The organism is Streptomyces sp. NPDC005820 (genome assembly GCF_040630255.1).
Lineage (GTDB): Bacteria > Actinomycetota > Actinomycetes > Streptomycetales > Streptomycetaceae > Streptomyces.
In genome coordinates, this window is the sequence record NZ_JBEXXE010000005.1 from 228,969 (window position 1) to 284,553 (window position 55,585).

At 71.4% G+C, this 55,585-nt stretch carries 53 protein-coding genes, 2 tRNA genes and 1 riboswitch (2 of these 56 only partly in view); of the genes, 23 read left to right on the top strand and 32 right to left on the bottom strand.

Annotated features, from left to right (window positions below):
- The 3 genes from ABZ464_RS08475 to mctP all read left to right on the top strand — a co-directional run.
- Positions 1-470, top strand: partial view of a GntR family transcriptional regulator gene (locus tag ABZ464_RS08475; RefSeq protein WP_359272750.1) — the 3' portion only. The gene continues 295 nt to the left of window position 1, outside the view; only the last 470 of its 765 coding nucleotides appear in the window; its start codon lies off the left edge, out of view; it ends in the stop codon at positions 468-470.
- Positions 471-571: 101 nt separating this feature from the next.
- Positions 572-850 carry a DUF3311 domain-containing protein gene (locus ABZ464_RS08480; protein ID WP_359272753.1) on the top strand — a complete coding sequence of 93 codons (279 nt, stop codon included), beginning with the start codon at positions 572-574 and terminating at the stop codon, positions 848-850.
- Complete coding sequence (mctP, locus tag ABZ464_RS08485; protein WP_359272755.1) at positions 847-2,475, top strand: monocarboxylate uptake permease MctP; 1,629 nt, start codon at positions 847-849, stop codon at positions 2,473-2,475. Before ABZ464_RS08480 ends, mctP begins: the two co-directional genes overlap by 4 nt.
- 119 nt (positions 2,476-2,594) lie before the next feature.
- On the opposite strand, the gene ABZ464_RS08490 is transcribed toward mctP, so the two are convergent.
- The gene (locus ABZ464_RS08490) at positions 2,595-6,146 is read right to left on the bottom strand and encodes an ATP-binding protein (RefSeq protein ID WP_359272757.1); all 3,552 of its coding nucleotides are present in this window, start codon (positions 6,144-6,146) and stop codon (positions 2,595-2,597) included.
- A 165-nt stretch (positions 6,147-6,311) separates the two neighbouring features.
- Between ABZ464_RS08490 and ABZ464_RS08495 the strand changes: the two genes are divergently transcribed.
- The 3 genes from ABZ464_RS08495 (at position 6,312) to ABZ464_RS08505 (ending at position 10,511) form a co-directional block, all read left to right on the top strand.
- Positions 6,312-6,818: a GNAT family N-acetyltransferase gene (locus ABZ464_RS08495; protein ID WP_359272760.1), complete on the top strand. Its 507-nt coding sequence runs from the start codon at positions 6,312-6,314 to the stop codon at positions 6,816-6,818.
- 45 nt (positions 6,819-6,863) lie between these two features.
- Positions 6,864-6,996: riboswitch (cobalamin riboswitch) on the top strand.
- Between the two features lie 123 nt (positions 6,997-7,119).
- Positions 7,120-9,501, top strand: a complete 2,382-nt coding sequence (locus tag ABZ464_RS08500) for a ribonucleoside-diphosphate reductase subunit alpha (RefSeq protein WP_359272763.1) — start codon at positions 7,120-7,122, stop codon at positions 9,499-9,501.
- Positions 9,501-10,511 carry a ribonucleotide-diphosphate reductase subunit beta gene (locus ABZ464_RS08505; RefSeq protein WP_359272765.1) on the top strand — a complete coding sequence of 337 codons (1,011 nt, stop codon included), beginning with the start codon at positions 9,501-9,503 and terminating at the stop codon, positions 10,509-10,511. Before ABZ464_RS08500 ends, ABZ464_RS08505 begins: the two co-directional genes overlap by 1 nt.
- On the opposite strand, the gene ABZ464_RS08510 is transcribed toward ABZ464_RS08505, so the two are convergent.
- Positions 10,424-10,666 (bottom strand): hypothetical protein, encoded by a 243-nt coding sequence (locus ABZ464_RS08510; protein ID WP_208117147.1) that lies wholly within the window; start codon positions 10,664-10,666, stop codon positions 10,424-10,426. The two genes, ABZ464_RS08505 and ABZ464_RS08510, sit on opposite strands and share 88 nt — an antisense overlap.
- Positions 10,667-10,759: 93 nt before the next feature.
- On the opposite strand from ABZ464_RS08510, the gene ABZ464_RS08515 reads away from it, so the two are divergent.
- Positions 10,760-11,728 carry a helix-turn-helix domain-containing protein gene (locus ABZ464_RS08515; protein ID WP_359272768.1) on the top strand — a complete coding sequence of 323 codons (969 nt, stop codon included), beginning with the start codon at positions 10,760-10,762 and terminating at the stop codon, positions 11,726-11,728.
- A 34-nt stretch (positions 11,729-11,762) separates the two neighbouring features.
- Here the strand turns inward: ABZ464_RS08515 and ABZ464_RS08520 are convergent, their stop codons facing one another.
- The 10 genes from ABZ464_RS08520 to ABZ464_RS08565 form a co-directional block, all read right to left on the bottom strand.
- Positions 11,763-13,133, bottom strand: a complete 1,371-nt coding sequence (locus tag ABZ464_RS08520; protein WP_359272770.1) for a cytochrome P450 — start codon at positions 13,131-13,133, stop codon at positions 11,763-11,765.
- Positions 13,130-14,227: an epi-isozizaene synthase gene (gene cyc1, locus ABZ464_RS08525; protein ID WP_359273015.1), complete on the bottom strand. Its 1,098-nt coding sequence runs from the start codon at positions 14,225-14,227 to the stop codon at positions 13,130-13,132. The genes ABZ464_RS08520 and cyc1 overlap by 4 nt, the downstream gene beginning before the upstream one ends.
- 273 nt (positions 14,228-14,500) lie before the next feature.
- The gene (gene def / locus ABZ464_RS08530; RefSeq protein WP_359272773.1) at positions 14,501-15,151 is read right to left on the bottom strand and encodes a peptide deformylase; all 651 of its coding nucleotides are present in this window, start codon (positions 15,149-15,151) and stop codon (positions 14,501-14,503) included.
- Between the two features lie 152 nt (positions 15,152-15,303).
- A complete protein-coding gene (locus ABZ464_RS08535) occupies positions 15,304-16,284 on the bottom strand; it encodes a hypothetical protein (protein WP_067248086.1) in 981 nt (326 codons plus the stop codon).
- Between the two features lie 105 nt (positions 16,285-16,389).
- Positions 16,390-17,631 carry an HD domain-containing protein gene (locus ABZ464_RS08540; RefSeq protein ID WP_359272776.1) on the bottom strand — a complete coding sequence of 414 codons (1,242 nt, stop codon included), beginning with the start codon at positions 17,629-17,631 and terminating at the stop codon, positions 16,390-16,392.
- Positions 17,632-18,010: 379 nt separating this feature from the next.
- Positions 18,011-19,321 (bottom strand): HD-GYP domain-containing protein, encoded by a 1,311-nt coding sequence (locus ABZ464_RS08545; RefSeq protein WP_359272779.1) that lies wholly within the window; start codon positions 19,319-19,321, stop codon positions 18,011-18,013.
- Positions 19,322-19,448: 127 nt separating this feature from the next.
- Positions 19,449-19,769 (bottom strand): mycothiol system anti-sigma-R factor, encoded by a 321-nt coding sequence (gene rsrA, locus ABZ464_RS08550; protein ID WP_359272782.1) that lies wholly within the window; start codon positions 19,767-19,769, stop codon positions 19,449-19,451.
- Positions 19,766-20,455 (bottom strand): sigma-70 family RNA polymerase sigma factor, encoded by a 690-nt coding sequence (locus ABZ464_RS08555; protein WP_055631554.1) that lies wholly within the window; start codon positions 20,453-20,455, stop codon positions 19,766-19,768. Before ABZ464_RS08555 ends, rsrA begins: the two co-directional genes overlap by 4 nt.
- Positions 20,456-20,712: 257 nt before the next feature.
- A complete protein-coding gene (locus tag ABZ464_RS08560) occupies positions 20,713-21,342 on the bottom strand; it encodes an alpha/beta family hydrolase (RefSeq protein WP_359273017.1) in 630 nt (209 codons plus the stop codon).
- A 28-nt stretch (positions 21,343-21,370) separates the two neighbouring features.
- Positions 21,371-22,186 (bottom strand): SOS response-associated peptidase, encoded by an 816-nt coding sequence (locus tag ABZ464_RS08565; protein WP_359272786.1) that lies wholly within the window; start codon positions 22,184-22,186, stop codon positions 21,371-21,373.
- A 50-nt stretch (positions 22,187-22,236) separates the two neighbouring features.
- Here ABZ464_RS08565 and ABZ464_RS08570 point away from each other — a divergent pair, with 50 nt between their 5' ends.
- The 4 genes from ABZ464_RS08570 (at position 22,237) to ABZ464_RS08585 (ending at position 25,832) form a co-directional block, all read left to right on the top strand.
- Positions 22,237-22,959, top strand: a complete 723-nt coding sequence (locus ABZ464_RS08570; protein WP_359272788.1) for a M50 family metallopeptidase — start codon at positions 22,237-22,239, stop codon at positions 22,957-22,959.
- 115 nt (positions 22,960-23,074) lie between these two features.
- Positions 23,075-24,382 (top strand): 3-phosphoshikimate 1-carboxyvinyltransferase, encoded by a 1,308-nt coding sequence (gene aroA, locus ABZ464_RS08575; protein ID WP_359272791.1) that lies wholly within the window; start codon positions 23,075-23,077, stop codon positions 24,380-24,382.
- Between the two features lie 18 nt (positions 24,383-24,400).
- A complete protein-coding gene (gene rsgA, locus ABZ464_RS08580) occupies positions 24,401-25,411 on the top strand; it encodes a ribosome small subunit-dependent GTPase A (RefSeq protein ID WP_359272793.1) in 1,011 nt (336 codons plus the stop codon).
- Positions 25,412-25,508: 97 nt separating this feature from the next.
- On the top strand, positions 25,509-25,832 hold the full coding sequence (locus ABZ464_RS08585) for a multidrug efflux SMR transporter (RefSeq protein WP_055631559.1): 324 nt from the start codon (positions 25,509-25,511) through the stop codon (positions 25,830-25,832).
- A 5-nt stretch (positions 25,833-25,837) separates the two neighbouring features.
- Here ABZ464_RS08585 and ABZ464_RS08590 read toward each other — a convergent pair whose 3' ends face one another.
- On the bottom strand, positions 25,838-26,443 hold the full coding sequence (locus ABZ464_RS08590; RefSeq protein ID WP_359272796.1) for a TetR/AcrR family transcriptional regulator: 606 nt from the start codon (positions 26,441-26,443) through the stop codon (positions 25,838-25,840).
- A gap of 227 nt (positions 26,444-26,670) precedes the next feature.
- Between ABZ464_RS08590 and hisN the strand changes: the two genes are divergently transcribed.
- From hisN to ABZ464_RS08620, 6 genes are all read left to right on the top strand, one after another.
- Positions 26,671-27,471 carry a histidinol-phosphatase gene (gene hisN, locus ABZ464_RS08595; RefSeq protein ID WP_359272799.1) on the top strand — a complete coding sequence of 267 codons (801 nt, stop codon included), beginning with the start codon at positions 26,671-26,673 and terminating at the stop codon, positions 27,469-27,471.
- Between the two features lie 182 nt (positions 27,472-27,653).
- The gene (locus tag ABZ464_RS08600; protein ID WP_359272802.1) at positions 27,654-28,046 is read left to right on the top strand and encodes a CBS domain-containing protein; all 393 of its coding nucleotides are present in this window, start codon (positions 27,654-27,656) and stop codon (positions 28,044-28,046) included.
- Between the two features lie 136 nt (positions 28,047-28,182).
- Complete coding sequence (locus tag ABZ464_RS08605) at positions 28,183-28,599, top strand: Fur family transcriptional regulator (RefSeq protein WP_359272805.1); 417 nt, start codon at positions 28,183-28,185, stop codon at positions 28,597-28,599.
- Positions 28,600-28,706: 107 nt separating this feature from the next.
- A complete protein-coding gene (locus ABZ464_RS08610; RefSeq protein WP_359272808.1) occupies positions 28,707-29,474 on the top strand; it encodes an ABC transporter ATP-binding protein in 768 nt (255 codons plus the stop codon).
- On the top strand, positions 29,471-30,346 hold the full coding sequence (locus ABZ464_RS08615; protein ID WP_359272811.1) for an ABC transporter permease: 876 nt from the start codon (positions 29,471-29,473) through the stop codon (positions 30,344-30,346). Before ABZ464_RS08610 ends, ABZ464_RS08615 begins: the two co-directional genes overlap by 4 nt.
- Positions 30,343-31,479: an ABC transporter substrate-binding protein gene (locus ABZ464_RS08620; protein ID WP_359272814.1), complete on the top strand. Its 1,137-nt coding sequence runs from the start codon at positions 30,343-30,345 to the stop codon at positions 31,477-31,479. The genes ABZ464_RS08615 and ABZ464_RS08620 overlap by 4 nt, the downstream gene beginning before the upstream one ends.
- A gap of 38 nt (positions 31,480-31,517) precedes the next feature.
- On the opposite strand, the gene ABZ464_RS08625 is transcribed toward ABZ464_RS08620, so the two are convergent.
- The 4 genes from ABZ464_RS08625 to ABZ464_RS08640 form a co-directional block, all read right to left on the bottom strand.
- Positions 31,518-31,591 (bottom strand) — tRNA-Met (locus ABZ464_RS08625).
- Between the two features lie 153 nt (positions 31,592-31,744).
- The gene (locus ABZ464_RS08630; RefSeq protein ID WP_359272817.1) at positions 31,745-33,679 is read right to left on the bottom strand and encodes a sel1 repeat family protein; all 1,935 of its coding nucleotides are present in this window, start codon (positions 33,677-33,679) and stop codon (positions 31,745-31,747) included.
- 208 nt (positions 33,680-33,887) lie between these two features.
- Positions 33,888-33,961, bottom strand: a tRNA-Met gene (locus ABZ464_RS08635).
- Between the two features lie 40 nt (positions 33,962-34,001).
- On the bottom strand, positions 34,002-36,986 hold the full coding sequence (locus tag ABZ464_RS08640) for a UPF0182 family protein (RefSeq protein WP_359273020.1): 2,985 nt from the start codon (positions 36,984-36,986) through the stop codon (positions 34,002-34,004).
- Between the two features lie 164 nt (positions 36,987-37,150).
- On the opposite strand from ABZ464_RS08640, the gene ABZ464_RS08645 reads away from it, so the two are divergent.
- The gene (locus tag ABZ464_RS08645) at positions 37,151-37,693 is read left to right on the top strand and encodes a PPA1309 family protein (protein ID WP_359272820.1); all 543 of its coding nucleotides are present in this window, start codon (positions 37,151-37,153) and stop codon (positions 37,691-37,693) included.
- A 12-nt stretch (positions 37,694-37,705) separates the two neighbouring features.
- Here ABZ464_RS08645 and ABZ464_RS08650 read toward each other — a convergent pair whose 3' ends face one another.
- The 4 genes from ABZ464_RS08650 to ABZ464_RS08665 form a co-directional block, all read right to left on the bottom strand.
- Positions 37,706-38,797 carry a PDZ domain-containing protein gene (locus ABZ464_RS08650; protein WP_359272822.1) on the bottom strand — a complete coding sequence of 364 codons (1,092 nt, stop codon included), beginning with the start codon at positions 38,795-38,797 and terminating at the stop codon, positions 37,706-37,708.
- 74 nt (positions 38,798-38,871) lie between these two features.
- The gene (locus ABZ464_RS08655; RefSeq protein WP_359272825.1) at positions 38,872-39,054 is read right to left on the bottom strand and encodes a hypothetical protein; all 183 of its coding nucleotides are present in this window, start codon (positions 39,052-39,054) and stop codon (positions 38,872-38,874) included.
- Positions 39,055-39,165: 111 nt separating this feature from the next.
- Complete coding sequence (locus ABZ464_RS08660) at positions 39,166-39,627, bottom strand: molybdenum cofactor biosynthesis protein MoaE (protein ID WP_359272828.1); 462 nt, start codon at positions 39,625-39,627, stop codon at positions 39,166-39,168.
- A 157-nt stretch (positions 39,628-39,784) separates the two neighbouring features.
- Complete coding sequence (locus ABZ464_RS08665) at positions 39,785-40,894, bottom strand: SDR family oxidoreductase (RefSeq protein WP_359272831.1); 1,110 nt, start codon at positions 40,892-40,894, stop codon at positions 39,785-39,787.
- A 197-nt stretch (positions 40,895-41,091) separates the two neighbouring features.
- On the opposite strand from ABZ464_RS08665, the gene ABZ464_RS08670 reads away from it, so the two are divergent.
- Positions 41,092-42,546: a zinc-dependent metalloprotease gene (locus ABZ464_RS08670; protein WP_359272834.1), complete on the top strand. Its 1,455-nt coding sequence runs from the start codon at positions 41,092-41,094 to the stop codon at positions 42,544-42,546.
- Positions 42,543-43,058 (top strand): NUDIX hydrolase, encoded by a 516-nt coding sequence (locus tag ABZ464_RS08675; RefSeq protein ID WP_359272836.1) that lies wholly within the window; start codon positions 42,543-42,545, stop codon positions 43,056-43,058. The genes ABZ464_RS08670 and ABZ464_RS08675 overlap by 4 nt, the downstream gene beginning before the upstream one ends.
- Before the next feature lie 82 nt (positions 43,059-43,140).
- Here ABZ464_RS08675 and ABZ464_RS08680 read toward each other — a convergent pair whose 3' ends face one another.
- The 4 genes from ABZ464_RS08680 to ABZ464_RS08695 all read right to left on the bottom strand — a co-directional run bounded on the left by ABZ464_RS08680 (position 43,141) and on the right by ABZ464_RS08695 (position 47,039).
- Entirely contained in the window at positions 43,141-43,896 is a 756-nt protein-coding gene (locus ABZ464_RS08680) for an AIM24 family protein (RefSeq protein WP_359272839.1), read from the bottom strand.
- Positions 43,897-43,913: 17 nt separating this feature from the next.
- Entirely contained in the window at positions 43,914-44,594 is a 681-nt protein-coding gene (locus tag ABZ464_RS08685) for an AIM24 family protein (protein WP_359272840.1), read from the bottom strand.
- An 11-nt stretch (positions 44,595-44,605) separates the two neighbouring features.
- Positions 44,606-46,288, bottom strand: coding sequence for a TerD family protein (locus ABZ464_RS08690; RefSeq protein WP_359272843.1), 1,683 nt, complete (start codon positions 46,286-46,288; stop codon positions 44,606-44,608).
- 154 nt (positions 46,289-46,442) lie between these two features.
- Positions 46,443-47,039: a M48 family metallopeptidase gene (locus ABZ464_RS08695; RefSeq protein ID WP_359272846.1), complete on the bottom strand. Its 597-nt coding sequence runs from the start codon at positions 47,037-47,039 to the stop codon at positions 46,443-46,445.
- A 280-nt stretch (positions 47,040-47,319) separates the two neighbouring features.
- On the opposite strand from ABZ464_RS08695, the gene ABZ464_RS08700 reads away from it, so the two are divergent.
- Positions 47,320-48,546, top strand: coding sequence for a TOMM precursor leader peptide-binding protein (locus ABZ464_RS08700; RefSeq protein WP_359272848.1), 1,227 nt, complete (start codon positions 47,320-47,322; stop codon positions 48,544-48,546).
- The gene (locus ABZ464_RS08705; RefSeq protein WP_359272851.1) at positions 48,539-49,918 is read left to right on the top strand and encodes an AarF/ABC1/UbiB kinase family protein; all 1,380 of its coding nucleotides are present in this window, start codon (positions 48,539-48,541) and stop codon (positions 49,916-49,918) included. Before ABZ464_RS08700 ends, ABZ464_RS08705 begins: the two co-directional genes overlap by 8 nt.
- 3 nt (positions 49,919-49,921) lie before the next feature.
- Here the strand turns inward: ABZ464_RS08705 and ABZ464_RS08710 are convergent, their stop codons facing one another.
- From ABZ464_RS08710 to ABZ464_RS08730, 5 genes are all read right to left on the bottom strand, one after another.
- Positions 49,922-50,134, bottom strand: a complete 213-nt coding sequence (locus ABZ464_RS08710; RefSeq protein WP_359272855.1) for a hypothetical protein — start codon at positions 50,132-50,134, stop codon at positions 49,922-49,924.
- Positions 50,135-50,269: 135 nt separating this feature from the next.
- Complete coding sequence (locus tag ABZ464_RS08715; RefSeq protein WP_359272858.1) at positions 50,270-50,593, bottom strand: hypothetical protein; 324 nt, start codon at positions 50,591-50,593, stop codon at positions 50,270-50,272.
- The gene (locus tag ABZ464_RS08720; RefSeq protein WP_359272861.1) at positions 50,590-50,958 is read right to left on the bottom strand and encodes a WhiB family transcriptional regulator; all 369 of its coding nucleotides are present in this window, start codon (positions 50,956-50,958) and stop codon (positions 50,590-50,592) included. Before ABZ464_RS08720 ends, ABZ464_RS08715 begins: the two co-directional genes overlap by 4 nt.
- A gap of 164 nt (positions 50,959-51,122) precedes the next feature.
- Positions 51,123-51,446: a hypothetical protein gene (locus ABZ464_RS08725; protein ID WP_359272864.1), complete on the bottom strand. Its 324-nt coding sequence runs from the start codon at positions 51,444-51,446 to the stop codon at positions 51,123-51,125.
- A 145-nt stretch (positions 51,447-51,591) separates the two neighbouring features.
- Entirely contained in the window at positions 51,592-53,829 is a 2,238-nt protein-coding gene (locus ABZ464_RS08730; protein WP_359272867.1) for an ATP-dependent DNA helicase UvrD2, read from the bottom strand.
- Positions 53,830-54,023: 194 nt separating this feature from the next.
- Here ABZ464_RS08730 and ABZ464_RS08735 point away from each other — a divergent pair, with 194 nt between their 5' ends.
- A complete protein-coding gene (locus ABZ464_RS08735) occupies positions 54,024-54,266 on the top strand; it encodes a mycoredoxin (protein WP_055638267.1) in 243 nt (80 codons plus the stop codon).
- 58 nt (positions 54,267-54,324) lie between these two features.
- Here the strand turns inward: ABZ464_RS08735 and nudC are convergent, their stop codons facing one another.
- Complete coding sequence (nudC, locus tag ABZ464_RS08740; protein WP_359272870.1) at positions 54,325-55,269, bottom strand: NAD(+) diphosphatase; 945 nt, start codon at positions 55,267-55,269, stop codon at positions 54,325-54,327.
- Between the two features lie 150 nt (positions 55,270-55,419).
- Positions 55,420-55,585, bottom strand: the 3' portion of a protein-coding gene (locus tag ABZ464_RS08745) for a dipeptidase (protein WP_359272873.1). It continues 1,247 nt past the right edge of the window; the window shows 166 of its 1,413 coding nt (coding positions 1,248-1,413); its start codon lies off the right edge, out of view — the gene reads right to left on this strand; it ends in the stop codon at positions 55,420-55,422.

Sequence of the window (55,585 nt, forward strand, 5' to 3'; positions counted from 1 at the left end):
CCGAGGACATGCGCGCCCAGGGCCTCGAACCCACCTCGCAGCTGCTGGACGTCGGCTACGTCACCGCCGACGACACCCTCGCCGGGCTGCTGGACATCACCGCAGGCAGCCGGGTGCTGCGCGTCGAGCGGCTGCGCATGGCCAACGGTGAGCCGATGGCCATCGAGACCAGCCATCTGAGCGCCAAGCGCTTCCCGGCCCTGCGCCGCTCGCTGGTCAAGTACACCTCCCTGTACACCGCGCTGGCCGAGGTCTACGACGTCCATCTCGCCGAGGCCGAGGAGACCATCGAGACCTCCCTGGCCACCCCGCGCGAGGCCGGCCTGCTCGGCACCGACGTCGGGCTGCCGATGCTGATGCTGTCCCGGCACTCGCTGGACAAGGAGGGGCAGCCGGTGGAGTGGGTACGGTCGGTGTACCGGGGGGACCGCTACAAGTTCGTGGCGCGCCTGAAGCGGCCCGCCGAGTAGAGAGTCTGTGGAGGGTCTTCCACTGGGCTTATCCGTCACTTACATTGCCTGCGCATTACATCTGTGATCAAGGCGATCAGTGAGGGGACGGAGAGCCGCTGATGTCAGACACCCCGCAAGTGACCGGAGGGCCGGTGGTGACGCCCGTACGCGTCGTCATCGCCCTCTGTCTGTTGGCGCCGTTCGTGGCGATGCTCTGGGTGGGTTCCTACGCGAAGGTGGATCCGAGGTTCATCGGGATCCCCTTCTTCTACTGGTACCAGATGCTGTGGGTGCTGATCTCGACCGCGCTCACGATGGTCGCGTACCAGCTGTGGCAGCGTGACCAGCGCGCCCGCGGCGCCCGCGGCGAGGCACAGGACGGGGGTGCGGAGAAGTGAAGGACGGCGTGAACGGCGTGGCCCTCGCCGTCTTCATCCTCTTCTTCCTGGCCGTCACGGTCATGGGCTTCCTGGCCGCCCGCTGGCGCCGGGCCGAGAACGAGCACAGCCTCGACGAATGGGGCCTGGGCGGCCGGTCGTTCGGCACCTGGATCACCTGGTTCCTGCTCGGCGGCGACCTGTACACGGCGTACACCTTCGTCGCCGTCCCGGCGGCGATCTACGCGGCGGGTGCGGCCGGCTTCTTCGCCGTCCCCTACACGATCCTGGTCTACCCCCTGATCTTCACGTTCCTGCCGCGCCTGTGGTCGGTCTCCCACAAGCACGGATACGTGACGACCTCGGACTTCGTGCGCGGCCGGTGGGGCTCCAAGGGCCTCTCGCTCGCGGTGGCGCTGACCGGCATCCTGGCGACGATGCCGTACATCGCGCTCCAGCTCGTCGGCATCCAGGCGGTGCTCGACGTGATGGGCGTCGGCGGCGGCGAGAACACCAACTGGTTCGTGAAGGACCTGCCCCTGCTGATCGCCTTCGGCGTGCTCGCGGCGTACACCTACTCCTCGGGTCTGCGCGCCCCCGCGCTGATCGCGTTCGTGAAGGACACGCTGATCTACATCGTCATCACGGTGGCGATCATCTACATCCCGATCAAGCTGGGCGGCTTCGACGACATCTTCGCCAAGGCCGGCGAGGCGTTCAGCCAGACCAACCCGGCGACGGGCAAGCCGCGCGGCGCCCTGGCCCCGGCGGAACCGGGCCAGTGGACCTACGCCACGCTCGCCCTCGGCTCCGCCCTCGCCCTCTTCATGTACCCGCACTCGATCACCGCGACCCTGTCCTCCAAGAGCCGTGACGTGATCCGCCGCAACACCACGATCCTGCCGCTGTACTCCCTGATGCTCGGTCTGCTGGCCCTGCTGGGCTTCATGGCGATCGCGGCCGGCGTCAAGGTCACCAACGGCCAGCTCGCGATCCCGCAGCTGTTCGAGGACATGTTCCCGGCGTGGTTCGCGGGGGTGGCGTTCGCGGCGATCGGCATCGGCGCGCTCGTCCCGGCGGCCATCATGTCGATCGCGGCCGCGAACCTGTTCACCCGCAACATCTACAAGGACTTCATCAACCCGGACGCGACACCCGCCCAGGAGACCAAGGTCTCCAAGCTGGTCTCGCTCCTGGTGAAGGTCGGCGCCCTGGTCTTCGTCCTCACCATGGACAAGACGGTCGCCATCAACTTCCAGCTGCTGGGCGGCATCTGGATCCTGCAGACCTTCCCGGCCCTGGTCGGCGGCCTGTTCACCCGCTGGTTCCACCGCTGGGCCCTGCTCACCGGCTGGGCGGTCGGCATGCTCTACGGCACGGTCGCCGCGTACGGGGTCGCCTCCCCCACCCAGAAGCACTTCGGCGGCTCGGCCAAGGAGATCCCCGGCATCGGCGAGATCGGCTACATCGGCCTCACGGCGTTCGTCCTGAACGTGGTGGTGACGGTGGTCCTGACGCTCGTCCTGAAGGCCGCGAAGGCCCCCGAGGGCATCGACGAGACCAGGCCGGAGGACTACACGGCGGACGCGGGCGACCCGGGAGTGCAGGTGGAACTGCCGCCGGCGACTGCGGGTTCCGCTCACTGAAACCACCCAAGGGGCGCGGGGCCGTCTCACTGTGCGGCTCCGCCGCGCGGGCGCGACCAGCCCCCCACCACCCGCAGCGGGCCACCGAGAAATTCCACCCTCGGCGGCCCGCTGTCGGCCTACTCCCGGGTCCGCCGAGCCATCGCAGCCCAGAACCGATCCAGCTCCCGCACCCGCATCCCCACCCAGTGCGGCGTCTTCCGGCGCAGCCCCCGCGGCAGCCAGCGCCGCACCCGCCCCGGCAGCAGCGCCTGCTGCTGCCGGCAGAACGGCTCACGGATCTCGCCGCGGGGCAGCCAGCCGCGCGGCGGGTAGGGGCAGAGCTGGAACGTGCAGTCGGGCAGACAGGTCGTCCCCGGTTCCGGCGGGGCGGACGTCCCGATCCGCAGCCCGGGCCGCAGCGGCTCCCGGTTCGTACGGATGCACGGCGGCAGCGGCACACCGGGCTGCTCCGCCCGGGCCAGGCGTTCCTCGACCTCGTCCGGGTGCCCGTCGCGGTCGATGAGGTTCAGCATGACGAGGACGTCGGCGACGAGCCGCTGGGCGCGTGGGTCGAGAGTGCTCCAGCCGACCGACGGCGGAATCCACAGGCTGTGTCTGCGGTGGCCCCCGCAGGTGTCGGTGCGGGCCCCGATGTTGTCGGCGACGCCCTTCTCGTCGATCCACAGGAACCGCTCGGGCTGCCCGGTCTCCAGGGCCAGGGCCACCAGGTCGCCGGCTTCGGCGACGAACGGATGCAGACACCGCCGGGGCGTCGCGCCGGACGCGTCGGTGCGGCCCGGCGCCGCGTTCACCGTCCCGGCCATCGACAGCCAGCGCTGCACGGTCTGTACGGCGGTGGCGCCGCCCCGGCCGTCGGCGCCGTCCTCCAGCTCCCACAGGCACAGTGCGTGCAGCAGGCTGAGCTGCGCGTACCAGCACCGGGACTGCTGCAGTACGGTCTCCGCCTGCCGGATCAGATCGGCGCGCCCTCCGGGGCAGGTCTCCGGATACCGGTGCCGCCTGTTGGCCGCGTACTTGAAGCCCTGGGCCAGTGCGGCCTCCAGGGCGAGCGGCAGATCGGGGGCGCCGCCGGTGAAGTTCGGGTCGAGGTGACGCAGCCACTTGGCGAGGCGTTCACGCCCCTCGTCCCGGTGCGCCTCGTCGACGGAGCCGAGGAGCATCGGGACCGTCCAGGCCCGCATCACGAACTCCCGGAAGAGGGCGACCCGTTGCTCGCGGTAACGCCGGTTCAGCTCCTTCCGCTCCCGCTGCAGCCGACGGACGCGCTCGGTCGATCCGGCGCCCGAGCGCGAGGGGGCCGACCTCGCCCGCCCCATGTCCGCGGCCCAGGTCTCGTACTCCCGCCGCTTCCGGGCCTTCAGCTTCTCGAGCCGGTCCGCGTACTCCCGCACGGGGTCGCTGTTCAGACCGACCCGCTCGCGGATCACGGCGAACGCGGCGTTCCCGCCGGCGCCGACCTCCTGGGCGACGGCCAGGCGGATCGAGTAGGAGGGCTCCTCGACACCGAGCCGGAAGAGCTCCCAGTACAGCGGGGTGGTGTCAACCCGGTCGGACACCTTGCGCAGCGCGGCGCCGAATTGCTTGAGCACCCTGCGCTTGGCGTCCCTCAGGGTGCGCCGGTCCCCCTTGATGGCGGGCCAGCGCTCGCGCACCGCGGCCGCGATGGCGCCCAGCCGTCGGGGATCGGCCTCGGCGCTCTCGATCTCCAGGGCCGCGGCGTACAGGTCGAGGGCCTTCGGATCGTCCGTGCGTCGGCTCGCGGCGTCGCACAGCCGTTGGGCCGGCGGACGGCCCCCGACGGGCGACTGCCGGACCCGCTCGGCGATGCCCCTGCGCACGCCGGCCCGGATCCCGCTGCCCGGGGCCGGCGGCCCCGCCTCCCGCACACGGGACAGCAGCACCAGGGCGATGAGCAGTTCCCGGCTGGGGCCGGGCGGCTGCAGCGCCTCTTCGACCAGTTCACCGGCGCCCCGCTCGCCCAGCTGTTCCAGCAGGCGGTGGCCGAGGTAGGCCTGGAGGATGCTGTGCGGGAAGCGGACCTTGCGTTCGGAGCCCTCCACCAGCTTGAGCCTGCCCGCCTGGGCCGCGAGACGGGCGAGACCGGCGTGGCACTGGTCCATGGTGCCCTCGCGCAGCCGTCGGCGTTCCTCCTCGCCGAGCCGCTCGCACAGCGCGTCCCAGATGCGCTGCCGGTGCCAGTCGGAGAGGACGTTGCCGTGCTTGCCGTAGTGGTCGAACCCCCGGCCGACCCACAGGTGTTCCGCGCGGGCCCGGGCGCGTCGGGCCGGACGGGGGTGGAGGACCTCCGGGTCGAGGAGTTCCGCGAAGCCGACCTCCAGTTCGTCCTGGAGCAGTCCGACACAGGCCAGGGCCGAGACCACCTCGAGGGTGTCGCGGCGCTCCTGCGGGGCCAGCGCGACGTCCTCGCGCAGCTTCCCCTCGCACAGCGCCTCGGCCCAGCTCTCCAGCAGCCACAGCCGCAGGCCGGCCCGGTCGCCGCCGCGGGTGTTCAGATGGTGGGGGGCGCGGTCCTGGCCGTCGGGGTCCAGCGCTCCCCGCCGGTGGAGTTCGCGGGCGATCTGGAGGTAGATCGGTGACTCGGTCACCTCCGCCGTCTCCACGATCCGGTCCAGCAGGCGCTCGTCGGTCTCGGGCACGCCCGCCTCGACGAAGCGCACGGCCGCCTCCTCGCCGAGCGGCTCCAGTTCGACGATCGCTGCGGAGGTGTTCTCCAGCGGGCTGTGCGGCCGGGAGGCGATGACCAGGGGCAGCTTCTCCTCGTGGGCGCGTTCGATGGCCCGGCGGATGACGTTGTCCCGGCTCTGCTGACGGCCGTCGTCGAGAAGGGCCTCCTCCAGACCGTCGGCGAGGACGACCGGCTTGTCGTCGGCGAGGAGCTGCTGCCAGACCCGGTCGGTCTTGGTCCGCGCCAGGATGCCCTTGGGCGCCTCGTCGGAGAACCGCCGCCTGGCCAGGCGTTCGAAGTTCAGATCGGCTCCGTCGGCCGCGTCCCGCAGCCGGATCGGCACCGGTACGGCGTTCTGGTGGGCCAGGAGTTCGGTGAGCCGTACGAGGACGGCGGTCTTGCCGGCGCCGACGCCGCCGACCAGCAGATAGGGCCGTCGGGTGTCGCGCTCCCGCAGCCGCTCGGCGATGACCTGGGCGATCTCGTCCCGGCCCACGATCTCGGAGGTGTCGGGGCCGGCGGTGGGCACCAGTTTGCGGGGGTCGCGCAGCGCCTTGGCGAGATAACGCCGTTTGGTCCAGCGGTACCACCAGAACAGGAAGAGCGCGGCGGCGATGGAGGCGGCGAGGATCGGACCGACGAACTTGAAGACGGTCTCGAAGCCCGCGTTGTGCTGCCGCCAGTTCTCGAAGGAGTTCGTCTGGTGGGTGATGAGGATGACCAGGCCCTCGACGATCCAGGCGAGCATGGTCAGCGCGGCGACCAGCCAGATCGCTCTGGTGATGTTGGCGTAGGAGACCCATCGGTGCCACTTCTTGGGGCGGGTGGCGCCGCGCCGGGCCTCCAGACGGATCGTCAGGGTGTGCCAGCGGCCCACGAGGCCGTGTCCGACCCGGTTGCCCGCACGTCGCAGGTCCAGTGTCGCCATCGGCGCGTCACGCGGTCGCTCCTTGCCGGGCGGGTGCCGGACGACCCTCGTCATGGTGCCTTCTCCTTGCGCGTTCCTGTCGTGTTCTCGGAACGAGAGGACCCGCGGGACACCGGCACCTCCTTCCATGGAATCACTCCCGCCCCACCCCGCAACCCGGGCGTCCCCGCCGGGAAAACGGGAGGTTTCCGGAGGTGGCGGTCCGGCAGACTCGGGGCCATGGACATCGTGATACGGCGGGCGGAGCCCGGTGAGTACGAGGCGCTGGGTGAGATCACCGCGCGGGCCTACCTCCAGGACGGCCTCCTCGACTACGGCGAGGGGGACGCGTATCTGCCGGTGCTGAAGGACGTCGCCGCGCGGGCCGCCGCCGCGGAGGTGCTCGTGGCCGTGGAGGGGGAACGGCTCCTCGGTGGGGTCACCTTCGTCGCCGGGCCGGGCCCCGTCGCCGACATCGCGCGGCCCGGCGAGGCCGAGATCCGCGCGCTCGCCGTCGCGCACGAGGCGCGGGGCCGGGGTGCCGGGGAGGCCCTCGTGCGGGCCTGTCTCGACCGGGCGCGGGCCACGGAGGGTTGCACGGCCGTCGTCCTGTCGAGCCAGCGCAGCATGCACACCGCGCACCGGATCTACGAACGGCTCGGTTTCGTCCGTACACCCGAGCGGGACTGGAATCCCGTGCCGCACCTGGACGACGTCACTCTCCTCACCTACGAGTTGACACTCTGACACCACCCCGACACAACATCTGGGGGTGGCGTGACAGGTGAGCACAAGATGTATGCTCATGCTCGTTGTCGCCGCAGGGGAATCCGGTGCGAATCCGGAACTGTCCCGCAACGGTGTACTTGTGCATGTCTGTGCACGAGCGTCAGTCCGAGGACCTGCCGACAGCGCGCCCGGCCGTCCCGGTCCGGGTGCCCTGACGTCCGGGCCTCGTGGAGTGGGCCGGTGGACGCGACGCCGTGCGCGCTCGCGTGCTGCCCGCTGCCCTCCGCAAGGCCCCCTGCCGAGCGAGGGAGAGCCCCACGTGACCATCGCGCCAGCCGATCCGGCCTCAGCGATCCAGCCGGACTTCGACGGTCCCGGTGCCGCGCTGCTGCGGACCCTGACCGAGCTGACCGCCGACCTCCCCGACGCCGACCCCGGGCGGGTCGCCGCCGCCGCGCTGCGCGGCCGGTCGGCGCGGGGGGCCTTCGACGAGGTCACCGCAGAGCTGCGCGAGCTGGCCACGGAGGCGGCCGCCGGCCTGATCTCCGAGGACCCCGCCTACTCGAAGCTGGCCGCCCGGCTGCTGACGGTCTCCATCGCCGCGGAGGCCGCCTCCCAGGGGGTCACGTCCTTCACCGGGTCCGTGGCCGTCGGCCACCGCGAGGGGCTCGTCGCCGACCGCACCGCCGAGTTCGTACGGCTGCACGCGGCCCGCCTGGACGCGCTGGTCGACACCGGCGCCGACGACCGCTTCGGCTACTTCGGACTCCGTACCCTCCACAGCCGTTACCTCCTGCGGCACCCGCACACCCGCAAGGTCGTGGAGACGCCCCAGCACTTCCTGCTGCGGGTCGCGAGCGGTCTCGCCGAGGACGACACGGCCCGCTCCGTGGACGAGGTCGCCGCGCTCTACGGGCTCATGAGCCGGCTCGACTACCTGCCGTCCTCCCCCACCCTCTTCAACTCCGGCACCCGGCACCCCCAGATGTCGTCGTGCTACCTCCTCGACTCCCCGCTGGACGAGCTGGACTCGATCTACGACCGCTACCACCAGGTCGCCCGGCTGTCGAAGCACGCCGGCGGCATCGGGCTGTCGTACAGCAGGATCCGTTCCCGCGGGTCCCTCATCCGCGGCACCAACGGGCACTCCAACGGCATCGTGCCGTTCCTGAAGACCCTGGACGCCTCCGTGGCCGCCGTGAACCAGGGCGGGCGACGCAAGGGCGCGGCCGCGGTCTACCTGGAGACCTGGCACTCCGACATCGAGGAGTTCCTGGAGCTGCGCGACAACACCGGTGAGGACGCCCGCCGTACGCACAACCTGAACCTGGCGCACTGGATCCCGGACGAGTTCATGCGCCGGGTGAACGCCGACGGGCAGTGGAGCCTGTTCTCCCCCTCCGACGTGCCCGAGCTGGTCGATCTGTGGGGCGAGGAGTTCGACGTCGCGTACCGCAAGGCGGAGGCGGCCGGGCTCGCGAAGAAGACCATCCCGGCCCGTGATCTGTACGGCCGGATGATGCGGACCCTCGCGCAGACCGGCAACGGCTGGATGACCTTCAAGGACGCGGCCAACCGCACCGCCAACCAGACCGCGCTCCCGGGCCATGTCGTCCACTCCTCCAACCTCTGCACGGAGATCCTGGAGGTCACGAACGACGGGGAGACGGCGGTCTGCAACCTGGGGTCGGTGAACCTCGGCGCGTTCGTCGACACGACGGCCGGCGACCTCGACTGGGAGCGGCTGGACGCCACCGTCCGCACCGCCGTCACCTTCCTCGACCGGGTCGTCGACATCAACTTCTACCCGACCGAGCAGGCGGGCCGGTCCAACGCCGAGTGGCGTCCGGTGGGCCTGGGCGCGATGGGTCTGCAGGACGTCTTCTTCAAGCTGCGGCTGACCTTCGACTCCGCCGAGGCGCGTGCGCTGTCGACGCGGATCGCCGAGCGGATCATGCTCGCCGCGTACGAGGCCTCCGCCGACCTCGCCGAGCGCAGCGGCCCGCTGCCGGCCTGGGAGAAGACCCGTACCGCGCGGGGTGTGCTGCACCCGGACCACTACGGCGTGGAGTTCACCTGGCCGGAGCGCTGGGCGGCGCTGCGCGAGCGGATCGCGACGACGGGCCTGCGCAACAGCCTGCTGCTCGCCATCGCGCCGACCGCCACCATCGCCTCCATCGCCGGTGTGTACGAGTGCATCGAGCCGCAGGTGTCCAACCTGTTCAAGCGCGAGACGCTGTCCGGTGAGTTCCTCCAGGTCAACTCGTACCTGGTGCAGGACCTCAAGGAGCTGGGCGTGTGGGACGCGCGCACCCGGGAGGCGCTGCGCGAGTCCAACGGCTCGGTGCAGGACTTCGCGTGGATCCCGGCGGACGTACGGGCCCTGTACCGGACGGCGTGGGAGATCCCGCAGCGCGGCCTGATCGACATGGCCGCGGCCCGCACCCCGTACCTGGACCAGTCCCAGTCCCTGAACCTGTTCCTGGAGACGCCGACCATCGGCAAGCTCTCCTCGATGTACGCGTACGCCTGGAAGTCGGGCCTGAAGACGACGTACTACCTGCGCTCGCGCCCGGCGACCCGCATCGCCCGCGCCGCCCAGGCGCAGACCCCGACCACCATCCCCGTGCAGCAGGCCGCCGACCCCGACGCCGTCGCCTGCTCCCTTGAGAACCCCGAGTCCTGCGAGGCCTGCCAGTAATGCCCAGCATCAAGAACCTGCTCGACCCCGGCTTCGAGCTGACTCTGCGCCCCATGCGCTACCCGGACTTCTACGAGCGCTACCGGGACGCCATCAAGAACACCTGGACCGTGGAGGAGGTCGACCTCCACTCGGACGTCGCCGACCTCGCCAAGCTGTCCCCGATGGAGCAGCATCTGATCGGCCGGCTGGTCGCCTTCTTCGCGACGGGCGACTCGATCGTGGCGAACAACCTGGTGCTGACGCTGTACAAGCACATCAACTCCCCGGAGGCGCGCCTGTATCTGAGCAGGCAGCTCTTCGAGGAGGCCGTCCACGTCCAGTTCTATCTGACGCTGCTGGACACCTATCTGCCCGACCCGGACGACCGGACGGCCGCCTTCGCGGCGGTCGAGAGCATCCCGTCGATCCGCGAGAAGGCCGAGTTCTGCTTCAAGTGGATCAACGAGGTCGAGAAGATCGACCGTCTGGAGTCGCAGGCCGACCGCCGCCGCTTCCTGCTCAACCTGATCTGCTTCGCCGCGTGCATCGAGGGCCTGTTCTTCTACGGCGCCTTCGCGTACGTCTACTGGTTCCGCAGCCGGGGTCTGCTGCACGGTCTCGCCACCGGCACCAACTGGGTGTTCCGGGACGAGACCATGCACATGAGCTTCGCGTTCGACGTGGTCGACACGGTCCGCAAGGAGGAGCCGGAGCTGTTCGACGAGCGGCTTCAGCAGGAGGTCACGAACATGCTCCGGGAGGCCGTCGAGGCGGAGCTGCAGTTCGCGCGGGACCTGTGCGGCGACGGACTGCCGGGCATGAACACCGACTCGATGCGGCAGTACCTGGAGTGCGTCGCCGACCAGCGCCTCACCCGGCTGGGCTTCGCCCCGGTGTACGGCTCGGAGAACCCGTTCTCCTTCATGGAGCTCCAGGGCGTTCAGGAGCTGACCAACTTCTTCGAGCGGCGCCCGTCGGCGTACCAGGTCGCGGTGGAGGGCACGGTCGACCTGGACGAGGACTTCTGACCCTCCCGCTCGCCCCGGGCCTCCTGGGCCTCCCTGATCTGCCGGTCGGCGCGCCGGTCGCGCACGACGCCGAGCACGGACGGGAGGACCAGGAGGACGAGGATCCCCAGGACCAGGAGCATTCCGACGAGGCCTTCGATCTGGTTCGTGTTCATGCACACCACTGTCGCGCCGGACACTCCTGACCGGGAGTGGCAGGACTGCCGTACACCTTCAAATTACTGCCACCGCGGGTGCACACTGGCAGCATGCTGAAGAACGTGGCCGCGGTCCTGCTCGACGGTGTGCATCCCTTCGAGCTCGGTGTCGTCTGCGAGGTGTTCGGCCTCGACCGCAGTGACGAGGGGTTGCCGGTGTACGACTTCGCCGTGGTCTCGGCGGAGGGCCCCTCGCTGGGCACCCATGTCGGCGGGCTCACCGTCTCCACGCCGTACGACCTCGACCGGCTGGAGGAGGCCGATCTGATCGCCGTACCGGCGGCGGACTCGGCCGTCGACCGGGACTATCCGCCCGCGCTGCTCGCCGCCCTGCGCCGGGCCGTGGACCGCGGGACGCGGGTGCTCAGCGTCTGCTCCGGGGTGTTCGTGCTGGGCGCGGCGGGGCTGCTCGACGGGCGGCGCTGCGCCGCGCACTGGCGGCACGCGGAGGTCCTGGCCCGCCGCTTCCCGAGGACGGTCGTCGAACCGGACGTGCTCTACGTCGACGAGGACCCGGTGATCACCTCCGCCGGCACGGCCGCCGGGATCGACGCCTGTCTGCACATCGTCCGCAAGGAGCAGGGACCCGAGGTCGCGAACGGGATCGCCCGGCGGATGGTCGTCCCGCCGCACCGGGACGGCGGCCAGGCGCAGTACATCGAGCGGCCGCTGCCCCGCTCCTCGTGCGACACGGTCGGGGAGGTGCTGGTCTGGATGGAGGCGCACCTCGACCAGGAGGTCACGGTCGAGCAGCTCGCGGCCCGCGCCCATATGGCGCCGCGCACCTTCGCCCGCCGCTTCCAGCAGGAGACGGGCACCACCCCCTACCGCTGGCTGCTGCGGCAGCGGGTGCTGCTCGCACAGCACCTGCTGGAGGCCACGGACGAGACGATGGACGCGATCGCCTGGCGTACCGGTTTCGGTACGGCGGCCGCCCTGCGCCATCAGTTCATACGGTCGCTGGGGACCACCCCGAACGCCTATCGGCGGACCTTCCGGGGGCCGCGGGCGGTCGCCTGACCGCCCGCGGCCCCCGGTCGGCCCCCGCTCGCTCTCACCCCGGCAGCGCCCTCAGCCGCAGTCGGCGCGGCCGGAGCGTGATGCCTATGTGGGTGCGGTTGTCGGAGCCGGGCGCGGGCTCGAAGCGGAACGCGCGCGCCACCACCGCGGCGATCAGGGTGAGTTCGGCCATCGAGAAGTGGTCGCTCGGGCACTTGCGGTTGCCGACCCCGAACGGCGACATGGCGTACTTCGGCACCTCCGCCGAGTGGCCGGGCAGCCAGCGGTCGGGATCGAACTCCTCGTTCCGCTCGAACGAACGCGGATCGCGCTGGACCGCGTACGGGCTGTACACGATGTCCGCACCGGCGGGAATGCGGTATCCGCCGAGCTCGGTGTCGGTCACCGCGCGCCGGGTCAATATCCATACGGCGGGATACAGCCGCATGGTCTCAAGGACGACATTGGCCGTGTGTCGGAGCTTTCGGACGTCGCCGAATGCGACCGGCCGGTCACCGACAACGTTTTTCACCTCGGCGCGGATCTTGTCCACTTGATCCGGATGCTCCGTGAGGACGTGGAGCAGCGACATGACCACGGAACCGGCGGTTTCGCTGCCCGGGGTCAGTATCGCGACGACCTGGTCGTGGATCTCCTGTTCCCCGATCGGGTCGCCATTCTCGTCCGTCGCCTCCAGCAAAGCCGTCAGCAAATCGTCGGGCTTTTGGCCGGAGGCCCGGCGCTCGGCGATGATCTCGTCGACGAGCCGGTGGAGATCGGCCAGTGCCCGGTTGAATTCGCGGTTGGCCGGAATCGGTACCCGATAAAGGGGGCCGAGGGGGAGCACCATGCGTTGGTACATACCGGCGAACAGGGTGGCGAGCGCCGAGGTGATGCGCTCGGACCGGCTGTCCATGTAGGTGCCGCGCATCAGACAGCGGGCGGAGATGCGCACGGACACCCGGAAGCCCTCGGCGGTGGCGTCGAGGACCTCGCCTCGGCTCCAGCGCTCGACGAGCGCGTGCGCCTCCTCCTCCATGATCGGCCCGTAGGCCGGGATGGCGTCGAGCCGGAACGCGGGCTGGATGGTGCGTCGCTGGCGGCGGTGGAGCGGGCCGTTGGCGGTGGCCACGCCCTCCTTGCCGAGCAGGTCCTCCAGGGACTCCCACAGGGGTCCGGAGATGATGTAGTCGGGGCTGAGGGCGAGTTGCCCGGTGAGTTCGGGCGCGGTGACGGCGTACAGCGTCTTGGGGCCGAGCCTGAGGCGGACGACGTCACCGTGGTCGCGGAGCTGTTCGAGGAAGGCCAGCGGGCCGCGGGCCAGCTTCCAGCCGTGGCCGAGGAGCGGGACCCCGCCACCGGCCAGGGGCGGCTCCTGCGGTGCCGTGGTCCCGGAGGACTCGGGCTGCACCGATTCGACGGTCATTTCTCACCTGCCGCTTCGTTGTTGACGTACGGGGGCGTGGTCCGGTCGTCCCAGCTGTCGACCGTGTACCGGCCGGACTCGTGGTGGAACCAGTAGACGGAACTGAACCAGTTCCGCATATTCGCGAGGCAGGCCCGTACGGCGGCGCCGAGTTCTTTTCCGCGGACCGTCCCGTCGGCGAGCCGGTCGGCCAGCCGTAAGACATCCCGCTCGACGTCGATGAATCCGGATATGCATTCCTCGACGCGCCGCCTCACTTCGTCCACCGCATCTTCGAGAGTCAGTCCCTCATGGGTGATGAGACTGATTCCGAGATTGTGCACCTCGTCGCCCGCGATTTCTTTCGGGAGCGAGCAGAGGTCGTTGTACAAGGCGGCGAATTCCTGACTCAGCAGGGCCGCCCGGCGAAACGAGGGATGTTTCCTCACGGTGTCCGGGAGTTCGCAGCCCGCGCTCAGTTCCAGGAGGTCGGTCCAGATCCAGTGCGCGAAGGTGAGCCGACGCAGTGCGAGATATTCCTCGACCGGGGGAATCCGCCCTTGGAGGCGATTGCGGAATTCCCGGTCGTACGCGTCGATCACCGTATGGAAGTGGCGCCTGAACCGCGCGTTCCAGGTGCCGGGGAGGAACGCGAACAGCCGGCCCGCGCTGTCCGCGAGCCCGGCCACCAGCGGGTCGGGATGGCGCAGGTGGGCCACCGGGGCGTCCAGGGCCGCGTGCAACCGGAACCTGAGCCGACGCCATTGCGCGGCGCGGCCGTGGACGGCGTCGCGGTCGTGCCGGTCGTCCCAGACGAAGAACCATGCGCTGTAGTCGGCTATGGCCTGGAGAACCTCCTCGGAGGCGCCGAGGTAGTAGCCCGCCATCAGATCCGTGTAGCACAGTCCGTCGGCATATTCTGCGACCTTGTCCGCCGGCATGAGGCCTTTTTCCAGCAGCCAGGAGCGGGTCTTCTCCTGCAACCGGGGCCAATACGGATGCAGATGCCGGGGAAAGGAAGACTCGATGACCGGAAGAGAGAGCGAGGGCGGAACCGTTGGTGCGGCCACCGTCGCCGTGGTGCTGTATGTGGTGCTGTATGGGAAAGCTGGCACGAACAACCCCTCTCAGCCGCCAGTGGGCACACACCCCTCCCGCTGTGCCGGGCGTGCGCCGTTGCGTATCCCCGCACTTCCCATTCAGCACTACAACTGACCGTTCTGGGAACGGATTTGCTCCATTCACTACCTCAACACGCTGAGATTCCACCCCACGGTGACTGGTAATGGATCAGCGGATGCGCATAAGCAATCGAACGTGCGTCGGACATACGAACGACGCCTGGCCGGGAGGTTCCGGGCCAGGCGTCGTTCACAAGGTGGTGTGGTTCAGTCGTTGGCGACCACGGGATAGCGGGGTTCGTTCTCGGCCATCTGCCGCAGGGCGTCCTTGCGTTCGCGCTTGGACAGCCGGTCGATGTAGAGGTACCCGTACAGATGATCGGTCTCGTGCTGCAAACACCGGGCGAAGTACCCGGTGCCGCGCACCTTGATCGGATTGCCCTTCTCGTCCTGCCCGGTCACCTCGGCGTAGTCGGGCCGGGCGAGCGGCGCGTACGCGGTGGGCACGGACAGGCAGCCCTCGTTGCTGTCGTCCAGCCGGCGCTCCTCGGCGGGCAGTTCGACCAGCTTGGGGTTGCAGACGACCCCGACGTGCCGGGCGCCCTCGTCGTCGGGGCAGTCGTAGACGAAGACCTTCAGGTCCACGCCGATCTGGTTGGCGGCCAGGCCCACGCCCTCGGCGGTGCGCTGCGAGGCGAACATGTCGTCGACCAGCTTCAGCAGCTCGTCGTCGAACACGGTGACGTCCTTGCACTCCTTGTGCAGCACCGGGTTCCCGACGACCGTGATGGGCCGCGAGGTCCCGCGCTCACGGTAGGCCTGCTCCCGCTCCTCCGCCCCCTCGATATCGATGACGAAGCCCTCGTCGTCCACGGGGAGCACGCCCGCGTGCTGCTGATCGGTGTCCTGCTGCGCCATGACCGACGTATGCCTTCCTAGAAAAACAAGGGGGGGGTAATGCTCGATACAGGGTACGTGGGGCGCCCCTCCAGGGGCGCGGGGCGGTTTCGACATGCGGCTCCGCCGCGGGGCGCGACCAGCCCCACCGGGCCCCCAGCGGAACTACGACCTCAGCACACCTCTTCCAGATCCCGCCAATCCCTGGAATCCGGGCTGTCGGCAACCCACCCGTCCAACAACCCCCTCACCAGCCCAGCCGGCGCAGCCACCCCGCACTCCCGCTCCGGCACCCACAACTGCCCGTCCGTCCGATGCCCCAGCGGCCCCGGATGCCCCGGCTCACTGTGGTCGTGGGGATCGAGATGCTCCCCGTCGCCCTCGTCCGACGGCATCCGCGACTCCGAGCACATCCGGCACAGCAGCCGCACCGACGACGACCAGTCCTCCGCCGCGAACCCGGCATCGGCGGCCAGCTGCTCCAGCGCGTCCCGGTCGGCCTCCGTCGCCGCCTCCAGCAGGACCACCCAGGTCGGCACGGGGGACGGCGCCCACAGCTCGATCTCGTCGAAGACGGGGTAGGAGTGCCCGGCCGCCGTGGTCCGCTCGCCGTGCGGCACGCCGTCGTGCAGCACGACCTCGCCCCAGCGCCGCCCGGACGACGGCAGCGGGATCGACAGCACCTCCATCCGGGCGGGGTCGAGCCGCCGCCCCCACACCACCTCGGCCTCCCCCTCGGGGGACAGCCGTACGGCGGCGCTGCCCAGTTCCATCCCGACGGGCTCGCCGGAGCCGATGCCGCTGCCGGGCACATGCAGCCCGTAGGCCTGCCAGGCGCGGCGGGCCAGCGGCCAGTCCTGCAGGGCGGTGGCGGCGATGCCGACGTTCCACCAGTCGGGCGCGCCGGTCTCCCGGTCGAGCAGGGCGACCGCGCGGAGCCCCGCGGTGCGGGCCTGCTCCCAGTCGTGCCGGAACTTGTGCAGCAGGGCGAGGTTGAACCAGGACTCCGACAGCCAGGGCTCCAGATCGGCGGCACGTGTCAGCAGTGCGCCCGCGTCCTCGTAGCGTCCGTCGCCGATGAGCGTGAACGCGCGGTCCGTGGCCTGCCGCCAGGAGGCGGAGGGCCGGTGCCGTCCCTTGCCGAAGATCCTCACGATTCCCGCCTGCCAGTTCCGTTCAGTGGGCTGGCCAGTGCCCCCGGACACTCTCTCCCTCGCATCCAACCACGTACGGCTGGGAGGGCGCTCATTACCCATGGGTTACCCACCCTTGGGCAGGGTCAGACAGTCCCGTGAGAGCACCCTGGCCAGCGCCTCGACGACCTCCGGGGCGTACTCCCCGCCGGTGCCGAGGCGCAGCTCCTCCAGGGCGGTGAGGGGGCCGCCGGGGCCGGTTCCCTGCACCTTCTCCTCGTAGGCGTTGACCACCCGGACTATGCGGGCGGCCGGCGGCTGCTCGGGGTAGGGGTCGGCCTGCCGCTCGACGACCGCCGCGACCTGGTCGCTCGCTCCCGTCTGGCGGACGACGGCCCCGCCGAGCAGGGCGATCCGGCGCTGCTCGGCCGCGGGGAGGCCGGCGGTGGCGCCCGCCGGGACGGGGTCGACCAGGCTGAGCTGGCCGATGTCGTGCATGAGGGCCGCGTACTCCAGGACCGTCAGTTCCGCCTCCGGCAGCCCCAGGTCCCGGCCCACGGCCTGGCTGAGGGCGGCGACCCGGCGGGCGTGCCCGGCCGGGGTGTAGCCGGCGATCTCGGTGGCGCGGGCGAGGGAGACGATGGTCTGCCGGTTGGTGGCGCGGACGGCAACGTACCGGCGCAGGGACACCTGGGTGAGCAGCAGCGGCACCGAGAACACGGGCAGCGCCCACAGGCCGACGACGGCGACCGCGAGCGCCATCACCGCGCCGGTCGCGCACACCGCCGAGCCGATCCCGGGCACCGCGCGCAGTTCGTCGCGGAGCAGCGGGGGGAAGGGCCAGCCGGTGCGGGAGTGGGCGAGGGCGGCGGCGATCACGGCGTCGCACAGCACGGTCAGGACGAGCAGGGCGAGCAGGACGAGGGCGTAGAGGGGGCCGCGCCAGCGGTCGAACGCGCCGTTGTTGTAGAGGGGCTGGAAGCAGACGGCGGCGAAACCGACGGCCAGGACCCGGCGGACGAGGTGGTCGAGGACGGGGCCGTGCCCGCGGGCGAGATGGGGCACGCTGCCGAGCAGGGAGGCGGTGGCGACCACCGTCACCACCTGGGCGACCCCGTGGTGGCCGGGGTGTCCGGCGTGCTCGCCGAGCAGGGCGTACGACAGTCCCCCGGCGGCCCCCAGGGGCGCGGCCTCCCGCAGCCCGGGCCCGCTCATCAGCTCCCCCACGGCGACCAGCGCCCCGAAGGCCAGCGCGACGGTCCCCTCCTCGACGCCGGTACGGAAGGTGACGAGGAGGGAGCCGACGGCGAGCAGAGCGGCCGCGATATGCAGGGGTCGGTGCCGGATCAACGGGGCCGACGGGGTCATCGAAACGCTCCCGGGCGGTCGGAGTGCGTGGGTCGGCGTCGGCTCATCGGGGTACTCCGGAGCGTTCCGGGCGGGCGGCGTGCGCGGGGCGGCGGCGGCTCATCGGGGCACTCCGGAGCGTTCCGGGCGGGCGGTGTGCGCGGGGCGGCGTCGGCTCATCGGGGTACTCCCGGGCGCTCCGGGCGGGCGGCGTGCGCGGGCGGTCGTCGGCTCATCGGGCTACTCCGGAGCGTTCCGGGCGGGCGGTGTGCGTGGGGCGGCGGCGGCTCATCGGGGTACTCCGGAGCGTTCCGGGCGGGCGGTGTGCGTGGGGCGGCGGCGGCTCATCGGGGCACTCCGGGGCGCTCCGGGCGGGCGGTGTGCGCGGGGCGGCGGCGGCTCATCGGGGCACTCCCGGGCGCTCCGGGGCCGTCGTGGGTGTGGGCACGGCGGGTCGGGGCTCGTCCGCGGTCACCCTCGGATGCCAGCCCTCGCGGCCGATCACCCGCACCAGGGCGGTGACCATCCGGGGGTCGAACTGCGTCCCGGCGCAGCGCTCCAGTTCCGCCAGGGCGACCGCCACCGGCCGGGCCCGGCTGTAGCTGCGGGTGGAGGTCATCGCGTCGAAGGCGTCGGCGACGGCCACCACCCGTGCGGGTTCCGGGATCTGACGGCCCACCAGCCCGTAGGGGTAGCCGCTGCCGTCGATCCGCTCGTGGTGGTGCAGGATCGCCGAGCGGGCCTCGCCGAGGAAGGAGATCCCCCGGGTGATCTCGTGGCCGTACTCCGGATGCAGTTCGATCACGCGGCGTTCCTCCGGGGTCAGCGGCCCGTCCTTGCGCAGCAGCCGGGTGGGCACGCCGAGCTTGCCGACGTCGTGCAGGATCCCGGCGAACCGGATGACCTCCACCCGGCGTTCGTCCATGGCCAGTTCGCGCGCGATCATCACCGAGGCCTGTCCGACGCGTTCGCTGTGGCCGCGTGTGTAGCCGTCCTTGATGTCGACGGCCTGGACGAGCGCGCGGATCGTCGCCCGGTGTGCGGCGCGCTCCCGGTGGTACTGGGCGAACACCCACCAGGACACGGCCATCGGGAACAGCACGAGCAGGGCGGCGACCGGCCCGTAGGGGCTGCGCCAGAGCACGGCCATCATCAGCCCGGCGAGTCCGTGCACGGCGAGGGGTGCGAGGGAGCGCAGGAACAGGCCCCGGCAGACCTTGAGCGGCGGCAGCCCCTCGGCGAGGGCGAGCATCCCGCCGTCGAGGGCGGCGAGGACCGCGCAGTGCACGAGGACGGCCGCGCCCGCCGGCAGCAGCGCGTACGGCACGTCGGAGCCGGCCACGGCCGCGCGCCCGCCCAGCGCCGCATGCACATGGGCCGCGGCCCACACGGCGAGGGCCGACTGGGCCGCCCGCCAGATGCGGCGCAGCAGGAAGGGGCCCTTCTCGACGTACGAGCACAGGGCCCCGGGAAGCGGTACGAGCGCGGCGGCGGCCGGGGGCAGAAGGAAGGCCCCGGCGAGCAGGACGGGGGAGAAGGTCCCGGCGAAGCGGCGGCGGGCGATCTGCTCGCCCGCCGCGTACAGCGCCGCGAGCAGTCCCACGGCCCACCAGGGCGTGCCCGGGGCGGTGGTGAGCGGGGACAGACAGAGCAGGGCGGCGAGGACGGCGCCGGCGACATAACCGCGCGCCCGCGCCGGCACTCCCTCCATGACGCCTCCCCAGCCATGCCCGTCCGGGCTCCGTCAGCGGTCCGGGCTTCGGAGCCTAGGGTGGCGTGGGGTGGCTCCGCGGGCGTATCACCCGCGGATTAGCACATTCGGGTGACGGCGGACCGGGTCAGGACTCCTGCGGAGTGACCGGGATGACCGGGGCGGCCGTCACGTCGTGGTCGGGCACGGCCTGTCCGGAACGGATCAGGTCGAGCCGTCCGAGGACCTTGGCGCGCAGGTCGGTCGGTACGTCGTCATGGCCGCAGCACCGCTTGACCAGCTTCTTGACGGCCTCTTCGAGCCCGTACTTCTCGAGGCACGGCGAGCACTCCGTGAAGTGCTGCTTGAACTTGTCGCGATCGACGTCCGGCATCTCGCTGTCGAGGAACTCGTAGAGATGATCGAGTACCTCACTGCAGTCCGTCTCGTGCGGCTCTCCGCAGCTCATGAGCCCGAGCCTTTCGCTTCGTTCGAGTCTCCGGCGCCGGCCGGGACCAGCCCGCGCTCACGGGCGTAGTCCTCGAGCATGCCGCGCAGTTGACGGCGGCCCCGGTGCAGCCGGGACATCACCGTACCGATGGGTGTCCCCATGATGTCCGCGATCTCCTTGTACGCAAAGCCCTCGACGTCCGCGAGGTACACGGCGATGCGGAACTCCTCGGGAATGGCCTGAAGTGCCTCTTTCACGTCCGAGTCGGGCAGGTGGTCCAGCGCCTGCGACTCGGCGGACCGCAGCCCGGTCGACATGTGCGACTCGGCTCGGGCGAGCTGCCAGTCCTCGATCTCCTCGGCCGCGCTGCGCTGGGGCTCGCGCTGCTTCTTGCGGTACGAGTTGATGAAGGTGTTGGTGAGGATCCGGTACAGCCAGGCCTTGAGGTTGGTGCCCTCGCGGAACTGGTGGAAGGACGCGTACGCCTTGGCGTAGGTCTCCTGCACCAGGTCCTCGGCGTCCGCCGGGTTGCGCGTCATGCGCAGCGCCGCCGAGTACATCTGGTCGAGGTAGTCGAGTGCGTCCCGCTCGAAGCGCGCGCTGCGCTCCGCGGACGACTCGTCGCTCGTGCCCACGCCCTGGCCCTCGGGCAGCTCCGCCTGGCCGTTGTCGGTCCCTGCGTCGGTACCGGTGACCGGACCCACCTCCTCAAGATTTCGGACGGGACCGAATCCGGTCCCACTCGAATCGGAGGATAGACGACTACCCGTGCCCGCCGCCGCTCCAAAAGGAGCGGTCGCGGCCGTGTGCAGCACCGTCCAGTCCAGGTCGGCGCGGCCGGAACGGCTCGGGCAGATGGTCGAACCCATGCGGCGGACTTCCTCTCCCACGACATCGGTGCTGCGTGTTCAGCACTTCTGTCCGCCTCAACAGCGACCCTCCCCGCAACATTCCCGGACCTTTACCCCAGTGACCCGGTCCACTTCACCACCGCGTCCGTGACGATTCCCACGGCCTCCTCCTGACCGATCTCCGCCCTCTTCGGCACGGCGAGGCCGTGGTCGGCGTACGGCACCTCGACGATCTCGTACGTCCCCTCGGGGAATTCCTCGGGCCGCCCGAACGTGTCGTTGCCGCCCTGGACGACGAGGGTGGGCACACCGGATCCCAGCAGTTCCGCGGCGCGGGACCTCTCCGGCTTGCCCGGCGGGTGCAGCGGGAAGCTGAGCGCGAGGACGGCGTGGGCGCCGAGCTCGACCGCCGTACGGCAGGCCACGCGAGCACCGGCGCTGCGCCCGCCGGAGACCACCGGGAGGCCGGGGGCCGCGACGGCGGGCCAGATCCCGCGCCAGCCGGTGTCGAGGGTCTTCGGCGCGGGCGCCACCTTCTTGCCGGCCACCCGCCAGGGCTGCTCGACGAGGGCGACGGTGACGCCGTGCGCGGGAAGCACCGCGGCGAGGGCCTGCAGGTCGCGCGCCCCGATGCCGCCGCCCGCGCCGTGGCTGACGGCGAGGACGAGCCGGGGCCGCTTCGCCGGGTGCCAGGTGACACGGGCGTCGCCGGCGTCGGTGGGGACGAGTTCGGTGGTCACTGTGCTCACTGGGCTCACTGGGCTCACGTCAGAAGAGTGTGCCCTCCTCGGGGCCCTCCAGCTCCTTCAGCAGCTCCGGGCTGTTGTTGCGGACGTTGCTGACCGCCGTGGACACCGGGTAGGCGCGCATCAGCCCGGCCGGCGGGGGCTCCAGCAGGGACCGCAGGTCCTCGGGGTCGGTGCGGGCCGGGTCCAGCCAGGAGTCCCAGCGGTCCGGGGTGAGCATCAGGGGCATCCGGGGGTGGATCTCGGCGAGCGCGTGGGGGCCCTCGGCGGGGGCGACGGCGAGCGGGGTGGTCTCGGCCTCGGTGGTGATCACCGAGCAGGTCGCCCACCAGGCCCGCGGATGGTCGTCGGGCAGGGTCCGGTCGCGCCAGAACTCGTACAGGCCGGCCATCGCGAACACCGAGCCGTCGGCCGGGAGCACGAAGTAGGGCTGCTTGCGCGGCCGCTTCTTCTTCCCCTCGACCTCCAGCTCGCGCTCCTCCTTGGCGGTGACCCACTCGTAGTAGCCGTCGGCGGGCAGGATGCAGCGGCGCGAGGTGAAGGCGCGGCGGTACGACGGCTTCTCGTGCACCGTCTCGGCGCGTGCGTTGATCATCCGGGCGCCGCCCTCGGGCGACTTGGCCCAGGAGGGCACGAGCCCCCATTTCAGCTTGCGCAGCTGCCGAACCGGGCGCCGGTCGTCGGCGTCTTTCACCGGACGGTCGAGGACGGCGTAGACCTCCTTGGTCGGCGCCACGTTGTAGTCGGGTTCGAGGGTCTCCTCGGGCTCCCACTTCTCGATCTCAAAGACTCCTGCGAGATCCTCGGGCCTGCGACTCGCTGCATACCGTCCGCACATACGTGCCACACTGCCAGACTCGACACGACCATAGGGAGCCACCGCCGAACATGGAGAGCATCGCCGCCCTAGCGCTGCCCGACCTGTGGGGCCGTCTCGTCGGCACCCAGCCCGACCCCGATCTGTGGGTGGTGATCGCGACGGCGGTCGCGGCTCTCACGGTCGTCGTCCCGCACCAACTGTGGCGGATATCCCGCAACGCGATCACGATCGCCCACGAGGGCGGGCACGGCCTGGTCGCCCTGCTGACGGGCCGCCGGCTCACCGGGATCAGACTGCACTCCGACACCAGCGGCCTCACGGTGAGCCGCGGCAAGCCCCATGGCCTTGGCATGATCCTCACGGCCGCAGCCGGCTACACCGCTCCCCCGCTCCTGGGCCTCGGCGGCGCGGCCCTCCTCGGCGCGGGCCGCATCACCCTCCTGCTCTGGCTGGCGACGGCTCTCCTGGTCGCGATGCTGGTGATGATCCGCAACGCCTACGGCGCCCTCACGGTCGTCCTGACCGGCGGCACCTTCCTCCTGGTCTCCTGGCTGGCGGGCCCCCAGGTCCAGGCGGCGTTCGCGTACGCGGTGGTGTGGTTCCTGCTGCTGGGCGGCGTACGCCCGGCGTTCGAGCTCCAGGTGAAGCGCAGACGAGGCGGCGCGGGCGACTCGGACGCGGACCAGTTGTCGAGGCTGACGCATGTTCCGGCGGGGTTGTGGCTGTTCCTGTTCCATGTCGTGTCGCTGTGCGCGCTGATGGGCGGCGGCCGTTGGCTGCTGGAGATGTAGAAGCCAACCTGTTTTCAAGGGGCGCGGGGCTGTATCGATATGCGGCTCTGCCGCGGGGCGCGACCGGCCCCAACGGCGCCGCACCCGAACGACAACGGCCGACTAAAGTGAACGCATGCCCAAAACCCCGGCCCTCTGGCCCGCCCCCACCGCGAGCGGAGCCGTCGACGCGACGGTCCACGTGCCGGGGTCCAAGTCCGTCACCAACCGCGCCCTCGTCCTCGCCGCCCTCGCCTCGGAGCCCGGCTGGCTGCGCCGCCCCCTCCGCTCCCGCGACACGCTGCTGATGGCCGAGGCCCTGCGCGCGATGGGCATCGAGATCGAAGAAGGCGTGGGCCCCGACGGCACCGGCGAGGCCTGGCGTGTGCTCCCGGCGGGCCTGCGCGGCCCGGCCACGGTGGACGTCGGCAACGCGGGCACGGTCATGCGTTTCCTCCCCCCGGTCGCCACCCTCGCCGACGGCCCCGTCCGCTTCGACGGCGACCCGCGTGCGTACGAGCGCCCCCTGCACGGCGTCATCGACGCGCTCCGCGTCCTCGGCGCCCGGATCGACGACGACGGCCGGGGCGCGCTGCCCCTGACCGTGCACGGCTCGGGCGCGCTGGACGGCGGCCCGGTGCAGATCGACGCCTCCTCGTCCTCGCAGTTCGTGTCGGCGCTGCTGCTGTCGGCCCCCCGCTTCAACCAGGGCGTCGAGGTCCGCCACATCGGCTCGACACTCCCCTCCCTCCCCCACATCCGGATGACCGTGGACATGCTGCGCGCGGTCGGCGCCCAGGTGGACACCCCGGAGTCGGGCGGCGAGCCGAACGTCTGGCGGGTCACGCCGGGCGCGCTGCTGGGCCGGGACCTGACGATCGAGCCGGACCTGTCGAACGCGCAGCCCTTCCTGGCGGCGGCGCTGGTGACGGGCGGCCGGGTGCTGATCCCGGACTGGCCGGCGCGTACCACCCAGCCGGGTGACCGGCTGCGGGAGATCTTCACCGAGATGGGCGGCTCCTGCGAGCTCACCGACTACGGTCTGGTCTTCACCGGCTCGGGCGCGATCCACGGCGTGGACGTCGACCTGGGCGACGTCGGCGAGCTGACCCCGGGCATCGCGGCGGTCGCCGCGCTCGCGGACTCCCCGTCCACCCTGCGGGGCGTGGCCCATCTGCGGCTGCACGAGACGGACCGGCTGGCCGCGCTCACCAAGGAGATCAACGAGCTCGGCGGTGACGTCACCGAGACGGCCGACGGTCTGCACATCCGCCCGCGCCCGCTGCACGGCGGGACCTTCCGTACGTACGACGACCATCGCATGGCGACCGCCGGTGCGATCATCGGCCTGGCCGTGGCGGGTGTGCGGATCGAGAACGTGGCGACGACGGCGAAGACCCTGCCGGACTTCCCCGGGCTGTGGACCGGGATGCTCGGGGTATAGGGACGGCGGGAAACAGGCATGCGCCGCTACGGCAAGCACACCGACGAGGACGACATCCGCTCGCGCCCGAACCGCAAGGGCAACCGGCCTCGTACACACATCCGCCCCAAGCATGAGGACGCCTCCGGGGGCATGGTCCTCACCGTCGACCGGGGCCGGCTGACCTGTCTGGTCGAGGACCGGATCGTCGTCGCGATGAAGGCCCGTGAGCTGGGCCGCAAGGCGGCGGTCGTGGGCGACCGGGTCGCCCTGGTCGGCGATCTGTCCGGCAACAAGGACACCCTGGCCCGGATCGTCCGCATCGAGGAGCGCACCTCGGTGCTGCGCCGCACCGCGGACGACGACGACCCGTTCGAGCGGGTGGTGGTCGCCAACGCCGACCAGCTCGCCGTCGTCACGGCCCTCGCCGACCCCGAACCCCGCCCCCGGCTGATCGACCGCTGTCTGGTCGCGGCCTACGACGGCGGCCTCACGCCGCTGCTGGTGCTGACGAAGTCGGACCTGGCCCCGCCGGACAAACTGCTGGAGCTCTACGGCGACCTGGACATCCCGTACGTGGTCACCAGTCGCGAGGAGCTGGAGAGCGGCGGCGCGGCGGACCGGGTGCGCGAGCATCTGGAAGGGCGGATCACGGCGTTCGTCGGACACTCGGGCGTCGGCAAGACGACCCTCGTCAACGCGCTGGTCCCCGAGGAGCGCCGACGGGTGACCGGGCATGTCAACGCGGTGACCGGCCGCGGCCGCCACACCACGACCTCGGCGCTGGCGCTGCCCCTGGAGGGCACCGGGGACTGGGTGATCGACACCCCGGGCGTACGGTCCTTCGGTCTGCACCACGTCGACCCGTCCCGTGTGATCCACGCCTTCCCCGACCTCGAACCGGGCACCGAGGGCTGCCCGCGCGCGTGCAGTCACGACGAGCCGGACTGCGCGCTCGACGCATGGGTGGCCGAGGGGCACGCGGACCCGGCGCGGCTGTACTCGCTGCGCCGGCTGCTGGCGACCCGGGAGCGCAAGGAGGGCGACTGACCTCCACGTTGTTTGTCAGGACGTGAGTCCGGTAAGTGCATAATCGCACCGAGCCGGACCGCACGGGCGCACGAGCGGACAAACGGGAGGACAGCACATGGCGTGGCTGCTGGTCATCGTCGCGGGACTGCTCGAGACCGGTTTCGCCGTCTGCCTCAAGCTGTCCCACGGCTTCACCCGGCTCTGGCCCACCATCGCCTTCTGCGCCTTCGCCCTCGGCAGCTTCGGTCTGCTGACGCTCTCCCTGAAGAAGCTCGACGTCGGCCCGGCGTACGCGGTGTGGACGGGCATCGGCGCGGCGGGCACCGCGATCTACGGCATGGTCTTCCTCGGCGACCTGGTGTCCACCCTGAAGATCGTCTCGATCAGCCTGGTGATCGCCGGTGTGATCGGGCTGCAGCTGTCGGGCTCGGCGCACTGACCGGCCTATGGCCGCTGCAGCACCCCCCGCACCAGCTGGGCCACCCCGTTCTCCCCGGCGGGCGGGGCCGCCACGCAGGACAGGGCGAGCCGGACGGCGAGTTCGCAGGCGCGGGCCAGGTCGGCGGCGTCCGCGCGGGCCGCGCCGGGACCGCCGAGGACGGCGACGGCCCGGTCCCGTACGGCGGTGACGAGGTCGCCGGGCGAGGGCAGCGGCCCGTCCGCCCGCCGCTGCGCCGGCACGGCGGAGGAGGACGGGACCGCCGACAGCGTCGGCGCGGGCAGCCGTTCGCTCCAGCAGCCGGTGAGCAGGGCCCGTACGAGCGCGTTGCCGCGGGCCGCGCTGAAGGTCCACTCGGCGGCGGAGACGAGCCGGTCGCGGGCGTCGCCGCGCACGGACAGGGCCCGGTCGATCCCGGCGAGGTAGGCGTCGGCCTCCCGCCGCACCAGGGCTCTGGCCAGCCCGTCCTTGCTGCCGAACTCGTTGTACAGCGTCTGCCGGGACACCGCGGCGGTCGCCGCGACGTCCACCATCCGCACCGCGGACCAGGGCCGCAGGTCGAGCGCCGCGTAGGCGGCGTCCAGCAGGGATTCCCGCGCTGCAGGCATCATCGCCTCCCGGGGCGAGCGGATGCTGCCCAGGGTTGACGCGCGCGGGGGCACTGTCAAGGGTCCGCGGACGCGGCGGGGACGGGCAGGCGGCTCCGGGCCGGGTCCCGCCGCTGTCGAGGGTCCGCGGACGCGGCGGGGACGGGCCGGGGGCTCCCGGCGGGGTCCCCGCCCGTCCGGGGCGCGATCCCCTGTGGCCTCGCCCGACCCGGCCGGATACCGTTCGTCCCATGCCGGACTACCTCGACGATCTCCGTCTCGCGCATGTCCTCGCGGACGCCGCCGACGCCGCCACCATGGACCGTTTCAAGGCCCTCGATCTCAAGGTCGAGACCAAACCGGACATGACCCCGGTGAGCGAGGCCGACAGGGCCGCCGAGGAACTGATCCGCGGCCAGCTCCAGCGCGCCCGTCCCCGGGACGCGATCCTCGGCGAGGAGTACGGCCTGCAGGGCACGGGCCCGCGCCGCTGGGTGATCGACCCGATCGACGGCACCAAGAACTATGTGCGCGGGGTGCCGGTCTGGGCGACCCTCATCTCGCTGATGGAGGCGGGCGCGGGCGGCTACCACCCGGTGGTCGGCGTGGTGTCCGCGCCGGCGCTGGGCCGCCGCTGGTGGGCCGCGAAGGGGCACGGCGCGTACAGCGGCCGCAGCCTCTCCTCCGCGACCCGGCTGCACGTCTCCAAGGTCTCGAAGCTGTCCGACGCGTCCTTCGCGTACTCCTCGCTCACCGGCTGGGAGGACCGCGGGAACCTGAATGGCTTCCTGGACCTGACCCGCGAGGTGTGGCGCACGCGCGCGTACGGCGACTTCTGGCCCTACATGATGGTCGCCGAGGGCTCGATCGACCTGTGCGCCGAGCCGGAGCTGTCCCTGTGGGACATGGCGGCCAACGCGATCGTGGTGACGGAGGCGGGCGGCACCTTCACCGGCCTCGACGGCCGCCCGGGCCCGCACAGCGGGAACGGAGCCGCGTCCAACGGTCTCCTCCACGACGAGCTGCTGGGGTATCTCGGCGGGCGGTACTGACCGTCACATGTGAGCGCGCGCGCCCTCATCTGACCGCGCGCGCCCCCTTGTTGACTCCCGCTTTACCTGCCACTCTGAGGGTCCCCCCACTTGTGAACTTGTGAATCAGTGCACGTGCGGGTACTCGTCCGCCGGAGACACGCACGCCAGGCACGGATTCCCGTAGGAGGTGGCTCCATCCCATGCTCGTCCGAGACGCCATGAGCACGCTGGTCCTCACCATCGGCCCCGACCACACCCTCCGCCAGGCCGCCGCCCTGATGTCCGCCCGCCGCGTCGGCGCGGCCCTCGTCCTCGACCCGGACGCCGGCGGCATGGGCATCCTCACCGAACGGGACATCCTCAACTCCGTGGGCCTCGGCCAGGACCCGGACCGGGAACGCACCCACGCCCACACCACCAACAACGTGGTCTTCGCCGCCCCGACCTGGACCCTGGAGGAGGCGGCCCAGGCCATGGCCCACGGCGGCTTCCGCCATCTGATCGTCCTCGACGACGGCGAACCGGCCGGGATCGTCTCGGTCCGCGACATCATCCGCTGCTGGGCACCGGCCCGCCAGCGCGTCCCCGCCTGAACGCCCCCCGCACCACGGCATGGACAGTCCCGATCCGTTCATGGACACTGTCTAAGATGGACACTGTCTAAGTCAGGTATGGCTCCAAAGTCACACCCGATCGGGAACTGTTCCCCCTGCTGTTAGGCTGGTGCGCATGAGTGACCTTCTGGAACGGCTGCGCGGACGCGGATGGCGGATGACCGCACAGCGACGCGTCGTGGCCGAGGTCCTCGACGGCGAACACGTCCACCTCACGGCCGACGAGGTGCACGCCAGGGCCGTCGCCAAGCTGCCCGAGATCTCCCGGGCGACCGTCTACAACACGCTCGGTGAGCTGGTCTCCCTCGGCGAGGTGCTCGAGGTCGCGACCGACCGGCGCGCCAAGCGGTACGACCCCAACGCCCACCGCCCGCACCAGCATCTGGTCTGCGCGCGCTGCGGCGCCATCCGTGACGTCCACCCGACCGGCAACCCGCTGTCCGACCTCCCCGACTCGGAGCGCTTCGGCTTCGCGATCTCGGACGTCGAGATGACCTACCGCGGCATCTGCCCGAGCTGCGCGGCGGCCTAGCCGACCGTTCGCTCCACCGAGCCCCGGCATCCCGGACCCATGGGGAGCCGGGGCTTCGCGCCGTGTGCGGCCTTCCCGAATCTGACGGTCCGTCATATCTTCGTCTCGTGGCAGAGCCGTATCCGAAACTCAGCGCCCACGATCTGACCCGAACCTTCGGCCGCGGCCCACGCGCGGTCGACGCCCTCGGCCCGCTCGGCCTGACCGTCGCCCCCGGTGAGTTCGTCTGTGTGGTGGGGCCCTCCGGCTGCGGCAAGTCCACGCTGCTGCGCATCGCGGCCGGCCTGCTGCGCCCGAGCACCGGCACCCTGGAGATCCGTACGCACAGCCCCCGCCCGGCCGCCATGATCTTCCAGGACTACGGCATCTACGACTGGAAGACGGTCCGCGCGAACGTCCGCTTCGGCCTGGACGTCCAGCGCGTCCCGCGCCGCGAGGGGAACGCCCGCGTCGACGACTGGCTGACCCGCCTGGGCCTCGCCGCCTTCGCGGACGCCCACCCGGCAACTCTGTCCGGCGGGATGCGCCAGAGGGTCGCGATCGCCCGGGCGCTGGCGGTGGAGCCGGAGATCCTGCTCATGGACGAGCCCTTCGCCGCCCTCGACGCCCAGCTGCGCACGATCCTCCAGGACGAGCTCCTCGAGCTCACCCAGGCCACCCGTACGACCACCCTGTTCATCACCCACAGCCTGGAGGAGGCGATCGTCCTCGGCGACCGCGTCCTGGTGATGTCCGCGCGCCCCGGCCGGATCATCGCCGAACACCGCCCGCCGTTCCCGCGCCCGCGCACCGGTGACATCCGTACGACGGCCGGGTTCACGGCCCTGAAAACCGCGCTGTGGGACCTGCTGAGGAAGGAGGCGGCGCCGGCATGACCCCGCTCGCCCCGAAAGAGGAGCTGGAGAAGGCGACCACGGTCCTGGTCCGCAGCCCAGGCCCCGAGGAACTCCACCCCTTACGCACGTACCGCCGCCGCAGAGCCCTGGAACTGACCCTGGCCGTCGCCGTCCCGGCCCTCCTGGTCCTGCTGTGGCAGCTCGCCGCGTCCCGCGCCTGGATCGACGCCCGCGTCTACCCGGCGCCCGCCACCATCCTCGCGGACGGCTGGGACCGGGCCGCGGCCGGTGAGCTGTGGCCGGACGTGTGGGCGACCCTCCGGCGCGTCCTGGGAGGCTATGCGGCCGGCACCGCGGCCGGCTACGCGCTGGGCCTGCTGATGGGTTCGCTGCCGCTGGTCAGAGCCGCCCTGGAACCCCTCCTGGACGCCCTGTACGTGGTCCCCAAACTGGCCCTGCTCCCGATCTTCCTGAACATGTTCGGCCTGGGCGAGGGCCCGCAGGTGGCGCTGGTGGCGGCGACCGTCTTCTTCTTCGTGTGGATCTCGACCATGGCGGCCGTGATGGCCGTCCCCACGGGCCACCGTGACGCGGGCCGGGTCTTCGGCGCCTCCCCCTGGCAGATGTTCCGCCATGTCCTGCTGCCGGCCTCGCTCCCGTCGGTCCTGGTGGGCGCCCGGATCGCGGCGGGCGTGGCCGTCCTGGTGATCGTCGCCTCCGAGCAGATCGCCGCGACGGACGGCCTGGGCCATCTGATCTTCGACTCGCGCGCGCTGTTCCAGAACGACGTGATGTTCGTCGGCATCGTGTGCGTGGCCGCCCTGGGCGTGATCTTCTCCGAGGTCGTACGACTCCTCGGCCGACTCCTCACTCCCTGGGCGCCGAGGGACCGGGGACGGGGGCAGTCGTGAACCGGCGGTCGGTCGCCCTAACGATGGTGCTGGGCGCGCTGCTGACGTCCGCGGGGTGTTCGTCGGCGGGGGCCGGCGGCGACGGTCCGACGGCCGCGCCGGGCACCCGCACGATCCGCCCGGTGGCGGGCTGCGGCGCCGCCTCCTGGACCGACCCGTCGGACCTCTCCGCCACCCGCGCCCCGGCCCGCTGCGCCCCGGGCGCTCCCGCGCCGGTCCCCCTCACCGGGCGACGGAAGGTGACCCTCGCCACGGGCACGCTGAGCGCGGAGTACGTGGCGCCGCTGGAAGTGGCCCTGGACAAGGGCGAGTTCGCCCGCGAGGGCCTGGACGTCGAGCTCAAGGTGCTCCCCACCCCCGACGCCCTGCCGCTGCTGGCCAAGGGCGATGTCGACGCGCTCTGGGCGGCCCCGGAGGCGGCCGTGATGAACGGCGTCAGGAGCGGCTTCGACATCCGCTGGGTGGCGGGGAACTTCTCCCCCGACCCGGCCTCGAAGAGCGGCCTCTGGGCGAAGCTCGAGGACGGCGAGACGGCGGCGGACGTCTCCCTGTCCGGCCGGAGACTGGGCACGATGATCGGCAAGGGCTCGGTGATCGCGTACCCGATGGAGAAGGCGCTGCAGAGCCACGGCGGGGACCTGGCGAAGATCCAGTACCAGCAGCTGGGCTCGGCGGACGTCCTCACAGCCCTCCAGAACGGCGGCGTCGACTCCGCCTGGCTGCTCGACCCGGTCTGGCGCACGGTGGACGGCGACTCCTCCTACGCCTTCCTCGGCGGCCAGCCGCAGGGCGAGCCCCTGGGCGGCTTCCTGTACGGCCCGAGCCTGCTCACCGAGGACACGGACGCGGGGGTGGCCCTGCTCAGGGCCTACATCCGTACCGTGAACACCTATTTCACGGCGGACTACAAGAAGGACGCGGAGTTCGTCGCCTACCTCGCCGGCCTCCTGAAGATCGACCGGAAGATCCTGGAGTCCACGCCCTCGCTCCGCATGGACTGGGAGATCCGGGCCGGCACGACCGACCGGCTGCAGTCCGCGTACCGGGCACAGGGAGTGACGTCGGACACAGCCCTGCCGGAGTCGAGGACGGTGGACCGACGGCTCTACGAGGAGGCCGTCGGACACGACTGAGGGCCGGAACCCTTTGGATTCCGGCCCTCGGCCTTCAGTAGCGGGGACAGGATTTGAACCTGCGACCTCTGGGTTATGAGCCCAGCGAGCTACCGAGCTGCTCCACCCCGCGTCGTTGAATGCAACGTTACGTGAAGGGGGAGGCCGGAGGCAAATCGCTTTTCTGGGGTGCGTTTCTCTGCCCCACCGAGACGGGTGGTGAGACGGGTGGTGCGTGGGCGAAGGCTGGGGGTCCAGGAGGCGGAGCCCCCTGGGACGGGGCCCGTCAGGCCGACAGCTCCTGCCGCAGCGCGTCCCGCAGCCGCGCGGCCCGCTCCGCGACCTCTCCCGGCCCCAGCGACACCGCCCGGTCGGCCCACCGCTGCCCTTCCGCGAGCTCACCCCGACGCGCGTAGACCAGGGCGAGCCGCAACGCCGCCCGCCCGTGCCCGTCATCGGCGGCCCGCGTCCACCACACGACGGCCTCCGGCTCGCTTCCCTCCCGCGCGAGCAGCAGCCCGAGGTTGAAGGCCCCGTTGCGCGACCCGGCCTCGGCGGCCTCCCGGTACCACCGCGCCGCCTCGCACACGTCCCCGCGCGCCGCGGCGAGCATCCCGACCCGCACCTGGGCGCGCCGGTGCCCCTGCTGGGCCGCCCGCTCGTACCACTCCTCGCACTCGGTCTTCTCGTGCGCGATCTCCCCGAGCTCGTGCGCGGGCTGCGGCGGCCGACGCGCGTCCAGCACGGCGGCCAGCCGGTACGCCGCCTCTGCGCTGCCCCCGCCCGCGGCGCACCGCAGATGCCGTTCGGCCTCCTGCTCGTCGCCCTCGCGCAGCCGGGCGATGCCGACCTGCAGCGCCGCCTCGGTGTGCCCGGCGGCGGCCGCCCGCTCGTACCACCGCAGCGCCACGACGGCCTCGCCCCGCCCCGCGAAGAGGATCCCGAGGTTGAACGCGGCGTCGACGCTGCCCGCCTCCGCCGCCTTGGAGAACCAGGGCTCGGCGCCGGCCGTGTCCCCGACCTGGAGCAGCAGGACGGCCAGCGCGTTGGCGGCCTCCCGGTGCCCGGCGTAGGCCGCGCGCCGGTACCACTGCTCGGCCTGCGCGGTGCGGCCCTGCTCGGCGCAGAGCAGGGCGAGGTTGTAGGCGCCGTTGTCGTCGCCCGCGTCCATGGCGGCCCGGTACCAGCGCTCGGCGGTCTGGGTCTGGCCCCGTTCGGCGTGCAGCGCGCCCAGTGCGTTGGCGGCGTTGCCGTCGCCGTCCTGGGCGGCCCGCAGCCACCAGATCGCGGCGTTCTCGGTGTCGCCGGCGTCCCGCAGCAGGAAGCCGAGGGCGCAGGCGGCCCGCGCCTCGCCGTCCTTGGCGGAGGTCAGGTACCAGCGCCCGGCCTCCTTCAGCTCGCCCTTGCGCTCCAGGATCGCCCCGAGGTGCAGCGCGGCCCGCCGGTGGCCGCGCGCGGCGGCCTGCCGGTACCACTGCTCGGCCTCCGCCTGTACGACGACAGCGGCGTCACCGGCGTCACCCGCGCCGCGGGTGTTGCCGGCGTCGCCGTCGGGGTGTTGCGGGTCCCTGCGGTCCAGGGCCCGCGCCAGCCGGTACGCCGCCTCCCGGTGGCCGCGCTCGGCGGCGGCCCGCATCCATCGCTCGGCCCCGCTGTCCGCGCGGTGTTCCAGCAGGTCGGCGAGGGCGTAGGCGCCGAGGGCGTGGCCCTGCTCGGCGGACTGGCGCAGCCAGTACTCGGCGGCGGGCTCGTCGCCGCACTCACGGCAGTGGCGCCCGAGCGCGTGCGCGGCGGCGGCGGAGCCGGCGACGGCGGCGACCCGCCACCATCCCGCGGCCTCGTCGGCGTACCCGCGCTGATGCAGCAGGACGCCCAGGTTGTTGGCGGCGGCCCGGTCCCCGGCCGCGGTGGCGGCGCGCAGATGGGGTTCGGCGCCGTCCAGGTCGCCGCGGCGCAGCAGCATGGCGCCGAGGACGCTGGTCGCCTCGGCGTCGCCGGCCGCCGCGGCGAGCCGCAGCCGCATCTCCTCGACGGCCTCCCCCGTCTCGACCGTCACCCCCGTCTCGGCTGTTTCTTCTGTCTCTACCGTCTCGTCCGTCTCTACCGTCTCGACGGCGTCCGCCGTCTCGTCCCGGCTCTGGTCCGGGGTCGCTCCCTCACCGGAAGGCTGCACAAACCGCCCTGTCTCGAACAGAGTTGCCTTGTCCCCCATAACGTCCATCGTCGCACCACCTGGAACCCGGGTACACCTGTGTATACCTCAGCCCGTGAGGTCACTTCAGCGTTTTGTCGACATGCCCACAGAGAGACAAGTCAAACACAGTCGACCCAACTCCCCACAGCGGCGCGGCGATGTCGCGTGGCGGCACATGCGTTCGCACATGACGAAGGCCCGGATCCGTGTACCGGATCCGGGCCTTCGTCTTCAGTAGCGGGGACAGGATTTGAACCTGCGACCTCTGGGTTATGAGCCCAGCGAGCTACCGAGCTGCTCCACCCCGCGTCGTGTTCCACAACCGTATCACGACACGGGGCGGGCTTGATCAGCCGCTGGGACTGCTGCTGGGACTGCTGCTCGGGCTGGGACTGCTGCACGCCTTGGCTCCGCCGGCGCCGCCACTGCTCGCCGTCGCGCTCGGACTCGGGCTGCTGCTCGCCTTGTTGCCGCTCTTGTCCGCCTCGGCCTGGGCGTCCTCGGCTCGCTTCAGGGCGGCCTCGAGGTCCTTCTGCGCCTTGCCGTACGCCTCCCAGTCACCCTTCTTCAGGGCTTCCTGACCGGCGGTGAACGCCTTCTGCGCGTCGTTCAGCGCCTCCTGGACCGTCGGGCTGGAGGAGGAGGGCGGAGTGGTGGTGCCGCCGCCGTCGTCCTCGGGCGGGGTCGTGCTCTCCGCGCCGAAGACCTTGTTGAGGGCCTCGTCGAGGGTGTCCTCGAAGGCGGTGTTGCCGCCGTAGGTCACCAACACCTTCTTCAGCAGCGGGTACTTGAGCCCGCCACCGCGCACATAGACCGGCTCCACGTAGAGCAGTCCCCCGTCGAGCGGCACCGTCAGCAGGTTGCCGTACTCGATGTCGGAGTCACCGCCCTTGAGGAGTCTGATCGACTCGGCGATGTCCTGTTCCGAGTTGAACTGGCTCTGGACCTGTTTCGGTCCGTCGACGGTGGTGCTCGTCGGCAGTTTCAGGATTCTGATCTTGCCGTAACCGGACGTACCCGCCTCGGAGTCGACCGCCATGAACGCGCTGAGGTTGTCCCGCCCGTTGGGCGTGAACGTCGTCGTCAGCGAGAACGCCTGCGCCGCCTGGTCGGGCATCTTCATGCTCAGGTAGTACGGCGGCACCGCGTCGCCCGACTTGTTGGACGGGTCGTCCGGCACCTGCCAGACCTCGCTGCCGCTGAGGAAGGTCGTGGCGTCCTTCACGTGGTAGCGGGTGAGCAGCTCGCGCTGGACCTTGAACAGGTCCTGCGGGTACCGGAGATGGGCCATCAGCGACGCGGAGATGTCGGTCTTGGGCTCGACCGTGCCGGGGAACGCCTTCATCCAGGTCTTCAGGACCGGGTCCTCGGTGTCCCACTGGTAGAGCTTGACCTGGCCCGTGTACGCGTCGACGGTCGCCTTCACCGAGTTGCGGATGTAGTTGACCTGGTTCTGCTGGGCCACCACCGCGCGGTTGTCGTTGGTCGCGGTCAGCGAGTCGGCGGTGGTGTCACCGAGGGTCGTACGGGAGGCGTACGGGTAGCCGTTCGTCGTGGTGTACGCGTCGACGATCCACTGGATCTTCCCGTCGACGACGGCCGGGTAGGCGTCGCCGTCGATGGTCAGCCACGGGGCGACCGCCTCGACGCGCTCCTTGGGCGTGCGGTTGTACAGGATCCGCGAGCCCTCGCCGATCGCACCGGAGTACAGGATCTGCGGCTCGCCGAACGCCACCGCGTACGCGGCCCGGTTGACCGGGTTGGAGAGGTTGACCCCGCTCTTGGCGGTGTAGCTGGTGGTCTTCTCGCCGTTGTCGTCGGAGTAGTCGATCTCCTTCTGGGGACCGCCGACGATCGAGTACGTGGTCGTCTTCTCGCCGTAGTAGATCCGCTGCTGGTACGTGCCGAGGTCGCCCTCGGACGGCAGGTTGGACTCGGTGAAGAGGGGCCGGCCCTCGGCGTCGGCGGTGGTGCCCTTGGCGGCCACCACGCCGTAGCCGTGGGTGTAGCGGAAGTGGTTGTTGATCCAGTTCTGCTTGTCGACGCCCGCGAGGTTCAGCTCGCGCAGACCGATGACCGTGTCCTGGTCCGTACCGCTCACGTTGTAGCGGTCCACGTCCAGGTTCGTGGGGAAGGCGTAGTACTTCCGCATCTGCTGGAGCTGCTGGTACGTCGGCGAGACGATGTTCGGGTCCAGGACCCGGATGCTCGCGGTGGCGTCCACGTCGTCGCGCAGCTGCGTCTTGTCCTTGGTGGTGCTGGTCCCCGAGTACTCGTCGACCTGGGCGCCGTCGATGCCGTACGCCTCACGCGTCGCCTTGAGGTTCTTCTCGACGTACGGGGCTTCCTTGGCCTGCTCGTTCGGCTGGACCTGGAACTTCTGGACGATCGCCGGGTACAGCCCGCCGATGAGGATCGCCGAGAGGACCATCAGACCGAAGCCGATCACGGGCAGCTGCCAGGTGCGCCGCCACAGGGTGGCGAAGAACAGCAGGGCGCAGATGACCGCGATGCAGAACAGGATCGTCTTGGCCGGGAGATAGGCGTTGGCGTCGACGTACCTCAGGCCGGTCCAGTTGTCCGTCGCCTTGAAGTCGCTGGACTTCACGGCCAGGCCGTACCGGTCGAGCCAGTAGGCGACCGCCTTCAGGGCGACGAAGATCCCGAGCAGCACCGACAGGTGTCCGGTGGCGGCGGCCGTGGCGCGCGCGCCGGGGCTGGTGACGCGCAGCCCGCCGTACAGATAGTGGGTGAGCGCGGCGGCGATCAGGGAGAGGATCGTGGCGGCGAAGCCGAAGCCGAGTAGGAACCGGTACCAGGGCAGGTCGAAGGCGAAGAACGACACGTCGAGGTGGAACTGCGGGTCCTTCTGTCCGAAGGAGACGCCGTTGACCCACATCAGCCAGGTCCGCCACTGGCCGGCCGCCGAGGCGCCGGCGATGAGGCCGACCAGGGCGGTGATGCCGAGCAGCAGCCACCTCTTGTAGGGGGCGATGCCCATGCGGTAGCGGTCGAGGCTCTGCTGCTCCACCGACATCGCGCTCAGCGGGGGCCGCAGCCGGTGGGCGAGCCAGATGTTGAAACCGACCGCGAGCGCCATCAGCAGACCGAAGACGGAGAACAGGCCGATCTTGGTCCAGAGGGTGGTGGTGAACACGGACGAGTAGTTCACCGACCGGTACCAGAGCCAGTCCGTCCAGAATCCCGCGAACATGGTGAACGCCATGCCGAGGACGGCAAGGACGCCCAGCGTCATGAGCAGGGTCCGGACACGCCGGGACGGGCGGCCCACTCTCATCCGCGGCCCTGTCGGGCCTCCGCCGCGGTCCGGCATCTGGAAAGCCAAGGTGCGCACCTCGAAGTTCGCTGTCGATCCCTCAGGCCCGCGTGTTCGCCGGCCCCCAGTGGCCCCCCGTGATCGTGGGCCCACACCTATGCAACTTACTCACCGTTTACTCGGTTCCCGATTCCGCCCGAGAACGAGAGAGGATTGTGACCATGTCCAACACTCCCATGGCAGCGAACCCGCTCACCCGGGCCGTACTCGAGATCGACGAGTACGCCTCCGGCCTCGGCTGGGACCAGCCCGCCCGCCTCTTCGCCCTCGTAGACACCGCACGACTGCGGGCTCAGGAACCCTCGCTCGCCGCCCAGCTCGGCCTGATGGACGAGCCCGAGACCACGGGTCTCACCCCGATCGAGCAGGACGAAGTGCCAACGGACAAGGCGCTCGACGAGTTCCTGGCCACGATCGCCTGGCCCGACGCGGTGGTCGGCTGCGCCCTGACCGTGGAGCGGCTGATGCTGCCGCCGTCCGCCGAGGCCCAGGTCCCGCAGGGCCTGAGCGAGGCGAAGCTCTCGAAGTGGGTGGCCGAGCACCCGGACCGCCAGGAGGTCCGGATGACGGTCGCGGTCCTGCGCGACGGCACCCGTGAGTCGGCGCTGCGGCTGCGCGAGAAGGACGCGCCGACGGATGTCCTCACCGGCGGGAACCTGGTCCCCGGCCTGGCGGAGGCGCTGTCGGCGACCTTCGAGGAGTAGCCGCCGGCGTCCCTACCTGGTGCACTTCGGCAGATCGGCGGTGTCGCCGCTGCGGATGTCCTTGAGGGCGGCGAGGGCGTCGTCGATGGTGTCGACCTTGACGAGCCTGAGCCCCGAGGGGGTGTCCTTGGCGGCGGCCGCGCAGTTGTCGGCCGGCGTGAGGAAGTACTGCGCCCCCTGGCTGCGCGCGCCCACGGTCTTCATCTCGATGCCGCCGATCGGCCCGACCTTGCCCTCGTCGTCGATGGTCCCGGTGCCGGCGACGAACTTGCCGCCGGTGAGGCTGCCGGGGGTCAGCTTGTCGTAGATCCCGAGGGCGAACATCAGGCCGGCGCTGGGCCCGCCCACGTCGGCGAGCTTGATGTCGATCGTGAACGGGAACGTGTGGTCGGTCCCGGCCGAGATCCCGACGATCGCCCGCTTCTCGCCGCTGTCGTCGGAGGTCGCGGTCTTGATCGTGACCTCCTGCGTCTTCGTGGCGGTCTTGTTGGCCTTCTCGGCGGCGGCCTGTTCCTTGGCCGGGATGATCGTGAAGACGACCTTCTGTCCGGGCTTGTGCTCGGTCACCAGCTTCGCGACGTCCGCCGGCTCCTTGACCGCGGTCCCGTCGACGGCCTTGATCACATCCCCGGCGTGCAGGGTCCCCTCGGCCGGGGACCCCTTGACCACCGTCGAGACGATCACCCAGGACTTCACCGGGACGTCCAGCTCGTTCAGGGCCGCGACCTTGGCGCTCTCCTGGGACTGGCTGAACTCCTCGGCGTTCTCCTGGGTGGACTCCTCCTCGGTCTTGCCGTCCGGGTAGAGCGTGTCGTGCGGCACGACCTTGTTGTCGTGCGCCAGCCAGCCGTAGACCGCCTCGACGAGGTTCATCCGGTAGTCGGCGCTGGTGACCCGCACGGTGGTCATGTTCAGATGACCGCTCGTCGCGTACGTCTTCTTGCCCGAGATCTGCAGCACCGGCTCACCGTCGTGCTCACCGAGCGTGTTCACCGTCGGCCCCGGGGACATCTCCGAGTACGGCACGGGGATGAGCACTCCCGCGCACAGGAGCGCGATCAGCATCAGGGTGGAGGCGAGCATCGTCGCGGTGCGGCGTGGCATGCCTCGACAGTACGGGACGCGTCTGTCAGCGCACCGTCAGGGCCACCACCCGGGTCAGCGGCCCCCGGCCGTGCTCAGCCGCCCGAGGAGGACCTCGGCAGGGCGGCGGACTTCTCCATGGCGGCTCGGAACCGGGCGTACCCGTCGAGCTCGGGCCCGTCGCCGCGCGCCTTGCGGGTGCGGTTGGCCCAGCTCCCCCAGAGTCCGGCGCCGATCGCAGCCACAAGCGGAATCAGCAACCAGGCGAGCACCGCCATGCCGACCTCCCAACCCCATTACCGCAACTGACTGATCAGCAGATTAACCATCCGCACTGACAACGCTCACGGCAGGGGTGGGGTTACGCAACCGGAGGCGGGGCGGGCCGCTCAGCAGGCCCCGACCCACTCCTCGGTGCCGTCGGAGAACCTCTGGTGCTTCCAGATCGGCACCTCGTGCTTGAGATCGTCGATCAGCTTCCGGCAGGCCTCGAAGGCCTCGCCCCGGTGCGGGCACGACACGGCGACGACGACGGCGAGATCACCGACGGCGAGGTCCCCGACCCGGTGCACGGCCGCGAGGGCCCGCACCGGGAACTCGGCGACGACCTTCTCCGCGATCCGCCGGATCTCGGCCTCGGCGGTGGGATGACAGGAGTACCCGAGCGTGTCGACGTCGGCGCCCCCGTCGTGATTGCGCACGGTCCCCACGAACAGCGCGGTGCCCCCGGCCGCGTCGTCCCCGACGGCCCGGAAGACCTCGTCGAGGGAGAGCGGGGTGTCCCTGATGCCGATCAGCTTGACGGGGTCCTCGGCCGCGCGCTCACCGGGATGGTCGTTGGTGGATGCCATACGTCCATCGTGCCTCACGCGCGCGTGCGGCAGGCAGGGGCGGTCGATCACCAGCCCGTCCGGGGGTGCCCCCTCTGGGGGAGTTTGAGGACGAGGCCCGTTCAGAGCCGAAGCGGGGGTCCAGGGGGCGGCAGCCCCCTGGTTCAAGGCGCGCCCCTTAACGGCGCCGCGCCTTGCGAGCCCGCCGCACCACAGCGGCGGCGCCGAGCAGCGCGACCGTCGCCCCCGCGGCTCCCGCCGCCGTCGCGTCCTTGCGCCCGAGGCGCCGTCCGGCCACGGTGTGCCGCCCGGTCACCTCCTCGAGCAGCTCCGCGAGCACCTCCTCGTTGGTCCACTGCGCCCGCCACCCCGCGTCGTGCAGCCGCGACCCGCTCACCACCCAGGGGTACATCGTGTACGCCAGGTCGCCCGCCGGGGACGGCGTCAGCCCGATCCGGTGCAGCCGGGCCGCCGCGCCCAGCGCGACCGCCGACGGCAGCTCCATCCGCCGGATCCCGCTGAGCTCCTCGACCTCCTCCTGCTCCAGCCACCCGTCACAGCCGACGGCCAGCTCACCGTCGACCTTCTCCAGTACGGCGTACTCCAGGGCGCCGCACAGATCCTCGACGTGGCAGAACTGCCAGGCCGGCCGGGACCCGGCCACGACCAGCAGCCGGGGCGACTCGAAGTACCTGGTCAGCGCCGTGTCCGTACCTCCCACCAGCACGGCGGGGCGGACCACGGTCACATTCAGTCCCGGATGCGCGCGGGGCGCCCGCCGCGCCAGCCGTTCGATTTCCAGCAGGTCGCCGACGCCCGTCGCCTCCGCCGTCGCCCGCAGCTCCGCGTCCTCCGACAGGGGCAGCTCGTTGTCCGGCAGCGCCCCGTAGACCATCGAGGAGGTGCACAGCACGACACGCCGTACCCCGGCCGCCGCGGAGGCGGTCAGCACGGTCTGCGTGCCGCGGACGTTGTAGGCCGTCCGGGCGGCGGCGTCACTCCCCAGGTCGAGATCGAGGGCGAGGTGGACGACGACGTCCACGCCGCGCAGCTTGTCGGCGATCGCCGGGTCACGGACGTCGAGGATGTGCCACTGCGCCGCGTCGCACTCGCCCCGTCGCTCGTCGATGGCGACGACCTGCTTGATCTCCTCCGACGCGGCGAGCCGCTCGGTGAGCAGCGCGCCGACCCCGGTGGCTGCGCCGGTCACGGCGACGACGGGCCCGCGCGAACCACCCGGGGCGGAGTGGTTTCGCGCTGCGCGAACCTGCGGATCTGGGGAACTCACCAGGTGTCTCCAGCGGTTGTCTTGGCATACGGGCGCGAGTGACGCGTACGTACCAGGTGGCATCCATCCTGCCGCAGGCCAGGAGTCGGCGAAGCACCGAGGCCCGATCGAGCCCCGGGGTGTCTACGCTGGGTGGTGTTGCAGGGCAGCCGCGCCGCCGGGTGAGAACCCGGTGGCCTAACCAGCCGAGGAACCCCGTGAGTGACACCCCATTCGGATTCGGCCTTCCGCCGGAGGAGCCGGAAGACGGCGACGAGGGCAAGCAGAAGGACCAGCAGAGCGGTGGTGGTCAGGGACAGGCCAACCCGTTCGGTTTCGGCAGTCCTGGCGGCTTCGGCGGCCCGGGCGGCCCCGGCGGCGACAATCCGCTCGCTGCCATGTTCGGTTCGTTGAACCCCACCGACCTGGGTGCGGCGTTCCAGCAGCTCGGCCAGATGCTCTCGTACGAGGGCGGGCCGGTGAACTGGGACATGGCCAAGCAGATCGCCCGCCAGACGGTCTCCCAGGGCACGTCGGACGGCGTGAAGGACGCGAGTGTCGGCCCCGCCGAGCGCACCGCCGTGCAGGAGGCCGTCCGGCTCGCCGATCTGTGGCTGGACGACGTGACCTCGCTGCCGTCCGGCGCCGGCTCGGCCGTGGCGTGGTCGCGCGCGGAGTGGGTCGAGGCGACCCTGCCCGCGTGGAAGGAGCTCGTCGACCCGGTCGCCGAGCGCGTCGGCGCGGCCATGGGCGATGTCCTGCCGGAGGAGATGCAGGCCATGGCCGGCCCGCTGATCGGCATGATGCGCTCGATGGGCGGGGCCATGTTCGGCTCGCAGATCGGGCAGGCCGTCGGCGTCCTGGCGGGCGAGGTGGTCGGCTCGACCGACATCGGGCTGCCGCTCGGCCCGGCGGGCCGGGCCGCGCTGCTGCCGCTGAACATCGAGTCGTTCGGCAAGGACCTGGGCATCCCCCAGGACGAGGTCCGGCTCTACCTCTCGCTGCGCGAGGCCGCCCACCAGCGCCTCTTCGCGCACGTGCCGTGGCTGCGCTCGCATCTGTTCGGCGCGGTCGAGGGCTACGCGCGCGGGATCAAGGTGGACACCGCCAAGCTGGAGGACGTGGTCGGCCAGTTCGACCCGCAGAACCCCGAGCAGCTGCAGGACGCGCTGCAACAGGGCATGTTCCAGCCGGAGGACACCCCGGAGCAGAAGGCGGCCCTGGCCCGTCTGGAGACGGCCCTGGCGCTCGTCGAGGGCTGGGTGGACGCGGTGGTGCACGCGGCGGCGAAGCCCCGGCTGTCGTCGGCGGACGCGCTGCGCGAGACCCTGCGCCGCCGTCGCGCCACGGGCGGTCCGGCGGAGCAGACGTTCGCCACGCTGATCGGTCTGGAGCTGCGCCCGCGCCGGCTGCGGGACGCCTCCCGGCTGTGGGCCTCGCTGACGGACGCGCGCGGGGTGGACGGCCGGGACGCCCTGTGGGCGCACCCCGACATGCTGCCGACGGCCTCCGACCTGGACGACCCGGACGGCTTCGTGCACCGCGAGCAGCTGGACTTCTCCGAGCTGGAGAAGATGCTCGGCGAGGTGGGCGGCGCCACCGGCCCCACCGAGAAGCCGAACCTGAAGAAGGACGACTCCGAGGGCGACTCCGAGGGCGACGACACCGAGTGAGCCTGTACGACGACGCGGTCCTCGTGCTCAAGGGTTACGAGGACCAGACAGAGCTGCGTCAGACCTATCTGGACCACCTGGCGGTCCACCAGGACGGCATGTGGAAGGCGTGCGGCGACGGGCACATCACGGCGAGCGCCCTGGTGATCGACCCCTCACGCGCGCGTGTGCTGCTCACGCTCCACAAGAAGCTGCGGATGTGGCTGCAGATGGGCGGCCACTGCGAGCCGGGCGACGCCACGCTGGCGGCGGCGGCCCTGCGCGAGGGGACGGAGGAGTCCGGTATCGAGGGGCTGAGCCTGCTGCCCGGCGGCCCCGTGCGCCTGGACCGGCACCGGACACCGTGCGCCTGGCATCTGGACGTCCAGTACGCGGCGCTCGCTCCGGCCGGGTCCGTGGAGGCGATCAGCGACGAGTCGCTGGACCTGCGCTGGTTCGCCTACGACGAGGTCGCGGAGGTGGCCGACGACTCGGTCGTACGACTGCTGGAGGCGACCCGCGCCAGGCTGTGACGGTGTAAGGGGCGCCCGCATAGGCAGGCACCCCTTACATCGTCTTGCTTCGTCGCTCTTACCCCGTCGCTCGACCCCTCGGTCAGCTCCAGACGTTGCCCTGGTTCTGCGACCGGGCCCCGTGCTGGCCCATGCCGTACTGCGCGGCGAGGCCCGACCCGATCTGGGCGTTCTGCGGAGGCAGCAGCTCGCTCGGCTGCACCAGTGCGAAACCGGTGCCCATGAAGCTGAGCTCCCAGCCCTCACCGGTGTTGCCGCGCCGGCGCCACACCCCCGAGGAGTGCGTCTGGGCCTGCATCTGCACACGCAGCCCGGTCGACCAGGCCACGATGGCGTCGGCGTCGCAGTTGACGTACCGGTCGGGCGTGACCTGCATCATCAGCGGCGCGCCCGAGGTCATCAGGGCGACCCGGCCGCGGCCGGTGATGTTGAGCTGGTACTTCCCCGAGCCGGAGATGCCGTAGAGGCTGTCCACGGCGATGACCTCGTGGTGCAGCGAGGAGTCCATGGCGAGGACGTAGCTGCTGTCGACGGTCAGGCCGTCCTGTTCGACGTCCACGAGGTGGATGTACTGGGCGAGGTTGGCGAGGTAGACGGTGCCCTGTCCGTGACAGCGCATCAGGTCCAGGCCCTCGCCCGTGCGCGCACGCGCGCGTCCCTGCTGGTTGCTCTGGTACTCGGCGTCGAACTCGACGAGTCCCTGGTAGGCGACCATCGTGCCCTTGCGGGCGAGGATGTCGTCGTGGCCCTCCAGGACGACCCGGAGCATCTGCTTGTTCTGCAGGCTCCAGCGTTCCTGGGTCTGTGAGTCGTTGTGCGCGAAAAGTGAGCTCTGCATGGCTTTCTGGTTCCCCCTCAGCCCCGGAGCCGGAGGCGGTCGGTGCTGTCCTCGCTGGGCTGGACGACGACGATGCCCTGGCCGGAGAAGGCCATCTGGTAGGCCTCGCCGCTGCCGCGGCCGATGAGGGACTGCGCCTTGAAGCTGCGCTTGCCCTTGACCTTGAGGTTCGGCGACCAGGCGACGAGCGCGTCCGGGTCGACGTAGGTCTCGTCCTCGCCGCCGCCGCAGTCGACGACGATCGGCTTGCCCCGGGAGGTGAGCGCGACCCAGCCCTGGCCGGAGATCTTGGTGTTCCACAGACCCTGTCCGGCGAACTTCGCCAGGCCCTTCACCCGCTCCACGCCCCAGGTGAGGTGCGCGTCGAAGGCGAGCAGGTTGGTGGCGTTGACCGAGATGCCGTCGCCGTTGAGGTTGATCACGACGACGTTGGCGCCGTAGTCGGCGAGGTAGAGCAGTCCGTCGCCGGAGCACTTCATCAGGGGTGCGCCCTCGCCGGTCATCCAGTCGCGGGCGATCTGGCGCACGGCCGGCGGGTTGGGCTCGTACTGGACGAAGCCCTCGTAGGCGACCATCGAGCCCACGCGCGCGAAGAGGTCGTTTCCGGTCTGCATGGCGACCTTCAGCATGTGGTTGCCGTGGTTCTCCATGCGGGCGGTGACGGGTGCGGGGGCGTAGCCCGCGAGCGGCTGGTTCATGACGGGCTCCCTCAGACCTCGTACGGCTGGACGACGATGAAGTTGCCGGGCGCGCCCCGGAACTGGAGGTTGACGCTCTCCCCGGTGTCGCCGGGGTAGGCGTTGCGGCGCATCCGCACCTGGCTGGAGACGACCACCTGGGCGGCGGACGACCAGGCGACGACGGCGTTGCAGTCGGCGAACGTGGTCGGGGTGACCGGCAGGACCACGGGCGTGCCGTGCGTCTTGACGACGATCGTGCCGGTGCCCGTGAACTGCATGGTGAACAGCGCGCCGCCGGGGATGCCGTGGCCCTCGATGCGGCGGACCTCGTACTGGAGGCTCTCGTCGAAGGCGAGGACGTTCTCGGCGGAGATGCAGATGCCGTCGCCCTGGAGCTCGATGGGGTGCAGCATCGTGGCGTTGTCGGCGAGGAACACCTGGCCCTGGCCGGTGCAGCGCATCAGCTGCATCTCCTGGCCGGTCGCGTTGCCCACGATCCGGCCGGCGAATCCGGCGCCCTTGTAGCTGAAGTCGACCTTGCCCTGGTAGAGCACCATGCTGCCCTGGCGGGCGAGCACGGGCTGGCCGCCCATGCCGAGGTCGACCCGGATCAGCTTCTTGTTCTGCTGGGTCCAGCGCTGACCGGTGGGCGTCTCCTTGAACTGCTGGAGCGCCGCGGACACTCCGGCGCCGCCCTGGGGTGCGCCCTGCGGCACGCCGTAGGCCTGCTGGCCGGGGACCTGCCCGAAGGGGGGCTGCTGGCCGTAGCCGGGCGGCATGGGAGCCTGCGGCGGCATGGGAGCCTGCGGTGCGTGGGGCGGCTGGCCGTAGCCGGGGGGCGGCGGGGCGGCCGGGGCTCCGGGCTGGCCGTACGGCTGCTGCTGGGGCGGCTGGCCGTAGGGCGCCGGGACCGGGCCGGGCGGCGGAACCTGGACGCCGCCCGGCGGGGTCATGGGCGCGACGATGGTCGGCGCGGCGTGCACCGGGGGCGCGGGTGCCGGGGCGGGCGGCGGTGTGAAGCCCTGCGGGGCGGGCTGGTGCTGCTGCGGGGCCGGCTGGTGCTGCTGGGGGGCCGGCGCAGGTGCGGGAGCGGGTGCGGAGGGGGCGGCGAACGCGGGCGGGGCGAATCCGGGGGCGGCGCCGGGCTGCGGCTGGGGAGCGGCGGCGGGCGCGGGCGCCTCCTCCTCCGCGACCTCGCCGCCGAAGTTCCTCAGCAGCGCCTCCAGACCGCCGTCGAAGCCCTGTCCGACGGCCGCGAAACGCCAGACGTCCTTCAGGTAGAAGTCGCCCAGCATCACGGCCCGCTCGCTGGTGAACTCCGAGCCGTTGAACGTGTATCGGGCCACTTCCTCGCCGCCGGCGACGATACGGAGGTAGCCGGGGTTGATCTGCGACATCTGTCCGGCGCCGTCGAGGGTCGCCGTGAAGGACAGCTTCTGGATCTGCGGCGGGATCCGGTCCAGGGTGATGCGGAAGGACTCCGTGTCGCCGGCCTGGGCGCCCAGGAGCTGGATCGACTCCTCGGGGGACTTCGGCTGGTTGAAGAAGACGAAGTACCTGTCGTCGGAGAGCCGTTCGTCGGCGTCGAGGCCGAAGCAGCTGATGTCGAAGGTCAGGCCGGGGGCGGTGATCTGCACGCCTACGTACAGATCGGTGCCCGCGGTGAGGTCACTGATCCTGGCCTTGTGGCCGCGTTGGAATTCCCTGGGCATGCGTAACGACCGTCCCCCATCCCGATTGCGAGTGCGTCGCGTCAGGCTAACGGCAAACTCCGACAACGCACGATGTCGGTACAGACCCGGTACACAACCCGCGCCGACTGATGCCGACCGATACCGGGCGGGCGCACGCTCCGCGCTCCCGGGGTCACTCCTCGCGCGCGCCGGGCGAATGCGGCAGCCGTTCCGCGGCCACCACGCCCTCCAGATAGCCGCGGGCCCGCTCGGTGCGCGGGTAGGCCTCGAGCAGCCGCCAGAAGTCGGGGCCGTGGCCGGGCACCAGCAGATGGGCGAGCTCATGGGCGAGGACGTAGTCGATGACGTAGTCGGGCATGCCCTGCAGGCGGTGCGACAGCCGGATGCTGCCCTCGGCCGGGGTGCAGGAGCCCCAGCGGGTGTTCTGGTTGGTGACCCAGCGCACCGAGGTGGGCCGGGCCCGGCCGTCGAAGCACTGGGCCGACAGCCGCTCGGCGCGCTCCGCCAGTTCGGCGTCGCCGGGCACCCGTTTGCTCTCCTGCGCGGCGAGTTTGTCGAGCATGACGCCCACCCAGCGTCGCTCCTCGGCCTCGGACATCCGGGCGGGGATGAGCACGATGGTGCGGTCGCCCTCGCGGTAGGCGGAGACCGTGCGGCGTCGACGGGAACTTCTGCGGACCTCGATCGCGCTCGCCCCCGATCCGCTCGGTGGCTGGCTCGTCGGCTTCCGCTGTGGCGTTCCGGCGCGGTGCAGGGGGTCGGCGGGCACGCCCCGACGTTACCCGCTGTCCACCGGGGAAGTCCCGACTCCGGGACGGTCGGGTTCCGATCCCGCACCCCCGTTTTAAGTCATACGACGGATTTGTACGACGAATTCCGGTGCCTGTGGACAACTTTCGGCACGGCTCGGCGGGGCCGGGCATGCTGGCACTCGTCGGCGGAGCGAGGAGATCCCCATGCCCCCGCTCCGCCGACGTACGGGGAGTTTCCAGATGCGCACCGGCGTGCGCAGGCAAATGCGATCAGACATGGGCAAACGGGGGCCTTTGATGCATCCGATGGTGAAGCCCGCGCTGCGGCGCGGCTGGCGGGACCTCAACACCGTGCAGTTCGGGATGGCGCCGGCACACGCGCTGACCCTCGGTCCGGTGGACACGGCGACGGGCAGTTTCCTCGACCTGCTGGACGGCACCCGCGGGCTCGATCTGCTGCGCGCGGAGGGGCGCCGCATGGATCTGCCGGACGGCCATGTGGACCGGCTGGTGGAGCGGCTGGCCCGGGCGGGGCTCCTCGACGACGCGCGCGGGGGCGGGCCGGACGGGGCGGCCCTGCGGGAGAAACAGGAGGTCCTGGACCGGCTCCGGCCCGACCTCGCCTCGCTGTCGCTGACCACGTCCGCTCCGGGCGAGGCGCTCGGCCGGCTCGCGGCCCGGCGCCGGCTGCGGGTGCAGGTTCGCGGCGCGGGCCGGGTCGGCGCGGTGCTGGCGGCGCTGCTGTCGGGCGCGGGGGTCGGTGAGGTGGACGTGCAGGACGGAGGTCTGGTGGAGCCGGGTGACGTGGCGCCGGGCGGGCTGTCCGCCGAGTCGGTCGGCGAGCGCCGGGGCGAGGCCGCCCGCCGTGCCGTGCGCGCCGCCGCCCCGGACCGCGCCCCGCGCAGGCGGACCCGGTCACCGGCCGAGGCGGAAACCCCCGGCCACGCCCTGGTGATCATCGCCGCACGCGACGACGTGTCCGTGCACGCGCCGCCCGAGTCCGCGGCCGACCCCCTGCTCGCCTCGGGCACCCCGCATCTGTACGCGGGGGTGGTGGAGGCGACGGGCGTCGTGGGGCCGCTCGTGCTGCCCGGTGAGACGGGCTGCGCGGGCTGTCTCCAACGGGCGCGCGCCGACCGGGACGAGACCTGGCCGAGGCTGGTCGCGCAATGGCAGTCGGGGCGGCGGCGCCGGGCGCAGGCCTGTGATCTGACCCTGGCCACGACGGTCGCCGGCCTGGCGGCGGCCCACGCGCTCACCTTCCTCGACGGCCGCCTCCCCTCCAGCGCGGGAGCTCGCTGGGAGGTCTCCCTCCCCACCCTGCAGTGGCACTCCCGGCCGGTGTGGCCGCACTCCGCGTGTCCGTGCGGCGCGTCCGGGGAGGGCGCGCAGAAAGGTAAGAGGGAACACACACCCGAGGACGGGGGATCGCACGCGACAATGGCAGGGCAACGGCAATCGAGAGAGTTACGCCGTACGACTGTGGCGGCGCGGCAGGCTGGGACTTGGAGGGCGCATGTCTGATCTTCCCCGGAAGGCGGTCACCCGGACCGCCAAGCTCGCCGCGCTGCCGCTCGGCTTCGCCGGACGGGCGACCTGGGGCCTGGGCAAGCGGATCGTGGGTGAGTCCGCGGAGATCGTCGGCCGTGAGCTGCAACAGCGGACGGCGGAGCAGCTCTTCAAGGTGCTGGGTGAGCTCAAGGGCGGCGCGATGAAGTTCGGGCAGGCCCTGTCCGTCTTCGAGTCGGCCCTGCCCGAGGAGGTCGCCGGCCCCTACCGCGCGGCTCTGACGAAGCTCCAGGACGCGGCGCCGCCGATGCCGACCCGCACGGTGCACTCCGTGCTCGCGGAGCGGCTCGGCGAGGACTGGCAGGACCTGTTCGTCGAGTTCGACGACAAGCCCGCCGCGGCGGCCTCCATCGGCCAGGTCCACCGCGCGGTGTGGCATGACGGACGGGCGGTCGCGGTCAAGGTGCAGTACCCGGGGGCGGGCGAGGCACTGCTCTCCGACCTGAACCAACTCAGCCGTTTCGCCCGCCTGTTGGGTCCTCTGATCCCCGGCATGGACGTCAAGCCGCTGATCTCCGAACTCCGGGACCGGGTCTCCGAGGAGCTGGACTACGGCTTGGAGGCGCAGGCCCAGCAGGCCCACGCGGAGGAGTTCGCCGGAGACCCGGACGTCGTGGTCCCGGCGGTGGTGCACCAGTGCGAGCAGGTCCTGGTCACCGAGTGGATCGACGGCGTCCCCCTGTCCGAGGTGATCTCCGGGGGGACCCAGGAGCAGCGGGACCGCGCCGGACAGTTGCTGTCCCGCTTCCTGTTCTCCGGCCCGGCCCGCACGGGTCTGCTGCACGCCGACCCGCACCCGGGGAACTTCCGGCTGCTGCCCGGCGGGCCGGACGGCGAGGACGACTGGCGGCTCGGTGTCCTGGACTTCGGCACGGTCGACCGGCTCTCGGGCGGTCTGCCGGAACCGATCGGCGAGTCCCTGCGCATGACCCTGGACGGCGAGGCGGACGCGGTCTACGAACTCCTGCGCACGGAGGGCTTCGTCAAGGAGTCCATCGAGCTGGACCCGGACGCGGTCCTCGACTATCTGCTGCCGATCATCGAGCCGGCCAAGGCGGAGGAGTTCACCTTCACCCGCGGCTGGATGCGCAGCCAGGCGGCCCGGATCGCCGATCCCCGCTCCCCCGCCCACCAGTTGGGCAAGCAGCTCAACCTGCCGCCGGCCTATCTGCTGATACACCGGGTGACCCTGAGCACGATCGGGGTGCTGTGTCAGCTCGGCGCGACGGTTCGGCTGCGCGACGAACTGGAGGAGTGGCTGCCGGGGTTCGTCCTGGACGAGGACCTGGAGGAACTCGCGGCACGGGAGTCGGTGGCGGAGGCCTGACGGTCACCACCAGGCCGAGTCCAACCGTCCTTCGATCGCCCTGAGGTTGTCCCGGGCGCAGTTCTCGCAGAAGTGGCGGCGGACGCCGTTCTCCACGGAACAGGTCCAGGTGACGGGCGGCGGCTCCCCGGCCGCGGTGCCGCAGAGGGCGCACACGACGGGCTCGGGCTCGGCCCGGGAACCGTCGTCGTCTTCGTCGCCGGGAGGACTCGTCACCCCGGGGACGATAGCGCCGTCCGCGGCGCGGGACGTGCGCAACGCACCGCGGGGGCCGGTCCGTTCGGACGGACCGGCCCCCGCGGGGACGGTTTCCACCTCCTCTGTCGGGAGGCCACCGCTTCCGGTGTGGGGTTACTGCATCACGGCCATGGCGAGCGCGCGGCGGGCACGCAGCGAGGCGCGCTCGGCGCGGCGCTGCATCCGGCGGGCGGCCACCAGGCGCACGGCCTGTCGGTCACGCTCGGCCTCTTGCAGTCGCTCGTGCATATGCGCACGTGCCAGGGCTTCTGGGATGAGTTGCATCTCTCGGGTCCTGTTCTGACGCGAGTCGATCGCGCCGGTGGTGGTGACGTCTTCGGTCGCGGAGCCTGCGGGCTCGCTGGTGAACGGCTTCATCGGGGCCTGCTTCTGGGGGTCTTGCGTGAGGGGGCGGTCGATCGTTCCTGCGGTGTTCATGCCGTGACCGGGTTCTTGCGCGGGCGACCACGCGGCCGCTTCCGGGCGACGACGACGCCCTGCACGAACAGCTCGCCACCCCAGACGCCCCAGGGCTCACGCCGCTCCTTGGCGCCGGCGAGGCAGGCCTCCATCAGCGGGCAGGTGCGGCAGAGAGACTTGGCGTACTCGACATCGGCCGGCGACTCGGCGAAGAAGACCTCCGGGTCGTAGGAGCGGCAGGGGACGGGTACGCCGAGGTTCTCGATGGCGTCGTCGAGCGCGGTGAGCGCGGTGAGCGGGATCAAGGTGGAGTCCTCCGTGAGGCCGGGCGGGGGGATCGTTTCGGAAGGCGGTACGGACGTGGCGTGCGCTTCGAGTTGCACGGTTTCGTCTTCCTCGTCTGTCGGTCCGACCCTGTTGGGCCGGGTGTCGGCGTTTCTTGTCCCGAGGCCCCTTCGCCCGTCTGTCCCCAGTACGGGGACAAACAGAAGGGCCGCGGATCCCGGTTGGGGTTCCGCGGCCCTGAAGGCGCCGGCCTGATCGACGATCAGACTGGATCACTCCAGGGTTCTGGCCCACGGAAGGCCCACATCAGGTGGTGCTGCGTCTGCTTCCGGAATCCGGCACCGGTCGCGGCGAAGGCATAGGCATGTGCCTGTCCCTTTACTGCTTCCAGTGCCTCGGTCGGTCGCTCATTGCGCTCACGGACGGGAAGGCCCGCGGGAGCAACGGAGGAGGACGCCAGGCGACCGGCACGAATGCCGGACAGACCGGTGCCCAGGGTCGAGGCGCCGAGCATGCACGTGGAGACGACCGAGGGATCGGTCAGTTTGGCGGTGCTGCTGATGGAGCTGCTGTTGATGATGATCACTGGAATCGCCTCCTCTCGGCGTCTCGGGGGACCGGGGGTGAGCCCAGTCCAACGGATATGTAAGTAGAGCACGGATTCAGGGCCTCAGAGAAGGCCGCCGTCCCCGTGTCCTAGAACCTATGGGGATTCCTGGGGCATGCGCAAACTATTTTTTCGACGAGTTCGCATCATCTCCGCGCCGGCCCGCTTCCTCGTCGTCCTCGAGGGGTTGGCCTGCGCAGATGGCCAGCACATCGGCCCCGTAGCGGTGGAGCTTGCGGACTCCGACCCCGGGGATCCGCGCGAGCTCCCCCGCCTCCTCGGGAACGGCCTCGGCGATGGCCATCAACGTCTTGTCGGTGAAGACGCAGAACGCGGGCTGCCCGCCCCGTCGCGCCTGGAGCGCGCGCCACTCCCGCAGCCGCTCGTAGACACCCTCGTCCATGTCGGAGGGGCAGCCCTCGCAGCGCATCAGCTTCATCTCGCCGGCGTCGGTGAGGGTGCGCCCGCAGACCCGGCACCGGGCCGGGGCGCGCTGGGTCCGGCGGGGCACCGCCGCCGCCGCGCCCGCGCCGATGGTGCCGAAGCCGCGCTCGATGCCCCCAGAGGCTCCGCCGCCGCGGGCGGCCCCCGTGCCGGAGCCGGGGCGCAGTCCGTCGAGGAAGCGGCTCGGACGACGGCCGGGACGGCCGCCCGGCGAGCGGGAGAGCGCCCAGGAGACATGGAGGCGCTGACGGGCGCGGGTGACGCCGACGTAGAGGAGGCGGCGCTCCTCCTCGATCTGCTCGTCGGTCCGGGCGTAGGTGATCGGCATCATGCCCTCGGCGACGCCGACCAGGAAGACCACGTCCCACTCCAGGCCCTTGGCCGAGTGCAGCGAGGCGAGGGTGACGCCCTGGACGGTCGGGGCGTGCTGGGCGCCCGCCCGCTCGTCGAGTTCGGCGACCAGGTCGGCGAGGGTGGCGCCGGGCCGGGCGGCCTCGAAGTCCTGGGCGAGGTTGACCAGTGCGGCCAGCGACTCCCAGCGCTCCCTGACGGCCCCGGAGCCCGCGGGGGGCTGTGGGGTCCAGCCTTCGCCGGAGAGGACGGCACGCACCTGCGAGGGCAGGTCGACGGCGTCCTCCAGGAGGGTGTCGTTGCGTCCGAAGCGGGCCGCGCCGCGCAGGGCGACTCCCGCCTTGCGCACCTCGGGCCGGTCGAAGAAGCGCTCGGCGCCGCGCAGTTGGTAGGGGACGCCGAGGTCGGCGAGGGCCTGTTCGTAGGTCTCGGACTGGGCGTTGGTGCGGAACAGGACGGCGATCTCGGCGGCCGGGACGCCGGCGGCGAGGAGGTCCCGGATGCGGCGGGCGGCTCCCTCGGCCTCGGCGGGTTCGTCGGTGTACTCGGTGTAGACGGGTTCGGGTCCGGGGCCGCGCTGGGAGATCAGTTCCAGCCGGTGGTCGGCGGCGCGGCCGCGGGCCTGGGAGAGCAGACCGTTGGCGAGGTGGACGACCTGGGGGGTGGAGCGGTAGTCGCGGACCAGCTTGACGACGGTGGCGCCGGGGTGGCGGGTGCGGAAGTCGAGCAGATGGTCGGGGGTGGCGCCGGTGAAGGAGTAGATCGTCTGGCTGGCGTCGCCGACGACGCAGAGGTCGTCCCGGTCGCCGAGCCACAGCTCCAGCAGCCGCTGCTGGAGGGGGCTGACGTCCTGGTACTCGTCGACGACGAAGTGCTGGTACTGGGCGCGGACCTGCTCGGCGATGTCGTGCCGGTCCTGGAGGACGGCGACGGTCAGCAGCAGGACGTCCTCGAAGTCGATGACTCCGCGGTCGCGCTTGAGGTCCTCGTAGGCGGCGTAGAGCTGGGCGATCTCGGCGGGGTCGCGGGGGGCCTCGCGGCCGGCCCGGACGGCGGCGAGGGCGTAGTCGGCGGGGACGGTCTGAGTGACCTTGGACCACTCGATCTCCGCGGTGGCGTCCCGCAGCTCGCCCCGGTCGAGGCGGAGGCGGCAGGCGGCGGCCGCGTCGGCGACGAGCTGGATCTTGCGGTCGACGAGCCGGGGCAGTGAGCCACCGATCGCTTTCGGCCAGAAGTACTGGAGCTGGCGCAGGGCGGCGGAGTGGAAGGTGCGGGCCTGGACACCCTGGGCGCCGAGCTGGCGGAGCCGGCCGCGCATCTCGCCGGCGGCGCGGTTGGTGAAGGTGACGGCGAGCACGCTGGAGGGCTGGAGGATGCCGGCGCGCACGCCGTAGGCGATGCGGTGGGTGATCGCCCGGGTCTTGCCCGTGCCGGCTCCGGCCAGCACGCACACCGGCCCGTGCAGGGAGGTGGCGACCTCGCGCTGCTCGGGGTCGAGCCCTTCGAGCACCGCGTCGGCCGAGTCGGGGACCCGCGGGAAGAGGGGGGAGTGCGTTGCTGCTGTCACACGGCCATGCTGCCAGGTCGGCGGAGACGGGCGAGCCGGTTGTCCACAGGCGGGGCCTCGCAGTCGTACTAATGCGGCGGACGTCACCCCTGGCCTTGCGTCCCGGTCCTTCGGGACGGGAATGGTGGCGCTTTCAAGTACGTTCCCCCCATACGACCGCCCGTCCCCGACCCCGCCGAAGGAGCACGAGAGACATGCTGGGCACTGTGACGATGTACAGCACCACGTGGTGCGGTTACTGCCAGCGGCTGAAGAAGCAGCTGGAGCGCGAGGGCATCGCGTACACCGAGATCAACATCGAGCAGGACCCGGAGTCCGCGGCGTTCGTGGAGAAGGCGAATGGCGGAAACCAGACGGTACCGACCGTTCTGTTCGCCGACGGTTCGACGCTGACGAACCCGTCGCTGGCGCAGGTGAAGCAGAAGATCAGCGCCTGAGGTCATACGTGAAGGGCGGTCTCCGGCACTCCGGAGACCGCCCTTCACATGTCCTCTGTCACACGAAACTGCGCGTCGGCAGCGGCTTGCCGTACCAGAGCTCGATCAGGCGGGCCGCGATGGAGATGCCGTACGGGGGCAGGACCTCGCCCGCCTCGAAGGCGGCGGTGAGCTCGTCGCGGGAGAACCAGCGGGCCTCGTGGATCTCGTCGCCGTCGACGTCGATCGCGGTGGTGGTGGCGCGGGCCATGAAGCCCAGCATCAGGCTGGACGGGAACGGCCAGGGCTGGCTGGCGATGTATTCGACCTGGCCGACGCTGATCCCGGCCTCCTCGAACACCTCGCGGCGCACGGCCTGCTCGATGGACTCGCCGGGTTCGACGAAGCCGGCGAGCGTCGAGAACCGGCCCTCGGGCCAGTGGACCTGCCGGCCGAGGAGTATGCGGTCGTCCACGTCGGTGACGGCCATGATCACCGCGGGGTCGGTGCGCGGGTAGTGCTCGGCGCCGCAGGCGGGGCAGCGGCGGATGTGCCCGGCCGCGGCGATGACCGTGCGCTCACCGCAGCGGGAGCAGAAGCGGTGGGTGCGCTGCCAGTTCTCCAGGCCGACGGCGTGCACCATCAGGCCCACGTCCCGGGGCGACAGCAGCAGTCCGGCCTCGCGCAGACCGGCGGGGCGCGCGGACTGGTCGATCCGGCCGGGCAGGGCGTCCTTCTGGAGCGCGAAGTAGCTGACGCCTTCCTCGTCGGTGCCCAGGAAGTAGCGGTGCGCCTCGGTGAGGGGGGCCTCGAAGGAGGGCGTCATGACGAGCTCGGTCCGGCCGTCGGACGTCTCGTCGATGAGGACCTGGCCGCCGGAGACGACGAAACAGCGCGTCGTGGGGTGGCTCCACGCGGCGGCGAGCCAGGCCTCGTCGAGCCGGTGGTGGGCGGCCCGGTCGATGCCGCTGGGCGCGGTGAGCGAGATGGGCCTGTCGGCGTTCTGGTCGGTCCAGGTGGTCACGGGTGCTTCCAACTCCCCCGGTGGAACGGTTGATTCGGCGGGCGGTTCAGCGGAACGTGCGGGAGGGGGCGACCGGGCCCGGTGCGGCGCCGCGATGCGGCCTTTCCAGTGTGCGCCGCGCGCAAACCCGCTCCGGGCCGAGCGGGGCCGTCAGGGCGCACGGCGCCAGTTCTCGGCCAGGTCGCCCCAGAGGTACGCGGTGGTCTCGACACCCTTGAGGAGGAGGTCCAGCTCGACCTTCTCGTTCGGCGCGTGCCAGCCGTCCGAGGGGACGGAGATGCCGAGGAACAGCACCGGGGCGTCGAGGACTTCCTGG

What these genes read in the sequence shown, in the direction of transcription:
- ABZ464_RS08480 (WP_359272753.1), top strand. Translation starts at nt 572, where the DNA reads ATGTCAGACACCCCGCAAGTGACCGGAGGGCCGGTGGTGACGCCCGTA.
- ABZ464_RS08490 (WP_359272757.1), bottom strand. Translation starts at nt 6,146, where the DNA reads ATGACGAGGGTCGTCCGGCACCCGCCCGGCAAGGAGCGACCGCGTGAC.
- ABZ464_RS08495 (WP_359272760.1), top strand. Translation starts at nt 6,312, where the DNA reads ATGGACATCGTGATACGGCGGGCGGAGCCCGGTGAGTACGAGGCGCTG.
- ABZ464_RS08505 (WP_359272765.1), top strand. Translation starts at nt 9,501, where the DNA reads ATGCCCAGCATCAAGAACCTGCTCGACCCCGGCTTCGAGCTGACTCTG.
- ABZ464_RS08510 (WP_208117147.1), bottom strand. Translation starts at nt 10,666, where the DNA reads ATGAACACGAACCAGATCGAAGGCCTCGTCGGAATGCTCCTGGTCCTG.
- ABZ464_RS08515 (WP_359272768.1), top strand. Translation starts at nt 10,760, where the DNA reads ATGCTGAAGAACGTGGCCGCGGTCCTGCTCGACGGTGTGCATCCCTTC.
- ABZ464_RS08520 (WP_359272770.1), bottom strand. Translation starts at nt 13,133, where the DNA reads ATGACCGTCGAATCGGTGCAGCCCGAGTCCTCCGGGACCACGGCACCG.
- def (WP_359272773.1), bottom strand. Translation starts at nt 15,151, where the DNA reads ATGGCGCAGCAGGACACCGATCAGCAGCACGCGGGCGTGCTCCCCGTG.
- ABZ464_RS08540 (WP_359272776.1), bottom strand. Translation starts at nt 17,631, where the DNA reads ATGACCCCGTCGGCCCCGTTGATCCGGCACCGACCCCTGCATATCGCG.
- ABZ464_RS08545 (WP_359272779.1), bottom strand. Translation starts at nt 19,321, where the DNA reads ATGGAGGGAGTGCCGGCGCGGGCGCGCGGTTATGTCGCCGGCGCCGTC.
- rsrA (WP_359272782.1), bottom strand. Translation starts at nt 19,769, where the DNA reads ATGAGCTGCGGAGAGCCGCACGAGACGGACTGCAGTGAGGTACTCGAT.
- ABZ464_RS08565 (WP_359272786.1), bottom strand. Translation starts at nt 22,186, where the DNA reads ATGTGCGGACGGTATGCAGCGAGTCGCAGGCCCGAGGATCTCGCAGGA.
- ABZ464_RS08570 (WP_359272788.1), top strand. Translation starts at nt 22,237, where the DNA reads ATGGAGAGCATCGCCGCCCTAGCGCTGCCCGACCTGTGGGGCCGTCTC.
- aroA (WP_359272791.1), top strand. Translation starts at nt 23,075, where the DNA reads ATGCCCAAAACCCCGGCCCTCTGGCCCGCCCCCACCGCGAGCGGAGCC.
- rsgA (WP_359272793.1), top strand. Translation starts at nt 24,401, where the DNA reads ATGCGCCGCTACGGCAAGCACACCGACGAGGACGACATCCGCTCGCGC.
- ABZ464_RS08585 (WP_055631559.1), top strand. Translation starts at nt 25,509, where the DNA reads ATGGCGTGGCTGCTGGTCATCGTCGCGGGACTGCTCGAGACCGGTTTC.
- ABZ464_RS08590 (WP_359272796.1), bottom strand. Translation starts at nt 26,443, where the DNA reads ATGATGCCTGCAGCGCGGGAATCCCTGCTGGACGCCGCCTACGCGGCG.
- hisN (WP_359272799.1), top strand. Translation starts at nt 26,671, where the DNA reads ATGCCGGACTACCTCGACGATCTCCGTCTCGCGCATGTCCTCGCGGAC.
- ABZ464_RS08600 (WP_359272802.1), top strand. Translation starts at nt 27,654, where the DNA reads ATGCTCGTCCGAGACGCCATGAGCACGCTGGTCCTCACCATCGGCCCC.
- ABZ464_RS08605 (WP_359272805.1), top strand. Translation starts at nt 28,183, where the DNA reads ATGAGTGACCTTCTGGAACGGCTGCGCGGACGCGGATGGCGGATGACC.
- ABZ464_RS08615 (WP_359272811.1), top strand. Translation starts at nt 29,471, where the DNA reads ATGACCCCGCTCGCCCCGAAAGAGGAGCTGGAGAAGGCGACCACGGTC.
- ABZ464_RS08630 (WP_359272817.1), bottom strand. Translation starts at nt 33,679, where the DNA reads ATGGACGTTATGGGGGACAAGGCAACTCTGTTCGAGACAGGGCGGTTT.
- ABZ464_RS08640 (WP_359273020.1), bottom strand. Translation starts at nt 36,986, where the DNA reads ATGCCGGACCGCGGCGGAGGCCCGACAGGGCCGCGGATGAGAGTGGGC.
- ABZ464_RS08645 (WP_359272820.1), top strand. Translation starts at nt 37,151, where the DNA reads ATGTCCAACACTCCCATGGCAGCGAACCCGCTCACCCGGGCCGTACTC.
- ABZ464_RS08650 (WP_359272822.1), bottom strand. Translation starts at nt 38,797, where the DNA reads ATGCCACGCCGCACCGCGACGATGCTCGCCTCCACCCTGATGCTGATC.
- ABZ464_RS08655 (WP_359272825.1), bottom strand. Translation starts at nt 39,054, where the DNA reads ATGGCGGTGCTCGCCTGGTTGCTGATTCCGCTTGTGGCTGCGATCGGC.
- ABZ464_RS08660 (WP_359272828.1), bottom strand. Translation starts at nt 39,627, where the DNA reads ATGGCATCCACCAACGACCATCCCGGTGAGCGCGCGGCCGAGGACCCC.
- ABZ464_RS08680 (WP_359272839.1), bottom strand. Translation starts at nt 43,896, where the DNA reads ATGCAGAGCTCACTTTTCGCGCACAACGACTCACAGACCCAGGAACGC.
- ABZ464_RS08685 (WP_359272840.1), bottom strand. Translation starts at nt 44,594, where the DNA reads ATGAACCAGCCGCTCGCGGGCTACGCCCCCGCACCCGTCACCGCCCGC.
- ABZ464_RS08690 (WP_359272843.1), bottom strand. Translation starts at nt 46,288, where the DNA reads ATGCCCAGGGAATTCCAACGCGGCCACAAGGCCAGGATCAGTGACCTC.
- ABZ464_RS08700 (WP_359272848.1), top strand. Translation starts at nt 47,320, where the DNA reads ATGCATCCGATGGTGAAGCCCGCGCTGCGGCGCGGCTGGCGGGACCTC.
- ABZ464_RS08705 (WP_359272851.1), top strand. Translation starts at nt 48,539, where the DNA reads ATGTCTGATCTTCCCCGGAAGGCGGTCACCCGGACCGCCAAGCTCGCC.
- ABZ464_RS08715 (WP_359272858.1), bottom strand. Translation starts at nt 50,593, where the DNA reads ATGAACACCGCAGGAACGATCGACCGCCCCCTCACGCAAGACCCCCAG.
- ABZ464_RS08735 (WP_055638267.1), top strand. Translation starts at nt 54,024, where the DNA reads ATGCTGGGCACTGTGACGATGTACAGCACCACGTGGTGCGGTTACTGC.